This window comes from Mesorhizobium sp. dw_380 (assembly GCF_018588885.1).
Taxonomy (GTDB): domain Bacteria; phylum Pseudomonadota; class Alphaproteobacteria; order Rhizobiales; family Rhizobiaceae; genus Mesorhizobium.
Map to the genome: position 1 here is coordinate 221,606 of NZ_JAFFIW010000003.1, position 57,671 is coordinate 279,276.

Sequence of the window (57,671 nt, forward strand, 5' to 3'; positions counted from 1 at the left end):
TGCCGCGATTCCTTCTTTCCCATTTGCAGTCCGCGATTGCTGGCAAGCGATGGGCGCTCGATTGAGCGCGCCGCTGATCTCCTGCGTTATCCCCTGATCCATTTCGACTGGATGAACCGGGATCCGGACGCTCCCACCTGGCGCCGGTGGCTGGAGACGGCTCGTTCAATCGATCCGGACCTGATCCCTGCCAAAGCTTGGGATTTGAGCTTCCGCGAGGAGCTGCATGCGATCGATGCGGTTGTCGCCGGGCAAGGCATTGCCATTTGCAGCGACGTCGTAGTCGGCCGCGAGCTGGAAAATGGTTCGCTCGTCAAAGCGCATCCATTGTCCTTGCCGGGTTACAGCTTTTATGTCGTCTGGATGCACCACAGTCCGCGCTCCGCAGTGATGGAGTCCTTCCTGGCGTGGATGAGAACCGTCGCATGAGACTGTCTAACCTGGGATGAGACGCGTCGGCGGGACGGAGGCGGCCGGAAACCCGCCGTGATTTCAGCAAGTTCCGGTTTGCTTCCGACTGCCATTTTGAAGGACTATAGCGTAGACATAATTCTCATCATCACCCGAGATGGCGCGCCAAATCGTTCTCCATGGACTATATGGTTCAGCGCCACCGCTGCCGTCCGACTATGCGCGACGGGCGGAACCAGCGGAGCTGATTTGAGCCATGACTTCCACCAGCATCAAACGCGCCTTGATCACCGGCGCCGGAGCGGCCGACGGCATCGGCTTCGCCATTGCCCGCCAGCTTGGCCATACCGGCCATGTCGTGTTCCTCACCGGCGCCAGTGCGCGCGTGCTTGACCGCGCCGCCGAGCTTTGTGCAGAAGGTATCGATGCCAGGGCCGTGGTCGCCGATCTGACCATGGCTGCCGATGTCGCGCGGCTACGGGCTGATGTCGGCGCGGTCGATATCCTGGTCAACAATGCCGGTATGGGCTCGCTGGCATCACCCTCGGTCGACAAGGCGTTTCTCGCCATGACAGAGGCCGAGTGGGACCGAGGCATCGACGTCACCCTGAAGACCGCGTTCCTGGTCACCCATGCGTTTTTGCCGGCAATGGTCGAGGCGGGCTACGGGCGCATCGTCAATGTGGCGTCGGTCACCGGACCGCTGGTGTCCTTCGAAGGCACATCAGCCTATTCCGCCGCCAAGGCCGGCATGGTCGGCCTGACGCGCACGCTGGCGCTTGAAGTGGCCAGGAGCGGCGTCACGGTCAATGCCGTGGCGCCCGGCTGGATCGAAACCGGCTCGTCGAGCGAGATGGAACGGATGGCGGCCCTGCATACGCCGCCGGCGCGGGCCGGCCGGCCAGATGAAGTGGCCGCGGCGGTGGTGTTCCTGGCGTCGGAAGGCGCCAGCTATGTCAACGGCGCGCTGTTGGTGGTCGACGGCGGCAACAGCCTCCAGGAGCGCAAGGGCTGAAGGCCCGTCAGCCTGGCGCGGACCGTCCGGAAGAAGGCGTCGTTGGCCCGGCAGCTTTCGGCTGCCGGGTTCTTGTTCGTGACGGCGGCTGTCACTTATGGGACTGCTGGAAGCCGGCCACGTCGTACTGAGATACGCTCTTCGGATTCTTGGAGTTCTGAGGCTGTTCGCCCGCGTAGTGTGTTCCCGCGTTCCCATCCGGATTGAAGGCTGAACCCGGGGCCGTGCTGGCGTGGCCCGGCGTAGCACTTCCCGTCTGAGGAGTGCCAATCTCCTGGCTGGGCTGACCTGTCGTACCTGTTACGGTGTGTACATTGCCAGCCAGAGCCGCACCAGCGGAGGCCAGGAGCAAGCCCATTGTTATCGGAATGAGGCGATGTTTCATGGTTATTCTCCCAAAAGCGTTTGATTTAGGGCGCTCGGCGTCCTGGGAGCACCCGGCGAACTAAAGGCTAAAACGCTTTTCGCGCCGCTGTTCGTCCCGAGAACACCGCAAATTGTAAAAATATCGCTGGGGTGCCGCGGGTCGCGGGGGCGTGGCGGCGCCAAGCAGGTGGGCGAACTCGCTCGACCAAGCCAATACGGCCGACCGGCTGTGTAGGTGGGAGTTGGAGCAATTCGAATTTGGATTCGAACTTTTTGCAGCGTTGGCGCATCCTTGGTCAATGGGTCATCAAGCTCGTATCCAGCCGACTGATGCCGAACTGGCCGTTGCGGCTCGCGCCGGCGACTGCGCTTGCCTCGGGCTGCTGCTCGAACGCCACCGCGCCAGGCTCTACGCCGCGGCGCTGCAGATACTGGGCTATGGCCCGGAAGCCGAGGATGCGGTCCATGACACGTTTCTGATCGCGCTGAGGCACATTGGGGAACTCAAGGACCCTCAGGCGGTCGCCGGATGGCTTCACATGGTGCTGCACCGCATCTGCCTGCGGCAATTGCGCGGAAGACGTCGAGAGGTGCTTGCCGCCGAAGTGCCTGATCGTCCCGACGAAGGGACCGATATCGAGGAGCGGCTCGAGAAAGTCGCGCTTCGCGAATGGGTTTGGGACGCCCTGCGTAAACTTCCCGAACCGCTGCAAGCCACCGCAATGCTGCGCTATTTCGGCAGCTATCCGTCTTACGAAGAACTGGCCACCATCCTGGCCGTCCCGATCGGAACCGTTCGCAGCCGCCTGTCGGAAGCCAAGCGCAGATTGGCCGAGATGCTGCTCGATACGGCAGGATTGGTTGATCCCGACACAAAGCTAAGGTCAAGCGAGCACCAGCGGTTCTATGTCGAAATCTTCGACGGCCTCAATCGGCACGGCGACCGTGACCGTTTCCTCGGCCACTTCGCGGACGACCTTCACCTCGTACGCGGAGGCGGCAAGCCGGTATTCGGTCGGTCGTTCCTCGCCGGGGAAGTCGATTCCGACACCGAGGCTGGCGTACGGCTCGAACCGTTGCGCGTTCTCGGCGCCGGCAGCGTCATCGTCATCGAGGGACGGTTCGTCAACCCTCCCGAGGATCCGTTCCATTGCCCGCCAGGCATCGCCCTGGTGGTCTTTCAGCAAGATGGCAAGGCCAGACGCCTGCATCTCCATCTCTCGCCGCGGCTACCCAGACCCTACGATGACTGATCGAACTTTCTCCCCCGCTCGCGGCTCCTTGAAGCACGCCGGCCCAAATAGACGAGCGAGAAACCCACGATTGGAAGGAGATAAGAGATGCCCGTAGTCTTCGGTGAACCCGTCAGCACGGTAAGGGATATCGTATCCGTGATGAAGAAACATGGCGATGCGGTGCGCGGGACCTACCGTGCCCGCTACCGCTTCGATCCGCAATCAAGCGATCCATATGCCGCGCCCCTCCTGGAGCGGCCGGCGAGCCTCAGGGACAATCCACCAAACGTTGTCTATCCCTGGGAGCAGATCTTTGCCGCCGCGGCCGCCTGTGTCGGCTCGGATTATCCGATGCTTGCGGCGCATGCGGGGATCGATCTGCGCTCGGTCGAATTTGTCGTTGAAGGCGTGTTCGACCCGCGCGGCGAGTTCGACGGCCTTGATGGGTTCGAGGCGCCGCCAGACGCACGGCATTGCTATCTGTCTCTCCACTTCACCGCAACCGTGCGTTCTTCCGCGCCGCGCGCCGAGCTGGAGAAGATCCACGAGCGCGCGATCTCGCACAATATGGTGCTCGGCGCCCTTAGAGGCATACCCATGACAAGCGAGCTTGTGGTCCGTGAAGCGGCAGGTGAACCGGCCTTCGCCTGAACGAGCCATGATGGTTGGCGGGCAGCCTTGTCCGGGCTGCCGGCCGCTCAGGACGCCTTGGCCAGAAAACTCTGATAGTCCGACTTGGCCTGCAGCAGGCGCAGCACGTTCTCGCGTGATCCCCGCACATGGGCGCGCGCCAGCGTGCCGGCCCGGCCGGCGTCGCCGGCACAGATCGCCTCGACGATCTCGGCATGCTCGTCGCGGGTGATCTTCCATTCGTCGAGCCACAAGAGCTCGGTCCAGACATAGTGCTGGCACTTGTCGAGAATGCCGCAGAGCATGCCGTGCAGCATGACAGTGCCGCTGATCTCGGCAATCACCCGATGCAGGTCGATGCCGATCTGGAATTTTCCCTGGTGGTGCGGTCCTGGATGGCGGCCAGCCGCTCGCATTCGGCCAGAATGGCGCGCAGCCGCGCCTTGTCCTGTTCCGTCGCGGCAGCGGCGGCCAGTTCCGTCGCGTGGCCGTCGAGCCGGTGGTGCACTGCACCGGTATCGGCTTCTGAGCCGTCGTCACAGGGGTATTGACGACGCAATAAAATATGGATTTGATGATACGTGGATACAAAAATACTTTAGGTGCCCCATGCAAGCAACCTTTCCGGCAGAGCCACAGATGTCCGCCACTGCGGAGGAAGAGGCGTACAGGCACGTTCAGAGAGCCCTTCGCTTCGGCCGCTACAAACCGGGCGACAGGCTTATTCCGGAGGAGATTGCCGCCGAGATCGGCATGAGTCGCATGCCGGTGCGGGAGGCTTTTCGGCGCCTGGCCTCCGACGGGCTGGTGGTTCTGCGGCCCAATCGTGGATGCGTGGTTGCAGGCCTGACGGTCGATGAGCTTTACGAGATTTTCGAAATTCGCTCGGTTCTGGAGGGACTGGCCGTAAGGCTGGCGATGCCCCGGATCGATGAGGAGGAGTTCGAGGAACTCGATCGCCTGCTCGAGCGCATGGAACGCGCGGGCCAGAGCGGCAGCAGCGACTGGGTGGTCCGCCACCAGGAATTCCATGGCCGTATCTGTGCGCTAAGCCGGAGGCCCAAGCTTATCCACCAGATATCGGCGCTGCATGCGGTGATAGAGCCCTACATGCGCATCTGGTTCGACGACTGTGACAAGCCGCATTCTGCGCGCGAGGAGCATGCCGCCGTGATCGCGGCCTTGCGTTCAGGCGACGAACTTCAAGCGGAAAAGGTGATGCAGGATCACATTCTCAGCACAGCACCGATACTGGCCGAGTTCGTGAGTCCGAGCCGGTGACGAACGCCGGACGGACAGGAATGGCCTCGAACCGGCAATGCGGCCGGGCGTAGGAACAGCTCGAACAGCCTATCAAAAAGGGGAACCACATGAAAGTTTGTCGTTTGGCCGCAGTTGCGGCCGCACTCAGCATGTTCGGCTTCATGCACACCGCATTGGCCGAGGACGCGCCCAAGGCCATAACCATCGCCACGGAGGGTGCCTACGCTCCGTGGAACTTCACCAACGCAGACGGCAAGCTCGACGGACTGGAGATCGAGCTCGCCAACAATCTTTGCGAGCGGATGAAGGTCAAATGCACCATCATCGCTCAGGACTGGGATGGACTTATTCCTTCGCTGAAGGTCGGCAAGTTCGATGTGATCATGGCCGGCATGTTCATCACGCCGAAACGCCTCGAGACCATCGACTTCACCCAGCCTTATGCGATCGACCCGGGCGGGTTCGCAGCCGCCAAGGACAGCGACCTGGGGAAGCTCGGCGCTTCGACCGAGAAATTCAAGCTGGACGATGAGGCCGCCTCCAAGGCCGCGATCGACAAGTTGAAGCCCCTGCTGAAGGGCAAGGTGGTCGGTGTCCAGGCGGCCACGGCCATGCTCGAATTCCTCAAGAAATACTTCGGCGACACGGTGGAGATCCGCGAGTACAAGACGACCGAGCAGCACGATCTCGATCTGGCCGCGGGCCGCATCGATGCAATATTCGCTCAGAAGACAGCGCTCGCCGCGACGCTCGCAAAACCCGAATTCTCGGGCTTCACGGTTGCAGGTCCGGGCTTTGTCGGCGGCTTGTTCGGCGCCGGAACGGGTGCGGGACTCAGGAAGGAGGACACCAAGCTCAAGGAAATGCTGAACGACGCGATCAGCGCCGCCGTTGCCGACGGGACCATTAAACGCATCTCGGAAAAATGGGTGAAAACGGACGTGACGCCGGTCAAGTAGCCACGTGTGTATTCTGTCCGGCCGATTGGTATCAACCGATCGGCCGGGCGCCGCGCTGAACGATCAGGTTTCACATGACGGACACACTCCATATCCTTTCCGTGGGCAAAGGCGGCTGGGGCGGAGCCCTGCTGCTAGCAGCTGGCGTGACATTTGCGCTGTCAGTCCTCGGCTTCCTGCTCGGCGCTCTCTTCGGCGCGGTTGCAGCAGGAGGCCGGCTCTCCACGAGAGCTTTACCGTCATGGGTCGCCAAGGGCTATGGCACGGTGTTCAGGGGTGTACCCGATCTGTTGACGATCTACCTGCTTTACTACGGCGGCAGCATAGCATTGACTGAGATCGGTAAATTCTTCGGCAGCGCAGGCTTCGTCGGGCTGCCGACATTTGCGACCGGCGTCCTGGCGATCGGCATCATTTCGGGCGCCTATCAAGCCGAGGTCTATCGCGGAGCGTATCTCGCCGTCGATCTCGGCCAGTTTGAGGCTAGCAAGGCGCTCGGCCTGTCCCGGTTCCAATCGCTGCGTCTCGTCATCGTGCCTCAACTGATGCGGCACGCCCTGCCGGGCCTCGGAAATGTCTGGCAGCTTGTGCTCAAGGATTCGGCCTTGATCTCCGTGATCGGCTTGGTGGAATTGATGCGGCAATCTCAGATCGGCGCGGGATCGATGCGGGAGCCCTTCGTCTTCTATATAGCAGCCGCGACGCTGTATTTCCTCATCGCTACCGTGACCGGATCGGTCTTCCGCTACGGCGAGGCACGGGCGTGGCGAGGCATGGTCCACGCATGATCGACTTCGCCTTCTTTGTAGAGATCATTCCCACCCTTCTCTCCGGCTTGCCGTTAACCTTGCGACTTGCGGGGTTGTCGATCGGAATAGGCTTTGCCTTGGCCCTGTTGCTCGCACTGGCGCAGCAGGGAAACCATCGGATGCTGGTCTGGCCCATACGCTCCTTCGTTGCCGTCTTTCGCGGCACGCCATTGCTCGTCCAGATATTCCTCATCTATTACGGCCTCGGCCAGTTCCGCCCCACACTTCAGGCAGTTGGGCTTTGGTGGCTGTTTCGCGAGCCCTATTGGTGCGCCGTCATCGCGCTCAGTCTCAATACCGCAGCCTATGGCAGCGAAATCCTGCGGGGTGCGATACAGGGTGTGCCGCGCGGCCTTGTCGAGGCGGCCTCTGCCTTCGGCATGACACGGCTCCAGACCCTGCGCCTCGTCGTTCTGCCTTTGGCGCTGCGCCAAGCCATACCGAGCTACAGCAACGAGATCATCCTCATGGTAAAGGGCACGTCGCTTGCATCGATCGTCACCCTGATGGAAGTGACGGGCATCGCCCAGGGGCTTATTTCGCAGACCTATCGCGCCGTAGAGGTTTTCGTGGCCGCGGGCGCGATCTATCTCACCATCAATTTCACGATCATCTCGACACTGAACGCGCTGGAAACCTGGCTAACGCCTTATCGGGTCCGAGCCTGATGCGCGTCTGGCGTAACGAGGAGACTTGGCAAAATGCGCAGTGTCGAGAAGCCGAAGCGATCCGTTGCGGTGTCGTGTTACGCCATGGCGGCAGCGTCGCATCCATCAGACCAAGGGATACAAAGACAGAATGCGTGATTTCCAGTTTCCCGGCCGCTCGCCGGTTCGTGCCACGGAAGCGGTTGCCGCGACATCGCATCCGCTTGCGACGCTTGCCGCGATCGACATGCTGCGCGCCGGCGGCAATGCCATGGATGCCGCCGTCTGCGCCGCCGCCGTACAGGGCGTGGTCGAGCCGCAGTCGACCGGCATTGGCGGCGACTGTTTTGTCCTCTACTGCCCGAAGGGACAAGGCGACGTGCTGGCCTTCAACGGCTCCGGCCGCGCGCCCGCCAAGGCAAATGTCGACTGGTACCTGGAAAAAGGCTTCGACCGCATCCCGCTGCAAGGACCGCATGCGGTGACCGTGCCGGGCGCCGTCGACGCCTGGAGCCGGCTCTTGGAAGATCATGGCCGCAAGAGCCTCGCCGAGGTGCTGGCGCCGGCCATCCACTATGCCGAGAACGGCTATGTCGTGCATGACCGGGTCGCCTTCGACTGGGCCGAGCCGGAGACCGACCTGTCAGCCGACGAACATGCCGCGCGCATCTTCCTGCCGGGCGGCATGGCGCCGAAGGCCGGCGACATCCACCGCCAGCCGGAACTCGCCGCCACCTTGCGGGTGATCGCCAGGCACGGCCGCGACGGATTCTACGAAGGTGCCGTCGCCGACGACATGGTGCGCCGGCTCAACGAACTGGGCGGGCTGCATTCGCACGAGGATTTCGCCGCGACCAAGGGCGACTATGTGGCGCCGGTCAGCACCGCCTATGGCGGCTATGACATCCACCAGATGCCGCCGAACAATCAGGGGCTGACGGCGCTTCTGATGCTGAACGTGCTGTCAGGCTTCAAGCTCGGCGGCCTCGACCCCAATGGCGCCGAGCGCCTGCATCTGGAGATCGAGGCCGGCCGCCTGGCCTACCAGGACCGCGACCGCTTCGTCGGCGACCAGGATCATGTTCGCGTGCCGGTGAGAGAGCTTCTGTCCAGCGCCTATGCCGACCGGCTGCGCGCCGAGATCGACCGTGAGCGGGCCATGACGCATCTGCCGCGCTTGGACCTGCCCGGCAGCGACACGGTGTATATCTCGATCGTCGACCGCCACCGCAACGCCGTCTCCTTCATCAACTCGACCTATTATTCGTTCGGCAGCGGCGTCGTCGCCCCGAAGACCGGCATCGTGCTGCAGAACCGCGGTTCGAGCTTCCGCCTCGACCCGGCGCATCCCAATGCCATCGCGCCCGGCAAGCGGCCGATGCACACGATCATGCCCGGCATGGCGACCAGGAACGGCCGCGCCGTGATGCCGTTCGGCGTGATGGGCGGCGGCTACCAGCCTTTCGGGCATGTCCATCTTTTGACCAACATGATCGACTTCGGCATGGACCCGCAGCAGGCGCTGGACGCGCCACGGGTGTTCTACAATGATGATACGGTGGAGGCCGAACGCAACGTTTCCGCCGAGGCGATCGAGGGCCTGCGCCGGCGCGGCCATCGCATCGCCGAGCCGCATCATCCGCTTGGCGGCGGGCAGGTGGTGATGATCGACTGGGAGAAAGGCACGCTGACCGGCGCCTCCGATCCGCGCAAGGATGGGATGGCGCTTGGGTATTGAGCGAATCGGCGCGGCGGATAAAGCCGCAGTTGCCACAGCAAGCGTTGGCGCTGCCCCTCATCCGCCCTTCGGGCACCTTCTCCCCGTAAACGGGAGAAGGGAGATGGGCGCACCGTCGGCGCCTCTTTTGCAACGCTCGCGGTTGGCGAAACCATCGGCGACAGCGTCTTTCGCCCCGTTTACGGGGAGAAATGCCCGGCAGGGCAATGAGGGGCAGCGCTGACGTCGACAATTGTCCTGGATCGGAATCGTCCCCTGGACTTTCTAGAAGCAGTCGTTTGAACATAGCCGGTGACCATGACCAAAGCTGAAACCCACGCAGACCTTTCCCACCGCCTCGCCGCCGGTGCCGATGATGCTCCGGCGATCCTGGCGCCGGACAGGGCGACACTCACCCATGGTGGGCTGCGTCGCCTGATCGCGGTCACAGCCGAGCGGCTGCATGCGCTCGGCATCGGGCGCGGCGACCGGGTTGCGATCGTGCTGCCGAACGGGCCGGAGATGGCCACCGCCTTTGTCGCGGTGGCGGCGGCCGCCTCGACGGCGCCGCTCAATCCGGCCTATCGGGCGGACGAGCTCGATTTTTATCTGACCGACATCGGCGCCAAGGCGATCCTTGTCGCGGAGAACGAGACCGGGCCGGCGGTGGCGGTGGCCGAGCGCCTCGGCATCGGCGTGCTCAGGCTTGTCGTTCCTCCGGACACTCCCGCCGGCAGCTTCACCATCGCGGGGGCGGCGGTCGGTGCGCAAGCGGCGCCCGACATGCCGAGGGATGACGACATCGCGCTTCTGCTGCACACATCGGGCACGACGTCGCGCCCCAAGCTGGTGCCGCTCAGCCATGCCAACATCGCGGCCTCATCAGCCCATATCGGCGCGACGCTTGCCCTGACAGCCGATGATCGCTGCCTCAACATCATGCCGCTGTTCCACATCCATGGCCTGATCGCGGCCGTGCTGTCGTCGCTGGCAGCGGGCGGCAGCATCTATTGCACGCCGGGCTTCAACGCGCTGCGCTTCTTCCAGTGGCTGAGCGAGGCGCGGCCGAGCTGGTATACGGCGGTGCCGACCATGCATCAGGCGATCCTGCCCCGGGCGGCGCGCAATGCCGAGGCGCTGGCGGGCGCGCGTCTGCGCTTCATCCGCTCGTCCTCGGCGTCATTGCCGGCGCAAGTGATGGCCGAACTGGAAGCCACCTTCGGCTGCCCGGTGATAGAATCCTACGGGATGACCGAAGCCGCCCACCAGATGGCGTCGAACCGGCTGCCGCCGGGCCTGCGCAAGCCGGGCAGCGTCGGCGCCGGCGCCGGGCCGGAGGTTGCGGTGATGGCGCCTGACGGGCGGCTGCTGCAAGCCGGCGAAACCGGCGAGATCGTCATTCGCGGCCCCAATGTCACGGCGGGCTACGAGAAGAACCCGGACGCCAATGCCACGGCCTTCGCGCATGGCTGGTTCCACACCGGCGACCAGGGTGCGCTCGACGAGGACGCCTATCTCAGGGTTACCGGGCGGCTCAAGGAGATCATCAACCGTGGCGGCGAAAAGATCTCGCCGCTCGAGGTCGACGACGTGCTGATGGACCACCCGGCGGTGGCGCAGGTCGTCACCTTCGCCATGCCGCATGACAAGCTTGGCGAGGAGGTGGCGGCGGCGGTGGTGCTGCGCGAAGGCATGAGCGCCAGCGAAGGCGATATCCGCGCTCACGCCGCGACGCGGCTCGCCGACTTCAAGGTGCCACGCAAGGTGCTGATCCTGGACGAGATCCCCAAGGGCGCGACCGGTAAGCTGCAGCGCATCGGCCTCGCCGCCAAACTCGGGCTTTGACGATGAAGATCACCATCTTCGGCGCCGGCGCGATCGGCGGCTACCTCGCCGCAAGGCTGGCGATCGCCGGCCGCACCGATCTGTCGATCGTCGCGCGCGGCGCCCATCTCGAAGCGATCAAGGCAAATGGCCTGCGCCTGATCGAGGACGGCCAGGAATCGGTGGCGCCGGTGAGAGCCGCCGCGAAGGCCGAGGAACTCGGCGTCCAGGACTATGTCGTGCTGGCGCTGAAAGCCCATTCGCTGACCCCGGCGCTCGACCAGATCGCGCCGCTGCTTGGGCCCGACACCGCTGTCGTCACCATGCAGAACGGCGTGCCGTGGTGGTATTTCCATGGGGCGGGCGGGCCGCTCGAAGGCACCAGGCTGAACACGGTCGATCCCGGCGGCGCGATCTGGCAGCGGATCGGGCCGGAGCGCGTCATCGGCTCGGTCGTCTATCCCGCCGTCGAGGTCGATGCGCCCGGCCTCATTCGTCATGTCGAGGGCAGGCGCTTCTCGCTCGGCGAGCCCTCTGGCGAGCGCAGCGAACGGGTGACGCTTCTGGCCGAGGAAATGATCAAGGCCGGGCTGCAGGCGCCGGTCCGCGACGACATACGCAGCGAAATCTGGGTCAAGCTGTGGGGCAACCTCTCGTTCAACCCGATCTCGGCGCTGACCGGCAGCACGCTTGCCGCAATCGTCGCCGACAAAGGCACCCGGGCGCTGGCCCGCGCGATGATGGTGGAAGCGCAAGCAATCGGCGAAAGCCTCGGCGTGCGCTTTCCGATATCGGTCGACCGCCGCATCAAGGGCGCCGGCGATGTCGGCGAGCACAAGACCTCGATGCTGCAGGATCTCGAGCGCGGCCGCCCGATGGAGATCGACGCGCTGGTGGGCGCAGTGCAGGAACTTGGCCGGCTAACTGACAAGCCGACGCCGACCATTGATGCGGTGTCGGCGTTGGTGCGGCGGCTGGCGGTGGAGCGCGGGTGTTATGGGTGATGTGGGGGTGACGGACTGAGCCTTGGGGCGCCTGCTGCGCTTCTGTCACACCCATCCCCTTCCTATCTGAAAATGAACATCGCCGCGGTTGCGCCGGCCATGATCGCGGTGACGGCCCATCCGAAAATACGCTGGCCAAGGGTGGCCACGAACCGACCCATCTCGTGCCTGCGCGAAGCTACCACCATCATCGCCGCCATGATCGGTACGGAAATCACGCCGTTGATCACGGCGGTCCAGAACAGGGCCTTTATCGGATCGATCGGCGAATAGTCGACAGCAATGCCGAGTATCGTCGCCAACCCGATCACCACGTAGAAACCCACTGCTTGCCACGGCTTGTTCTCGAGGCCGGTCTTCCAGCCTTGGGATTCGCCGACGGCGTAAGCGGCCGAACCCGCCAAAACGGGGATGGCAAGAAGGCCCGTGCCGATAATGCCAAGACTGAAGAGCTTGAATGCGAATTCGCCAGCTACCGGCCGCAACGCATCGGCGGCATCGGCGGCAGTTTGGATGTCGGTCTTGCCACTGGCGTGCAGTGTGACTGCCGTCGTCAGGATGATGAAGAAGGCGATCAGGTTGGAGAAACCCATACCAATATAGGTGTCCCACTGGATTCGACCCAACTCGGAGCGTGCTTGAGAAGGTTTTCTTAAGAGCGGCTTAGCACCGTCCGCCTCTTCATCCTCCACTTCTTCCGATGCCTGCCAAAAGAAAAGATAGGGGCTGATGGTGGTGCCGATGATAGCAACCACCATTGTGAGCATGTCACCGGTGAAACTGAGCTGGGGCACAAACGTGCGCAAGACGACGTCGCCCCAGTCAATATGAACGGTAAAAATCAGTCCGACATAGGCGAACAACACCAGCGTCAGCCATTTCAAATAGCGGACATACCGGTGATATGGGATGAACAGCTGCAGGACGAGCGAGACGAAGGCAAATCCAAAGGTGAATGCATGCTGACCCCAGCCAAGCACCAGTTTTGCAGCCGCACCCATCGCCGCCAGATCGGCGCCGATATTGATCGTGTTGGCGATGAACAGCAGGGCCACCAAGATCACAACGATCCAAGCCGGAAAGACGCGGCCCATATTGGTTGCAAGCCCGTGTCCCGTAACGCGGCCGATCCGGGCGCTGATCATCTGTATCGCGCTCATGAGGGGATAAGTGAAGACCATGCTCCAAAGCATGTTCATGCCAAACTGCGCGCCGGCTTGCGAATAGGTGGCGATGCCGCTGGGATCGTCGTCGGCGGCTCCGGTGATGAGCCCGGGCCCCAGCCGCTCTATCAGGGCAGCCCGGCGTAGCCGATGCACAACCGATCGATGCAATTCAGGGCTGGAGGACCGTTTTTTAGGGTTGGAAGACCGCTTTGCCTCAACAGTCACCTGCCAACTCCTCCATCCGGATCAGAAGAGCGAAGTTGACGGGGCTTTTTGAGGTCGCCACCGGAACGTCAGCTCTCTGGCTCATGCCTCCTGGAGGCCCGACTGTCCGCACTCGGCCCCAGGGTGACACATTAGCAACAGTTAATATTATTTGGAAATCCGGTCTTGCGCCATTGGCATAGGTGTCCCGTAATGGGCCACCTATGTCTGGCACCGCAATTGCATTCTCAGCAATGCCGAGGTCAATGACCCCGGCAGTCGGGGGGTAAACTTTGGGGGGCCCCGCCGCTTCGCAAATGGGGCGGCGGGCTCTTTAACGGCAAACTTCAGAAGCCCTCAAAAACCGCAAACTTTGGGTGCTACAACTATGTATTTTCCCCAATTTCTGGTGGGCATGCTCGGGACGTCATTCATCATGGCGATCTGGGCTGGCGTAGAAACCGGTTCGATCTGGCTGGCGCTCGCTCGGGCTGTCCTCACGCTGATTGTATTGCAGGTTGGATATTTCCTGCTGACATTGGGGCATTTCTATAAGCGCTCGACGAAAAGCACCGAAGTAAAACCGGAGCCTGTCAATCCTGCTCAGCCGCTTCGATTGAGGGGGCGCCACCATTTGCCAGTGCCTTCGCTGAGGGGTACTCTTTCGCGCAAATAGCCGGCGCTGGGTGTCGTTTCAAAAAGGGGGCGTATGGCCAGGCTTGTCGCACTCTACAAAACGCCAAAAGACCGGACCGCATTCGACCGTTACTATTTTTCGACCCACATTCCGCTGGCCAAAACGATTCCCGGCTTGAGAAAATACGAGATCAGCGACGGCGGGGGCCATTCCCCGGATGGGCCCTCAGGCTATCATCTTGTGGCTATCCTCCACTTCGATTCCGTCGCGGACATTAAAGCCGCGCTTGCCTCTCCGGAGGGGCAGGCCACCGCGGCCGATCTTGGCAATTTCGCAGATGGCGGAGTGGAGCTTTTGCTCTTCGAGACTAGGGAAGTCTGAGCCTCGCCCACCACCAAGCGGTCCGGGCGGTGTGTCTCGACAATGGGCACCAGTTCGCAGATTTCCTCTCTCATCACGGCGACGCGGTAGCGGCGCACCACCGGCCGATCATGGTTGATGAACCGCCTAGCGCGATCCCCTCGTCGCGCGCGCAATCGATCCCGAGCTGATCACCCCTTCCCCGCCCGCCCGAGCACCCGCGCATAAAGCTCGCCGACGATGCCGCGGCGGAAGATCAGCACGCAGACCATGAAGATCAGGCCGGTGGCGATGGTCACCGGAAAGCCGGAGGTGGCAAGCGTGTTTTCCAGTCCGACGACCAGGCTGGCGCCGATGACCGGGCCGACCATCGTGCCGATGCCGCCGAGAAGCGTCATCAGGATCACCTCGCCCGACATCTGCCAGGTGACGTCGGTCAGCGTGGCGAACTGGAAGACGATCGCCTTGAGGGACCCGGCCAGGCCGGCCAGTGCCGCCGACATGATGAAGGCGGCAAGCTTGTAGCTGGCGACGGAATAGCCCAGCGAAATGGCGCGATTTTCGTTTTCCCGGATCGAGCGCAGGATCATGCCGAAGGGCGAATTGACGATGCGCCAGATGGCGAAGACGCCGAGCAGGAACACCGCCAGCACGAAATAATACATGTTGATCGAGACGTTCAGGTCGAGGACGCCGAGCAGGACGCCGCGCGGCACGCCTTGGATGCCGTCCTCGCCTTGGGTGAAGGGCGCCTGCACGCAGAAGAAGAAGAACATCTGCGACAGCGCCAGCGTGATCATGGCGAAATAGATGCCTTGCCGGCGAATGGCGAAGAAGCCCATGACGAGGCCGAGCAGCGCGGCACCCGCCATGCCGAGCAGGATGCCGGCTTCCGGCGGCCAGCCCCACACCTTGACGGCATGCGCGGTGAAGTAGGCGGCGCCGCCGAAGAAGGTGGCGTGGCCGAACGACAGCAGGCCGGTATAGCCGAGCAGGAGATTGAACGCGCAGGCGAACAGCGCGAAACACAGCATCTTCATCAGGAAGATCGGATAGACGAAGAACGGCGCCGCCAGCAGCGCCAGTATGGCGAGCCCGACCAGCGTCCATTCGAGCCATGCGGGGGTTCTGGCCGATGTCTCGCGAAGCGTCAGCTCGGCCATGTCAGATGTTTCTTCCAACATCTCGGATGTCCCTTCCGACATTTCAGGCGTCCCTTCCGAACAGGCCGGCCGGCCGCACCAGAAGCACGATCGCCATGATGACGAAGACCACGAGGTTGGAAGCCTCGGGGTAGAAGACCTTGGTCAGGCCCTCGGCGAGACCAAGCATGTAGCCGGTGACGATCGCGCCGAGGATCGACCCCATGCCGCCGACCACGACCACCGCGAAGACGACGATGATGAGATCCGATCCCATCAGCGGACTGACCTGATAGACGGGTGCGGCCAGAATTCCGGCAAGCCCGGCAAGGGCGGAGCCGAGGCCATAGGTAAGCGTCAGCAGCAGCGGCACGTTGACGCCGAAGGCCTGGACGAGATGGGGATTTTCGGTTGCCGCGCGCAGGTAGGAACCAAGCCTGGTCTTCTCGATCAACGCCCAGGTTCCGAAGCAGACGATCAGCGAGGCGACCACGACCCAGCCGCGATAATTGGGCAGGAACATGAAGCCGAGATTCGTGCCTCCCGAAAGCAGCGGCGGCACGGCGTAGGGGTTTCCCGACACGCCGTAGTAGTAGCGGAATATGCCTTCGAGCACGAGGGCGAGGCCGAAGGTGAAGAGCAGGCCGTAGAGCGGATCGGTGTCGTAAAGCCGCGACAATGCCAGGCGCTCGACGACGATGCCGAACAGGCCGACGATCAGCGGTGCAAGGATCAGAGCGGGCCAATAGCCGATGCCGAGATAGGTGAGCAGCAGGTAACCGATGAAGGCGCCCAGCATGTACTGGGCGCCATGGGCGAAATTGATGACGCGCAGCAGGCCGAATATGACGGCCAGGCCCAGGCTCAGCATGGCGTAGAAGGAGCCGTTGATCAGCCCGACCAGCAGTTGGCCGAGGAATGCCTGGACGGGGATGCCGAAGATCATCGTCATGGCGCCATCATACTCCCAGCACCTCATGGAGCTGCGTCATACGGTCAGCCAGTTCGCCGGTCGGGAACCCGCCGACGATCTTGCCGTGTTCCATAAGATAGAAACGATCGGCGACACGGCTGGCGAAGCGGAAGTTCTGCTCGACCAGCAGGATCGTCATGCCGCGCTTTTTCAGCGTCGCCAGCAATTCGCCGATACGCTGCACGATGACAGGAGCCAGGCCCTCGGTCGGCTCGTCGAGAAGCAGCATCTTCACCCCGGTCCGCAACATGCGCGCGATCGCCAGCATCTGCTGTTCGCCACCCGAGAGCCTGGTGCCGGGACTGTTGCGCCGCTCCTTCAGATTGGGGAAGAGATCGAATATCTCCTCGACGCTCATGCCGCCCTCGGCGACGACCGGCGGCAGCACCAGGTTCTCATCGACTGTCAGGGTCGCGAAGATACCGCGCTCCTCCGGCACGAAGCCGATGCCTTGATGCGCGGTGCGGTGCAGCGGCAGCCGCATCAGATCCGCACCATCGAAAACGATCTGGCCGCTTCGCTGGCGGATCAGCCCCATGATGGCGCGCAGCGTCGTCGTCTTGCCAACGCCGTTGCGGCCAAGCAGCGTCACCGTCTCGCCGGCAAACACCTGGAGATCGACGCCGTGCAGCGCATGGCCCTCGCCGTACCAGGCGTTGAGACCACGGACCGCAAGCAGGGGCGCGGCGCTAGTCATCGGCGGTGCCCATATAGGCGACCTTCACGCGTTCGTCGCGGCTGACGGTGGCGTAGTCGCCGGCCGCCAACACCTCGCCGCGCTGCATGACGGTTATCCAGTCGCAAAGGTCGGCGACGACAGTCAGATTGTGCTCGACCATCAGAACCGCGCGGTCCCTCGCCACCGAACGGATGAGATCGGAAACCGTGGCCACGTCCTCATGCCCCATGCCGGCCATCGGCTCGTCCAGCAGCAGCACTTTCGGATCGAGCGCCAGGGTCGTGGCGATCTCGAGCACGCGTTTCCTGCCATAGGAAAGATCGCCGGCCAGCCTGTTCCTGGCATCGTCGAGGCCGACCGCGCGCAGCAGTTCCATGGCGCGCGGCGTCAACCGGTCGAGCGCCGACAGCGAGCGCCAGAACTGAACGGCAAGCCCGCCAGGCCGCTGCAGAGCGACGCGCACATTGTCGAGCACGCTGAGATGCGGAAAAATCGCCGATATCTGGAACGAGCGCACCAGCCCCATGCGCGCCACCCTTGCCGGCGGCGTGCGGGTGATGTCGTGGCCGAGCAGTTCGATCCTGCCGCTGGTCGGCGCCAGGAACTTGGTAAGCAGGTTGAAGACCGTCGTCTTGCCGGCGCCATTGGGACCGATCAAGGCATGGATGTTGCGATGGCGGACATCGAGGTCGACATTCCTGACGGCGACGAAACCCGCGAAGTCGCGCCGCAGCCCGCGGGCGGACAGCACCACAAGCGGTTCGTCGAGGTCAGGCGCCGCCATCGGCCGCGCCGATCACTGCGACGCCGTTGGACAGCCGCTTTCCTTCTCGCTCAGGAAGGCCTCGTTGCCGGGGATGGTGGTGAGATATTTATAGTAGTCCCAATCCTTGCTGCTCTCGCCGGGCGCCTTGACCTGGTAGAGATACATGTCGTGGACCATGTTGCCGTCGGACTGGACCTTGCCGTTGGCGGTAAAGACGTCATTCACCGGCATCGAATGCAATTGCTTGGCCACGGCCTCGGTCTCGTCGGTGCCGGCCTTGTCGATCGCTTTCAGATACTGCGTCACCGCCGAATAGGTCGCGGCCTGGATCATGTTCGGCATGCGGTTGGTGCGCTTGAAAAAGCGCTGCCCGAACTCGCGGCTCTTGTCGTCGCGATCCCAGTAATACCCCTCGGTCAGCACGACGCCTTGCGCGGCCTGAAGGCCCAGCCCATGCACCTCGGCCAGCGTGAACAGAAGTGCCGCAAGGCGCTGGCCGCCCTGGACGATGCCGAATTCGGCGGCCTGCTTGATGGAATTAGAGGTGTCGAGGCCGGCATTCGCCAGCCCGATGACCTTGGCGCCCGACGATTGCGCCTGCAGCAGGAAGGATGAATAGTCGGTCGCCCCAAGCGGATAGCGCACCTCGCCCAACACCTTGCCGCCGTGGCTCTCGACGAACTTGGCGGTCTGTTCCTTGAGCGAATAGCCGAAGGCATAGTCGACGGTGACGAAAAACCAGCTGTCGCCGCCCTGCTGCACGAGAGAGCCGCCGGTTCCGACCGCCTGCGAATGGGTGTCGTAGGCCCAGTGGAACCCGTAGGGCGAGCATTGCTTGCCGGTGAGGTCGGTGGTCGCCGCGCCGGTAACGATATCGATTTTCTTCTTTTCCTTGGAAATGCCCTGGACGGCGAGCGCGACCGAGGAGGTCGTCAGCTCCATGATGGCATCGACCTGTTCGGTGTCATACCACTGCCGCGCGATGTTGGAGGCGATATCGGGCTTGTTCTGGTGATCGGCGCTGATGATCTCGACCGGCGCGCCCTGCACCTTGCCGCCGAAATCCTCGACCGCCATCTTGGCCGCCTCGACCGACCATTTGCCGCCGAAATCGGCATAGACGCCCGATTGGTCGTTGAGGATGCCGATCTTGACCTTGCCATCGGAAATTTCGGCGGCCGAGGCGGGGATTGCGGTTGCGGCAAGGAGCGCGGCGGAAACGAAATAGCATAGCTTCATTGTCTACTTCCTCCCATTATGAACCTGATCGCCCCCCAACGATCACCAGCAAGCGGTATTGAACATGAGCAAGATGAGCATGAACGGCAAGGGGCCGTTGCGGATTTCATGTCCGAAGCGGCGCGGAGTTTTGCGCAGGCAACAAGCTCCTCAGCCCTCAGCGGCGACGAGATGGCCGTTGCCGATATCCTGCAACAGATCGAGCACCCGCGCCTGCACCGGACTGAAAACCGTTTCACACTTTTCCTGGAATTGCTCTAGCGGCAGCCTTACCGGCATCGACATGCAGCGCCACGGCTTGCCATCTGTTTTTCGCTGCCCGGGACGAATCGTGACCTCGGCTACCTGGCTGTCGCTCTCTGATTGTGCTGACGGGGATTGTGCTGGCGGGCATAGGCCACACAGGCGTCCACCGTGCTGACACAAAGCGCGTCGCGCTCGTTCGGCAAATTGTTGTCGCCGGCATAGGCGACTTCTGCGACGCGGCCGCCGACCATGCGAATCTGCGTGTTGCAATAGCCGCCGGGAGCGACATTGACGGAACCGCCGACCGTCGGGATCGCCCCCACGGCCAGGGCGGGAACGACGACGCTGAGATTGCCCCGCTGGACGACACGCTGATAAGTCCAGATCTGCCCGGAGTGGCCGACATCCGCCGTGGCGGTCGGAAACCCCGCGCACATTCGAACGTCGGCTTCGCTGAGGCCGACCATCTCCTTGCGGGCCGCAGCCGCCGTGGGGTCAACCTTGGCGATGCGCGACGTGTCGTCGGGAACGACGCAGGAAGACTGGACGACCACGACGAGGCCAGGAAGGGCAAGCTTTCGAATACAGGAAAATGTCATACCGATTGTCGGATTTGCGTGGCGCCCGGCCGCGTTCTTTACCTAAGCAAACGGGCGAGCGGATCAACCCGTGTGGCTTCACGAAAAAGTGGCCATGGCTGCTGTATCGAGGATTGCGCGTCGCCGCGCTCCGCCCATGTGATGACGAAGCGACGGGCGCTGCGCTAATCGCGAGGGCGGTCTGTCAACGCAAGCGCCGTCAAAACTTCCGGGGCGACGAACCGGCGGACAGTCGGTTTTCGCCGTCGATCAGGTCTCCAGCGGATCGAGCGACAGTCCGGGAACGAGACGCGGCACCTCGCTTCTCCAATCTCGATGCCAAGGTCAGCGGCGTCTTGTGCTCGCTGCCTCAGGATTTTTGAGAGAATATTCCCAACTTTGACGAGATCGGCGAAACACGTTCTTTGATAAGATCGATAGAATTTCTGACGATGTGACCAAGCCTGGGCAATCCGCCTTGCTGCCATGACTTCACAACCGCAGAGATCAATCATGTCCGACGTCAACAACACTTTGCCATCTTCCCCTTGGTCAACCCTGAACCGGCGCACCGGCCTTGCTCTGCTGTTCGCCTCCGCCATCGCGATCGGCAGCCTGATGGCGCCCCATGCATCCTTCGCCGAGGACAAGAAGGCGATCAAGGTCGGCATCATCAGCGGCGAGGACGAGGATGTGTGGCGCGTCGTCGTCGCGCAGGCTGCCGAAAAGGGCCTCACCATCGAGACCGTGGTGTTCAACGACTACACCCAGCCCAACGAGGCGCTGGAGCGCGGCGAGATCGACGCCAACGCCTTCCAGCACCAGCCCTATCTCGACAACCAGATCAAGACGCAGGGCTACCACATCGTGCGCGTCGGTTACACCGGCGTCTGGCCGATCGGCCTCTACTCCAAGAAGCACAAAGCGGTCGCCGACCTGCCCGAGGGCGCGGTGATCGGCGTGCCCAACGACCCGTCCAATGAAGGCCGGGCGCTGCGCGTGCTGCAGAACGAGGGCGTGATCAAGCTGAAGGATGGCACCGGCATTCTCGCCACCACCGCCGACATCGCGGAAAACCCCAAGAAGGTCGAGATCAAGGAACTCGACGCCGGCATCGTCGGCCGCTCGGTCGAGGATCTCGACGCGGCCGTGGTCAACACCGACTGGGCGCTGAAAAGCGGCCTGACGCCTGAAAACCGCATCGCGCAGGAGCCGATCGCGGACAATCCGTACCGCAACTTCATCGCGGTCAAGGTCGGCAATGAAAACGAGGCCTGGGTGAAGACGCTGGTCGCCTCCTACCAGAATGAAGCCGTGAAAGCCGAGTTCGACAAGGTCTACAAGGGCACCGGTCTCAGCGCCTATTGAGACCATCCGGGCCCTGACGTGCCTGCTCCGACAGAAAAGGCGGTCCGCGCAAGGCGCGGGCCGCAATCGTATTTTTCGGGATCCGCGTATGAACCAGCATTTCACCGCAACCGCCGAGGCATCAGGTCAGGCCGACGCACCACCGCAAGACGTGGTGCGCCTTGTCGACCTGAAGCGCCGTTTTGGCGCAACGGCAGCGCTCGACGGCATCTCGCTGACGGTGCGCAAGGGCGAGATTCTCGGCATTATCGGCCGCAGCGGCGCCGGCAAGTCGACATTGATCCGCTGTTTGAACGGGCTGGAGCGGCCTGATTCCGGCGAGGTGGTCATCGAGGGCCGCGAGATCAGCCGGCTCGGCGAGCGCGACCTGCAGCCGCTGCGGCGGCGTATCGGCATGATCTTCCAGCACTTCAACCTGCTGTCGGCCAAGACCGTCGAGGACAATGTAGCGCTGCCGCTGAAGATCGAGGGGCGGCCGAAGGCGGAGCGGCTGGCACGTGCAGCCGAACTGCTCGACCTCGTCGGCCTGTCGGAGAAGGCAAAGGCCTATCCGGCGTCGCTGTCTGGCGGGCAGAAGCAGCGCGTCGGCATCGCCAGGGCGCTGGCCGCGCGCCCGGCGCTGCTCTTGTCGGATGAAGCGACATCGGCGCTCGACCCGGAGACGACGCGGTCGATCCTTGCCTTACTCAGAGACATCAACCGGCAGCTTGGCCTGACCATCCTTTTGATCACGCATGAGATGGAAGTGATCCGCTCGATCGCCGACCGCGTGGCGGTGATCGATGCCGGACGCATTGTCGAGGAAGGGCCGGTCTGGTCGGTGTTCGCCGACCCGCGCTCCGACGTCACACGCAGCCTGCTTGGCGCGATCCGGCCGCGGCTGCCGGCCGAACTGTCGGCGCGGCTACTGCCGGCGGCCGGCGCGGAGACGATCCTGCGCGTCGACGTGGCCGGCGAGGCCGCGCGCGGTCCGTTGCTCTCGGATCTCGCGGCAATCGTCCCTGGTCCGTTCCGCCTGGTCCATGGCGGCATCGACCATGTCCAGCAGCAGCCGGTCGGCACGCTGTTCCTTTCTGTTCCCGGCAGCGATGCAAGGCATCTCGCCGAGGTGATCACATTCCTGAAGACCCGCCAGGCGCGGGTGGAGGTGCTTGGCCATGTCGCCGATTCTGTTTGAGCTTCTGCTGCGGTCGATCTGGGAGACGGTGCTGATGACGGCCGCCTCCGGCCTCATTTCGCTGGTGTTCGGCCTGCCGCTCGGGCTCGCCTTGATCTCCACCGAACGCGGCGGCATTGCCGAAAGCCTGTGGGTCAACCGTGTGCTCGGCGCCGTCATCAACGGCTTCCGCTCGGTACCCTTCATCATCCTTCTGGTGGCGCTGATCCCGCTGACCAGGCTGATCGTCGGCACCTCGATCGGCACCTGGGCGGCCATCGTGCCGCTGTCGATCGCCGCGACGCCCTATTATGCGCGTATCGCCGAAGTGTCGCTGCGCGAGGTCGACCACGGCCTGATCGAGGCAGCGCGCGCCATGGGCGGCAACCGCTGGACGATCATCCGCGAAGTGCTGGTGCCCGAAGCGCTGCCCGGCATCGTCGCCGGCTTTACGGTGACGCTGGTGACGCTGATCGGCGCCTCGGCCATGGCCGGCGCCATCGGTGCCGGTGGCCTCGGCGACCTCGCCATCCGCTATGGCTACCAGCGTTTCGAGACGTCGGTCATGATCGCCGTTGTCATCGTGCTGATCGTGCTGGTCTGCGGCATCCAGTGGGTGGGGGACCGCCTGGTGGCGCGGCTGGATCGCAGATGATGAGCCGGCTTCTCCAAACTTCGTCATCCACGGGCGGAGCAGCCGCGAAGCGGCGTCGCGGAGACCCGAGGATCCATGCCGCGACCTTGCCGAAGGGCAGAGCGGAACAGAATTCCGCACCGTGGTGACGCATTGGAATCGCGGCATGGATCCTCGGGTCTGCGCTGCGTCGCTTCGCTCCTTGCTTCGCCCGTGGATGACGAAGCGATGGGTGCTTCCGCAAATCGCCAATTGTCGAAGCATCTAGCTGCGCAACCCTGCTGCGGCGATCACGGCGCGGTAAGAACGCCGTGCGATCGGCCGTGCTTTAGCCGGCGCGCTGCTTGTCCGTCGCTTTCCGGTCAACGGCAAGTTCGCCCGCCGATAGCACCACCCCAAATTTTTCGCTGGCTTCCGCCGGCGTATAGTATCCCAGCGCCACATCGCGCAGCACCAGATCCGCATCGCGCTTCAGCGGATCGCCATAGCCGCCGCCGCCCGGCGTGCCGACCCGCACCCGGTCGCCGGCCCTGAGCGCGATGTCCTGCTCCTTGGACAAATGCGGCGGCACATGTTCCTCGCCGTTGCGGAAGACGGTCACCGTGTTGACCGCGCCATCCCGGCCGCCAAGCGCGCCTTGCGGGCCGAAACGGCCATGGTCCATGACGAAGGAAGCGCGGGCGTCGCCGCGCAGGATCTCGACCTCATAGGCGAGGCCGAAACCGCCGCGATGCTTGCCGGCGCCGCCCGAGCCTTCGCGCAGGGCATAGTGTCGGTAGAGCACCGGAAAGGCCTGCTCCATGATCTCGACCGGCGGCGACTTGGAAATGCCGATGGTCGAGCAGCCATTGGTCAGGCCGTCATGGCCTGAATTGCCGCCATAGCCGCCGCCGGAGATCTGGTACATGACATAGTCGCGGCCGCGTGCCGGATCGTTGCCGCCGAGCGCGAAATTGCCGCTGGAGCCGGCGGGTGCTGCCGTCACCTTGTCCGGCAATGCCTGTACCATGGCCGCGAACACCGCCTCGGCGATGCGCTGCGACACTTCGGCTGCGCAGCCAGACACCGGTCGCGGATATCTGGCGTCGAGGAAGGTGCCCTCCGGCCGCTTGACCTCAAGCGGCTCGAAAGCGCCGGCGCTGATCGGCACGTCGGGAAAAATGTGGCGCATGGCGAGATAGACAGAGGACAAGGTCGTCGCCAGCACGCTGTTCATCGGCCCGGCGCAGGGCTTTGACGAGCCTGTGAAATCGAAGGTCAGCGTGTCACCCTTTTTCTCGACGGCGAGCGCGATGGTCAGCGGCTCGTTGACCACGCCGTCGGAATCGACGAACGCCTTGGAGCTGTAGGTGCCGTCGGGAATGGCCGCTATGTTGGCGCGCATCTGCTCGGCGGCGCGGCGGCGCAGCTCCGCGATCGCCTCGACTACGGTTTCGTCGCCGTAACGATCGAGGATGCCATTGAGCCGGTCCTGGCCGATCAGCAGTGCCGCGGCTTGGGCCCTGATGTCGCCGATGCGCTGGTCGGCGACGCGGATGTTGGAGCAGATGATGGCGTAGATTTCGGGATCAAGCACGCCCTTCTTGAACAGTTTGACCGGCGGCAATCGCAGGCCTTCCTGCTCGACCGCCGTCGCCGAAGCTGAGAAACCGCCCGGTACGGAGCCGCCAATGTCGGGCCAGTGACCGGTGTTGGATAGCCAGCAGAAGATCTTGCCGTCCCGGTAGACAGGCATGACGAAGCGCACATCCATCAGGTGGGTGCCGCCGAGATAGGGATCGTTGACGATGTAGATGTCGCCCGGCTCCGGAGCCAGGCAGCGACCGTCGGCAATCATCTCGATCACCGTTTTCGTCGAATATTGCATGACGCCGACGAACACCGGCAGGCCCTGGCTGCCTTGCGCGATCAATGAACCATCGACGGCCGAATAGATGCCGTCGGAACGGTCATTGGCCTCGGCGATCACAGGCGAGAAGGCGGCGCGGGAAAAAGTCAGGTCCATCTCGTCGCAGACCTGCTGCAAGGCCGCCTGGAGGACCGAAAGGGTGATGGCGTCGAGCTTTGCCATATCAATGTCAGGCATCTCAGGCCTCGCCGATGTCGATGATGATGTTGCCGTCGGCGTCGCAGCGCGCGCGGTCGCCGGGTTCGAGCACGGTGGTGGCGTCCATCTGCTCGAGGATCGCCGGCCCTTCGATGACCGCATCGAGCGGCAGCTTTTCCCTGCTATAGACCGGCGTTTCGTGCCAGTGGCCGCTGTACCAGACCGGCCGGATCTCGCGCCGCGCGTCGTCGAGCGTTTCCGCCCGTCCGGCCGGATCGATCAGTCGCGACAGATCGATCGCCGGCCTGACACCGGTGACCGAGGTGTTCAGATTGACGAGGTTGGCGCGGATCTCCGGCAACTCGACCTTGAAGCGGGCGAAATAGGCTTTTTCGAACAGAAGCTGCAGTTCGTGCCGAGTCACCGACGAGGACGGCAGCGGCACGTTGATGATATGGGTCTGGCCGACGAACTGCATGTCGGCGGAGTGGGTGACGCGGATCGTCTCCGGCTTCACCGCTTCCTTGCCGATCAGCTCCTCGCCTTCGTTTCGGTGCCGTTCCAATACCTCGCAAAGCCGGGTTTCATCGAGCACGGCCACAGGCTGGTTGATGGTGTTGACGAAATCATGGCGCAGATCGGCGACGACGCAGCCGAGCGCGTTGGTGATGCCGGGCCGAGCCGGCACCAGCACCCGGGGCAGGCCAAGTTCGCGCGCCAGGGCGGTGGCATGCAGCGGCCCGGCGCCGCCGAAGGCAAACAGCGCGAAATCGCGGGGGTCATGGCCGCGCGATACCGAGACCATGCGGATGGCGCCGGCCATCTTCATGTTGCCGAGCCTGAGCACCGCACCCGCGGCCTCGACACCGGACAGGCCGGTGGCCTTGCCGATCTTGTCCTCGAAGATGCCGGTGACGCGCTCTGATGTGACCGGGTTTTCGACGGCCAGCAGCTTTTTCGGCGCCAGCCGGCCGAGCACCAGATTGGCATCGGTGATGGTCGGCTCCAGGCCGCCGCGCCCATAGCAGATCGGGCCGGGATTGGCGCCCGCACTTTCCGGGCCGATCTGGATCAGGCCGGCCGCATCGACGCGGGCAATCGAGCCGCCGCCGGCGCCGACCGTGTGCACCGCCACCATTGGCACATGGATCGGCATGGCATATTCGATCTCGATCTCGTTCGACACCGCCGGCTCAGCGTTGCGGATCAGCGCCACATCGGTCGAGGTGCCGCCCATGTCGTAGGTGACGAGGTTTTCGAAGCCGGCGCGCTTGCCCGTATAGGCGGCGGCGATGACGCCGGAGGCCGGGCCCGACATCACGGTCTTGGCCGATTCACGTGTGACAAAGCGGGCCGAGATCATGCCGCCATTGCCGTTCATGATCAGGAAGTCACGGGCATAGCCTTTGGCACCCAGTTCCTTGCGCAGCCGCTCGACATAGCGTTCGAGGATCGGCTGCACCGAGGCGTTGACCGAAGCGGTGACGCCGCGCTCGAATTCGCGCGCTTCCGACAAGAGCGCATGGCCTGATGTGATGTAGCCGTTCGGCCAGAGCTCGGCGGCGATCTCGGCGGCGCGCCGCTCATGCGAAGGGTTGGCGTAGGAATGCAGGAAGTGGATGACGAGGGATTCGCAGCCGGCCGCGATCAGCGCCTTCACCGCCTCGCGCATTTCGGCCTCGTCGAGCGGGGTGCGCACCGCGCCCGAAGCCTCGACGCGCTCCGACACTTCGAGCCTGAGATTGCGCGGAATGATCGGAACGAAGGTGCCTGTCATGCCATAGGGCTGCGGCCGCGTGCGCCGGCCGAGCTCGATCACATCGCGAAAACCGCGCGTGGTGATCATGCCGGTCTTGGCCAGCCGGCGTTCCAGCACCGCATTGGTGGTGGTGGTCGTGCCATGCACGATGAGGTCGATGCCGTCGATCGGAAAACCGGTGGCGCCGAGCGCCGAAACGACGCCGAACGCCTGGTTGTCGACCGTGGTCGGGGTCTTGGCGATGTGCACCTTGCCGCCGTCCTTGCCATCGATCAGAAGCAGGTCGGTGAAGGTTCCGCCGACATCGATGCCGGCAACGACGCTGCCGAGGGAATCCGGCGGCTGCACCGAAAAATTCTCTTTCATTGTCGAAACCCGAAATGCTGGGACTACCGATATGTCACAGTTTGGAAAGCTGTTTTACGATGGCATCTTGACGCAAATATCGTTTGTATACTAATAAATTCCGGACACAAGAGCTTACCGCTTCCCCAAGAGCCTGACGCTTCGAAGTGTGTGCGAGCAGCACGCCGGGACCTGAATGGTTCGGGCGCGCAGGAAAAGGTTTGGTGCCCGCGTCCGTGAGTTGGGCCAGAAGGTTGGATTTGATGAACACCACATCCGCGTTCAACACCGCTAGCGCCCGTCCGCTGCAGTTTCCGATTCCGGCCAATGTCTATGCCGAGACCGTCGTCTCGGTGAAGCACTATACCGACCGGCTGTTCTCGTTCCGCATCACCCGTCCCCAGTCGCTGCGCTTCCGCTCCGGCGAATTCGTCATGATCGGCCTGCCCAATGCCGAAAAGCCAGTGTACCGCGCCTATTCCGTCGCAAGCCCGGCCTGGGACGAAGAGCTCGAATTCTTCTCCATCAAGGTGCCGGATGGTCCGCTGACCTCGGAACTGCAGAAAATCCAGGTCGGCGACACCGTCATCATGCGCCAGAAGTCGACCGGCACGCTGGTGGTCGACGCGCTGACCCCCGCCAAGCGGCTGTTCATGATCTCGACCGGCACCGGCATCGCGCCCTTTGCCAGCCTGCTGCGTGACCCCGACACTTATGAGAAATTCGATCAGCTGATCCTGACCCATACCTGCCGCGACAATGCCGAACTGACCTATGGCCAGGAGCTGGTGGCGGCACTGGAAAGCGATCCGCTGATCGGCGAAGTGACCGGTGGCCGCGTCACGCTCTACAATTCGACGACGCGCGAAGAGTCGGCACGCATGGGCCGCATCACCGCGCTGATCGGCTCCGGCAAGTTCTACAGCGATCTCGGCATCGAAAAGCTCAATCCGGAGACCGACCGCATCATGATCTGCGGCTCGATGCACATGCTCAAGGACGTCAAGGAACTCGCCGAAAGCCTTGGCTTCCAGGAAGGCTCGCTCAGCCATCCCGCGACTTTCGTTGTCGAGCGCGCCTTCGTCGGCTGAGGACGGCGCTTCCCTCGATAATCAAGTTTTGACCTTCCGGTCAAAAATTAGCTGCTTTCGCGGCCTTTTTCCGCTATCCCTCGCTTGAGGACTCGTGAAGCGCGGCTTCGCGGGCTATCTTCGTGCGTGTCGCCCAAGACGTGTCGAGCGGTTTTGGGACAATGACACGCACCAAGACATGAGCGCAGGCCGCTGAATGAGAGGGCAGGAGATGAGCAGCACAATCCGCGAAGCCGATCTTGGCACCAAGGTGACGCCGCTGCCCGCGCGTGCAGCCGCAAACACCACAGTTCCGCTGGACCATCGCATCGCGCGCAACCCCGGCATGAAACTCGATCTCGGCTTCATGGAATCGGTGCGCAGCGTCAACCGTTCGGCGCTGGAGCGGCGCGTCGCCAGCTTGACCAAGCGGCGCTCGATCAAGGCCGACAACCAAGCGGCCTGGCTGCTGCGCGCCGTTGCCTGCATGGACCTGACGACGCTGAATTCCAACGATACCGAGGAGCGCGTGCGCCGGCTCTGCGCCAAGGCGATCAACCCGTTCCGCCGCGACATCGTCGAGGGGCTTGGCATTGCGGGCGAAGCCATCCGGCCAGCGGCCGTCTGCGTCTACCATCCCTTCGTCGCCACGGCAGTGGACGCCGTGCGCGGCACCGGCATCCATGTCGCCGCCGTCTCCACCGCCTTTCCGCATGGCCTTGCGCCGCTGTCGACCCGGCTGCAGGAGATCGAGGCCTCGGTGCGCGACGGCGCCGACGAGATCGACGTCGTCATTCCGCGCGGGCTGGTATTCGGTGCCAAATGGCGGGAGCTCTACAACGAGATCGTCTCGATGCGCGCCGCCTGCGGTGACGCGCATCTGAAGGTCATTCTCGGCACCGGCGACCTCGCCACGCTGCGCAACGTCATGCTGGCCTCGATGGTGGCGATGATGGCGGGTGCCGACTTCATCAAGACCTCGACCGGCAAGGAAAGCGTCAACGCGACGCTGCCCGTCGGCCTCGCCATGGTGCGCGCCATCAGGGCCTATTTCGAGGAGACGGGCTATCTCATCGGCTTCAAGCCGGCCGGCGGCATTTCCACGGCAAAAGCCTCGCTCGACTGGCTGGTGCTGATGAAGGAGGAACTCGGCCGGCCATGGCTGGAGCCGGAGCTGTTCCGCTTCGGCGCGTCCAGCCTGCTGACTGACATCGAGCGCCAGCTTGAGCATCATCTGACCGGGCACTATTCGGCCAATCACCGCCACGCGATGGCTTGAGCACCCCACCCTGATCGGCTTTGCCGATCGACCCTTCCCGCAAGCGGGAGGGTGAAGGAGGCACCTGATGAACATTCTCGAACGCTATCACGCCATGGAGTACGGGCCGGCGCCGGAAGCTCGCAACGAGGCCGATACTTGGCTCGCTGCGCGGGATTTTTCCAAGGCGCTGTTCATCGACGGAGCGTGGAAGGCGGCTAGCGGTGGCAAGACCTTCGAGACCAGCGAGCCGTCTTCCGGCAAGCTGCTGGCCAAGGTGTCGGATGCAAGCGCCGCCGATATCGACGCGGCGATTGCGGCCGCCGCGAAAGCGTTGCCCAAATGGAGCGCCAGTTCAGGCTACCAAAGGGCAAAAGTACTTTATGCCATCGGCCGCGCCATGCAGCGGCATCAACGCCTGTTCGCGGTGCTTGAGACTATCGACAACGGCAAGCCGATCCGCGAAAGCCGCGACATCGACGTGCCGCTGGCGATCCGCCATTTCATCCACCATGCCGGCTGGGCGCAGGCGCTGGACAGGGATTTCCCCGATCACAAGGGCGTCGGCGTCGTCGGCCAGATCATCCCGTGGAATTTTCCGCTGCTGATGCTGGCCTGGAAGATCGCGCCGGCACTCGCCGCCGGCTGCACGGTGGTGCTGAAGCCGGCCGAATTCACTCCGCTGACAGCTATCCTGTTCGCCGAAATCTGCGAACGTGCCGGCGTGCCGAAAGGCGTCGTCAACATCGTGCAGGGCGGCCCGGAAGCGGGTGCGGCAATCGTCAACCATCCCGGCATCCAGAAGATCGCCTTCACCGGCTCGTCCGAGGTCGGCAAGATCATCCGCAAGGCAACCGCCGGGTCGGGCAAGAAACTGTCGCTGGAGCTTGGCGGCAAGTCGGCCTTCATCGTCTTCGAGGACGCCGATCTCGACAGCGCCGTGGAAGGCCTAGTCGACGGCATCTGGTTCAACCAGGGCCAGGTCTGCTGCGCCGGTTCGCGGCTCTTGGTCCAGGAAGGCATTGCCGAAGCCTTGATCGCCAAGGTCAAGACGCGGATGAGCCGGCTGCGCGTCGGCAGCCCGCTGGACAAGAACACCGATATCGGCCCGCTGGTCGACCTGACCCAGCTCGACCGCGTCAAAGGCCTGGTCGCCGAAGGGGCCCGACAGGGCGCTGTCTGCTGGCAACCGGACGCGGCGCTGCCCTCCTCGGGGTACTATCACCTGCCGACGCTCGCCACCGGCGTTTCACCGGCTAATATTCTTGCCCAGGAAGAAGTGTTCGGCCCGGTGCTGGCGACAATGACCTTCCGCAACACCGAGGAAGCGATCGAGCTTGCCAACAACACGCGCTACGGGCTCGCCGCCTCGGTGTGGAGCGAAAATGTCAACCTTGCCCTGCATGTCGCGCCGCAGCTCAAGGCCGGTGTCGTCTGGGTCAATGGCACCAACATGTTCGACGCCGCCTGCGGTTTTGGCGGCTACCGCGAAAGCGGCTTCGGCCGCGAGGGCGGGCGCGAAGGCATGTTCGAGTATCTCCAGGCAAAGCTGCCGATCGGTCCGGTCATCAAGCCGGCGACGATCTCGGCGCAGCCGGTCGAGCAGGCCGACGGCGCGGCCATCGACCGCACGGCAAAACTGTTCATCGGCGGCAAGCAGGTACGGCCGGACGGCAATTATTCGCTGGCCGTTGCCACCGCCAAGGGTAAGCTGGCCGGCGAAGTCGGTCTCGGCAACCGCAAGGATATCCGCGACGCCGTCGCGGCCGCACGGGCCTGCAAGGCATGGCCGGAGGCGACCGCGTACAACCGCTCCCAAGTGCTTTATTATCTGGCCGAGAATCTTTCCGGCCGTGCCGGCGAGTTTTCCGCCCGTCTGACCGAGTTGACCGGGGCCAATGCCAAGACGGCGCGCGAGGAGGTCGATCAGTCGATCGAACGGCTGTTCCTCTATGCCGGGCTCGCCGACAAGTTCGAGGGCCGCGTGCACCAGCCGCCGGCGCGCTCCGTGACGCTGGCTCTACACGAACCGGTCGGCGTCGTCGGCATCGTCGCGCCCGACGCCTCGCCCCTGCTCGGCCTGATCTCGCTCATAGCGCCAGCACTGGCCATGGGCAACACAGTGGTCGTCGTGCCATCAGAGCGGTATCCGCTGCTCGCCACCGATCTCTATCAGGTGGTCGAATATTCCGATGTTCCGGCCGGCGCCATCAACATCGTCACCGGACGCACGGCGGAACTTGCCGGCGTGCTGGCCAAGCATGACGATGTCGATGGGCTCTGGGTGTTCGCCGATGCCGAGACCTGCGCCAAGGCGGAGGCTGACTCAATCGGCAACCTCAAGCGGGTCTGGAGCGGCAATGGCCGCAGCCTGGACTGGGCGTCCAACGAAGCGGCTGGCAATGCTTTCCTGCGCCGCGCCATCGAGGTGAAGAATGTCTGGGTGCCTTACGGCGACTGACATTTCCATGCTGTCACAATGGTGATCGCGTTCGGGCTTGACGCCCGGACTTATGTTCTTTAACGAGAAAAAACATCTTTATCTGTGAACTGACACGGCGCAGGCCGCTCGATGGCTCGTGACTGGCCCATGACGCCTTCGCCGGCCGCCGATAAAGGCAGTTGACCCAGGAGGAGAACAGCATGGCGGATCTGGCAGGCAAGGTCGTTGTCGTCACGGCAGCGGCGCAGGGCATCGGCAAGGCAAGCGCACTGGCCTTTGCCAAGGCAGGTGCCACCGTCTACGCCACCGATATCAACGAGACGCTTCTCGCCGAACTCGCCAAGACCTCCGGGATCAACACCCGCAAGCTGGATGTGCTGAACGACGAAGCGGTCAACGCAGCCTTCGCCGATATCGGCGTTGTCGACGTGCTGTTCAACTGCGCCGGCTTCGTCCATTCAGGTTCGATCCTGGAGATGAAGGACAGCGATCTCGATTTCGCCTTCAACCTCAATGTCCGCGCCATGATCCGCACCATTCGCGCCGTGCTGCCCGGCATGTTGGAACGCGGCGACGGATCGATCATCAACATGTCGTCGGTTGCCGGCGCCGGCAAGGGCGTGCCGAACCGCTTCGCCTATGGCGTCACCAAGGCCGCCGTGATTGGACTGACCAAGGCGATTGCCGCCGATTATGTCGGCAAGGGCATACGTTGCAACGCCATCTGCCCCGGCACGGTCGAGAGCCCATCACTGCAGGACCGCATGCATGCGCAAGGTGACTACGAAGCCGCCCGCGCCGCCTTCATCGCCCGCCAGCCGATGGGCCGGCTCGGCACGCCGGAGGAAATCGCCGATCTCGCCGTCTACCTGGCCGGCGCCACATACACGTCCGGGCAGGCCTACAACATCGATGGCGGCTGGTCGATCTGACCACCGGCCGCTTTGGCGTTTTCGGGGGATCGAGAAGTCTGAAAATCCGGCTCGCCGATTTGCCCTGCATGGTTCTCACGCTTGCCCGGGACTAGGTCGATGGGTACGGTCCGCAGGGTTTCCCAAGGAGCCATCGCCTCGGCGGAGAGTTTGCAAAGGGCCACGCGGCCGCAACCAGGAGAAGGGTTTAAATGAAACTGCTGCGCTATGGCGAGGTTGGGAGCGAACGTCCCGGCCTGCTCGATGCGGATGGAACGATCCGCGATCTCTCCGCCCATGTCGCCGACATTGCCGGCACCACGCTGCATCCGGCCTCGCTGGACATACTGGCCCAGCTCGATCCGAGATCGCTGCCGGCGGTTTCCGGCAAGCCCCGTCTCGGCGCCTGTGTCGCCGGCACCGGCAAGTTCATCTGCATCGGTCTCAACTATTCCGACCACGCCGCCGAGACCGGCGCCACCGTGCCGCCGGAACCGATCATCTTCATGAAGGCAAGCTCGGCCATTGTCGGCCCCGACGATGACGTGCTGATCCCGCGCGGCTCGGAAAAGACCGACTGGGAGGTCGAGCTCGGCGTGGTCATCGGCAAGACGGCAAAGTATGTCAGCGAAGCCGACGCGCTCGACCATGTCGCCGGCTATTGCGTCGCGCACGACGTCTCCGAGCGCGCCTTCCAGGCCGAGCGACAGGGCCAGTGGACCAAGGGTAAGAGCTGCGACACGTTTGGTCCGACCGGCCCCTGGCTGGTGACCAAGGACGAGGTCGCGGACCCGCAAAACCTCAAAATGTGGCTGACCGTCAACGGCAAGACCATGCAGAACGGCTCGACCAGGACCATGGTCTATGGCGTCGCCTATCTGGTCTCCTATCTCAGCCAGTTCATGTCGCTGCACCCCGGCGACATCATCTCCACCGGCACCCCGCCCGGCGTTGGGCTCGGCATGAAGCCGCCGGTGTTTTTGAAGGCTGGCGACGTGGTGGAGCTGGGCATCGAAGGGCTAGGCCAGCAGAAGCAGACGTTCAAGGCGGACGAGTAGGCGTTTTACTCGACAGGTCAGCGCTGCCCCTCATCTGGCTGCCGCCATCTTCTCCCCGTAAACGGGGAGAAGGACGCTGGGATCAACGATTTCGCCAATCGCCGGCGCTGGAGCTATCTTCCTTCTCCCCGTCACTATACGGGGAGAAGGTGCCGGCAGGCGGATGAGGGGCAGCGCCAACCTATGTTGCGATACTACTTCATCGTCTTCCCGTCCGCCCCAAAGCGGTAGGTCCTCGCCGGGTCCGGCGTCGCGTAAAGCGTGGCACCCGGCTCGGCATCATACACACCGAAAATCCGCACGGTGATCAGCCCGGCTTTCTCGCAGTCGAGATAGAGGTTGGTGTCGGCGCCGAGATGTTCGGCATGCACGACCGTGCCCTTCCATCTGCCGGATTTCGGGTCGACGGTCAGATGCTCGGGCCGCACGCCGATGGTTTTTGCAATTTCGCCAAGCCTGCCCCCGTCGATGAAATTCATCTTCGGCGAGCCGATGAAGCCGGCGACGAACTCGTTTGCCGGCGAATTGTAGAGTTCCATCGGGCCGCCGATCTGCTCGATGCGGCCGGCGTTGAGCACGACGATCTTGTCGGCCAAGGTCATCGCCTCGACCTGGTCGTGGGTGACGTAGATCATCGTCGCCTTCAGCCGGCGGTGCAGCTGCGCGATTTCCAGCCGCGTGTTGACGCGCAGTGCGGCGTCGAGGTTCGACAGCGGCTCGTCGAAGAGGAACAGCTTGGGCTCGCGCACCACGGCGCGGCCGATGGCGACGCGCTGGCGCTGGCCGCCGGAGAGTTCGGCCGGCCGCCTTTCAAGATAGGGTTCCAGCGACAGCATCGAGGAGGCGATGCCGATGCGGCGATCGATCTCGGCCGCCGGCGTGCCGGCCTGTTTGAGGCCCAGGCCCATATTGTTCTTCACCGTCAGATGCGGATAGAGCGCATAGGTCTGGAACACCATGGCAATGCCGCGCTTGGCCGGCGGCGTGGCGGAAACATCCGCACCGTCGATGACCACCCGGCCCGCGGTCGAATCCTCCAGTCCGGCAATGACCCTGAGCAAGGTCGACTTGCCGCAGCCCGACGGGCCGACGAAGACGACGAATTCGCCATCCGTCACTTCGAGGTCGATGCCCTTCAGCACCTCGACCGGCCCGAACGCCTTCTTCACATTCTCGATCTTCAGCGAGCCCACGGCATCGTCCCTGTTCTAGAGTTTCACGGCTGCGCCGCTGCGCACGCTCTCGTCGGCGGCAAGGCAGACGGCGAGCGACTTCACCGCGTCGTCCATGTGGCGGGTCAGGTCCAGATCCTCGCGGATCGCCTTCAGCACGAAGGCCTGTTCGAGATCGCAGAGATCCTGGTGGCCGGGTTCGCCTGCCATCGACAGCATCTCGTCCGGCCTGGCGAACTTGCCGTCCGGTCCGGTCGCCGCACTATGCAGGCGGATGGTCGAGGTCTTGGTGTGGGTGTCGATGTCGTCCGACTTCACACCTTCCTTCATGACGATCGACACGCAACCATTGGGCGAGATGACGTCCTTCACGAAGAAGGCCGTTTCCGAAATCATCGGCCCCCAGCCGGCTTCATACCAGCCGACCGAACCGTCATCGAACAGCACCTGCAGATGACCGTAATTGTACATGGACGGCGCCACCTCCTCGGTCAGCCGCAGCCCCATGCCGCGCACCTCGACCGGCTTGGCGTCGGTGATCTGCAGCATGACGTCGAGATAGTGCACGCCGCAATCGACGATCGGCGATGTCGTCTGCATCAGCTGCTTGTGCGTCTCCCAGGTGTGGCCTGAGGATTGCTGGTTGAGGTTCATGCGGAAGACGTAGGGGCCGCCGAGCTTGCGCGCCTCGGCGATCAATCTGATCCAGGACGGGTGGTGGCGCAGGATGTAGCCGATCACCAGTTTTCTGCCATTGGCCTTGGCCGCGGCAACAACACGTTTGGCATCGGCCACCGTCGTTGCCAACGGCTTTTCGACGAAGACATGGCAGCCGGCTTCGAATGCCCTGATCGCATAGTCGGCATGGCTGTCGGAATAGGTGGCGATGCAGGCAACATCGGGTTTCTCGTCGCGCAGCACCTCGTCGAAGGATCGCCTTATGGCGTAGCCCGACAGCCCGTCCGGCAACGGCACGTCGGAGCGGTTGATGAGCGCGGCGATCTCGAAGCCCGGATTGGTGTGATAGGCCAGCGCATGGCTGCGGCCCATATTGCCGAGGCCGGCGACGACGACGCGGAGGGGTGGCTTAGAGTTCACCGAGCTGCTCCAGACATTCCGATTTCTCCCGAGAGGGTGTCACCCCACCCGGCGCTTCGCGCCGACCTCCCCATCGAGGGGAGGTAGGACGTTGGCGTGAACTTCACGCTCCGAATTGAACCTCGGACCCGTCGATAATGAAACGGCGACCTTCCACCTCCCCTTGATGGGGAGGTCGGCGCGAAGCGCCGGGTGGGGTGAAGGCTCCTACCGAGATTTGTAGGTCCCCCGCTCACTTGACGGCTCCGGACGTGATGCCGCGGATCAGCTGGCGCGAAAAGATGACATAGAGGATCAGCACCGGCATGATCGCCAGTGAGAGTGCGGCCAGGATGGCGTTCCAGTTGGTGACGAACTGGCCGAGGAACAGCTGCGCGCCGAGTGTCACCGTCTTGGTCTCTTCCGATGGCGCCAGGATCAGCGGGAACCACAGATCATTCCAGATCGGGATCATGGTGAAGACGGCGACCGTCGCCATCGATGGCCTGACCAGCGGCAGCACCAGGCGGAAGAAGATTGTGTATTCGGACAGGCCGTCGATGCGGCCGGCATTCTTCAGATCGTCGGAGACCTGCTTCATGAATTCCGACAGGATGAAGACGGCAAGCGGCAGGCCCTGTGCGGTATAGACCAGGATCAGCGCCGTCAACGTGTTGACCAGCCCGCTCGCCACCATCAATTGCAGGATGGCGACGGTGCCGAGCCGGATCGGGATCATGATGCCGAGCGCGAGGTAAAGCCCCATCATCGAATTGCCGCGGAAGCGGTATTCCGACAGCGCGAACGCCGCCATGGCGCCGAACAGCAGCACGAAGAACAGCGAGGCGACAGTGACGACGAGGCTGTTCTGGAAATAGTGGATGAAATCGCCCTGGCCGATCACCGTGGTGTAGCCAATCAGGTCGAATGTCCCGGGCGTCGGCGGCGTCAGCGGCGCGCCGAAGATGCCGGCGCGGGATTTGAACGAATTCAAGATGACGAGGATCACCGGAAACAGCGCGATCGCCGTATAGGTCAAAAGGATCGCGTGAGCGCCGATGGTGCGGGGGAGCGAACGGGTGGCGGTGCTCATCTCTTGCCCTCTAGAACTGGTAGCGACGCAGGCGCGTCTGGACGAGGAAGAGGTAGACGCAGACGCCGCCGAGAATGATCAGGAACATCATCGTGGCGATTGCCGCGCCCATATTGGGGTCGCCGACCTGCAGCTGGAAGCCGAAGAAGGCGCGGTAGAGGAAGGTGCCGAGAATATCGGTGGAGTAGTTCGGGCCGGCGAGCGCGCCCTGCGCGGTGTAGATCAGGTCGAAGGCGTTGAAATTGCCGACGAAGGTGAGGATCGAGATGATGCCGATCGACGGCAGGATCAGCGGCAGCTTGATCTTCCAGAACTGCGACAGGCCGGTGATGCCGTCGCATTCGGCCGCCTCGATCACCTCTTCTGGGATCGACAGCAGGGCGGCGTAGATCAGCATCATCGGGATGCCGACGAACTGCCACACCGAGATCAGGCTGAGCGCGATCAGCGCGTATTGTTCCTTGCCGAGCCAGGGGGTGAACAGGCTTTTCAGGCCGACGAAGTCGAGCAGATGCGGCGCCACGCCCCAAAGCGGCGACAGGATCAGCTTCCAGGCAAAGCCGACGATGACGAAGGACAGGATGGTCGGCACGAAGATCGCCGTGCGGTAGAAGGCCGCGAATCTGAGCCTCGGGCTGGACAGCAATGCCGCCAGCATGACGCCGATCGGGTTCTGCACCAGCATGTGAATGATGAAGAACCAGACATTGTTCCTCAGCGCGTTCCAGAAACCCACAGACCAGTTGGGATCGCCGAACAGGGTGCGGAAATTGCCCAACCCGACAAAGACCTGCGACTCGCTGACGTTGCGGAACAGCGACAGCTGCAGCGTGCCGGCGAGCGGCAAGATCATGATCGCCGTGTAGACGAGCACCGCCGGCGCCAGGAAGATGCCGATGTGCCAGCGAACAGGTCTTTTCGGTCGTGTTTGTGCGGCCATGAGTTCGGTCCCCGCCGTCTCTCGGTTCCAGACGATGTTGATGCTAGATGATGCCTCGATGCACGGCCCGAAATCTTTACCCGAAAGGCAATGACAAAGGCCTGCGACTGATCAGCTAGCCTTCCCAAGATGAGCAAGGGTAAGGCCGCGAGGCAATGCCGACAATCGCTATCTCAGCGGATTCACTCTGAAAACCAGGGTGTCCGGAACCGGCCAGGCATGCGCCCGGCCGGCTCCGTTGCCTGAGCTCTTACTTCGCCGGATGATACCAGCTGTCGAGACCCGTCTGCAGCTTCTTGGCGGCAGCTTCGGGCGTGTCGGTACCGTTGATGACGTTGGCCGATTCAACCCAGGTCTCGTTCTCGAGGTTCGGCGTGCCGCGCGACAGGATCTGGTAGGTCGAGCGGATCGTCGACTTGCACTTGCCGCGCCAGGAGACGAATTCCTGCGCCAGCGGGTCTGCCATCTTCACCGGCGAGGAGTTCAGGCTGAAGAAGCCCGGCAGCGCGTTGGCGTAGATGGTGGCGAAATCCGGCGAAGCCACCCAGGACAGGAAGGTCTTGGCCGCGTCCGCATGCTTGGAGGCCGCGTTCAGGCCCATGCCGATATCGGTATGGTCCGAGATGTAGCAGGTGTCGCCGGCCTTCTCGACCGGCGGCGGGAAGGCGCCCATCTTGAACTGGGCCTGGGTGTTGAACAGGCCGATTTCCCACGAGCCGGCCGGGTAGATGGCGGCGCGGCCGAGCGTGAACAGGTTCTGGCTGTCCGGATAGGTCTGCGCCTCGAAGCCGTCGCCGAGATACGGCTTCCACTTGGCCAGTTCCTCATAGGGAGCAACCCAGTCCTTGTCGGTCAGCTTCTGCTCGCCCTTGATCAGGGCCTGGCGGCCGTCCTCGCCCTTCCAGTAGTTGGGGCCGATGTTCTGGTAGCCCATGGTCGCGGCTTCCCAGAGGTCCTTGGTGCCCATGGCCATCGGGATATAGGTGCCGTCCGCCTTGATCTTGTCGAGCGCCGCGAAGAACTCGTCGCGGGTCGTCGGCACCTTGATACCGAGCTTGTCGAAGGCGTCCTTGTTGTAGATGAAGCCGTGGATGACGGAGGCCATCGGCACGCAGAAGCTTACCTTGCCGTCATCGGTCTGCCAGGCGGACTTGGCGACCGGCGAAAAGTTTTCCATGCCGGGCAGCGAGGAGAGGTCGGCAAGGTTGCCCTTCTTGTACAGTTCGAGCGACTTGTCGAACGGGCGGCAGGTGATCAAGTCGCCCGCCGAGCCGGCGGCGAGCTTGGCGCCGAGGGCGGCGTCATATTCGGTCGGCGCCGACGGCGCGAACACCACCTTGATGCCGGGGTTCTTGGCTTCGAAGGCCGGGATCAGCTTGTCCTTCCAGATGGCAAGATCGTCGCCGCGCCAGCTTTCGATATTGAGCGTTACATCCTCGGCATAGGCAACCCCGGCCGAGCCGAGAATGCTGGTGCCCAGAAGCAGTGCCGTCAGTAGTTTCGTTGTCATGCTCAGTCTCCCTGTTGACCTTTTTCAGGTTCGGTTTTGATGAGAACAGAGGCTTTTGACCCCTTGCTCCCCTCGCAAGCCTGTTTCACCCCGATGAAAATCGGGATGAAACAAGCTCTATTTCTTTGTTCGAGCATGATCTTTTCCGAAAAGCGGTTTCCACTTTTCGGGATCATGCCCCAGCGCGGAAAGGGCCGGCCGCAGCTTATGGCCGGCCTCTTCCAGTATCTTCTGCGCCGCGTCGGCGCTGTCGGCGCCAGCGGCAAGCAGAATGGCGGTCTTGACCGCGCCGCCGCTCTTCTCGAGCAGGCTCGCCGCTTCGTCCTTGCCGCGCCCGCTGATGGCGGCGACGATGCGCGCCGCGCGGTCGCGCAGCTTGATGTTGTCGGCCATGAGGTTGACCATGTAGCCGTCATGGACGTGGCCGAGATGGACCGCGGTCAGGGTCGACAGCATGTTGAGCGCGATCTTCTGGGCGGTGCCGGCGCCCATGCGCGTCGAGCCGGCGATCACTTCCGGCGGCGTTTCGAGCAGGATGGCGGTTTCGGCCTGACGAAGCAGGGCCGAGTCCCGGTTGTTGGCGATGCCGATGGTGGCCGCGCCCCGGAGAGCGGCCTCCTCGATGGCCCGAACGGCATAGGGTGTGGTGCCGCTGGCGGAAATGGCGATCAGGCAATCGCCCTTGCCGATGCCGGCATTGGCGACGGCCGTCGCAGCCTCTTCGGTATCATCCTCGGGCCCGCCGGCCAGCGCCCTGAAAGCCTCGTGGCCGCCAGCGATCAGGATGGCGATGCGGTCGCGCTTTATGCCGAAGGTGCCGGGAAGTTCCAAGGCGTCGGCCAGCGCCATCAGGCCGGAACTGCCGGCGGCGGCATAGGCAAGCTTGCCGCCGCTGTTCAGCCTGTGCGCGATGATCCCGGCTGCCCTGGCGATGGAAGGAATGGCATTGCGGACGGCCTTCGCGGCTTCGACCTGCGCGTCGGCCAACGAAGCAAGGATGGCTTCCGGGGCCTGGATGTCCAGCCCCTCGGCATTTCTGTGAAGCGCTTCGGTGCGCGTTTCAGCCATCCCGGTTCCTCCGATACCGGAACAATACCAAAAAAATACCACTTGTCCACACGCATTACCAAATTCGCGAACAAGAGAACGATGAGCCGGCGAAATGCGCAGGTTTTTCAATAAAATACGGCTTAATCTTTTTGAAACGGAAATTAATCCTTGGCTATTGGTATTTTATTGGTATTATCCGCCCGGAGGAGAAATCGCGTGAAATTCGTGCTCGGTATCGATGGCGGCGGCACCAGCTGCAGGGCCGCCCTTGCAAATGTGGACGGTGCTGTCGTCGGCCGCGCCAAAAGCGGCGCCGCCAACATCCGCACCGACCTCACCGGCGCCCGCTCGAACATCGTCGACGCCGCGCGGCAGGCTTTCATCGCCGCCGGGCAGGATCCCGAGCTGATCCCGCAAACACCAGCCATTCTCGGGCTTGCCGGCGCCAATGTCGGCACCTACCGGCAACAGCTCGAAGCGATCCTGCCGTTCAGCATCAGCCGGGTCGAGACCGACGCCGAGATCGCGCTGGAAGGCGCCGTCGGCTCCGGTGACGGCGCCATGGCGATCCTCGGCACCGGCACCGCCTATATGGCGCGCAGGAACGGCACATCGCGCGCCATCGGCGGCTGGGGTTTCCAGGTCGGCGACCAGGGCAGCGGCGCCCGCATCGGCCGCGACCTGCTCGAACAGACGCTGCTTGCCTATGACGGCGTGCGCGCGCGCACGCCGCTGACCGACGCCATGATGGCCATCTTCCGCAACAATCCCGAGGACGTGGTCGAATTCACCACCAATGCCAAGCCCGGCGATTTCGGCGGCTTCGCGCCGAAGGTGTTCGAGCATGCCGAGAAGGGCGATGCCGTCGCCAACTGGATCGTCGACAAGGCGGTCGGCGACGTCGAGGCCTCGCTCGGCGCGCTCGGCCTTTCGGACGACGCCCCGCTCTGCCTGCTGGGTGGATTGGCTCCGCTTTACGCGCCGCGCTTGTCGGCACGTTACCGGGCGCTGCTGAAGCCGCCGCGCGACGACGCGTTGGGCGGCGCCGTGCAGATGGCGGCGCGGCTTTTCGCTGGACATTCGGAGGCGGCTCGATGAGCGACGCCGCCGACCAGATCTTCGCCGCGCTGAGGCAATCCTCGCAAAGCGGGGCGCCGCTCTATCTGCAGCTGCGCAAGAGCATCGAGGACGCTGTCAATCGCGGCCTGATCGGGCCGGGTGACGCGCTGCCTTCCGAGCGCGACATCGCCACCAAGGCCGACATTTCGCGCGTCACCGTGCGCAAGGCGGTGCAGGATCTGGTCAAGGGCGGCATTCTGGTCCAGCGGCATGGCTCCGGCACTTTCGTGGCGCCGCGCATGGAACGCGTCGAGCAGTCGCTGTCGCGGCTGACATCGTTCACCGAGGACATGGCGCGGCGCGGCATGGCGGTGCGTTCGGCCTGGCTCGACCGCGGCCTCTACGCGCCTTCGCCCGACGAAATGATGGTGCTCGGCCTGTCGTCGAACGAATTGGTGGCGCGGGTGGCGCGCCTGCGCATCGCCAATGACACGCCGCTGGCGATCGAACGCGCCTCGCTGTCGGCCAGCGTGCTGCCCGACCCGGCCGGGATCGGCTCGTCGCTCTATGCGGCCCTGGAGACCACTGGCAACCGGCCGGTGCGGGCGGTACAGCGCATCTCGGCCGCCAATCTCGGCGAGAGCGACGCGCGCCTGCTCGAAGTGCCGCCAGGCATTGCCGGCCTGCACATCGAGCGTATTTCCTACCTGGCGAGCGGCAAGGTGATCGAATTCACCCGCTCCATCTACCGGGGCGACGCCTATGATTTCGTCGCCGAACTGCGGCTGACAGGGCCGAACGAAGAGGGCCGACCATGACGACAGAGCCAACTCATATGTTGCGCGAGATCGAGGAGATCCCGCAGGCCGTGGCCCGCCTGCTCGATGGCTCCGGCGCCGTGCTCGCCGAGGCCGGGCGCGGCATCCGGGAACGCGACCCGCATTTCGTCGTCACCGTGGCGCGCGGATCGTCCGACCATGCCGCCACTTTCATGAAATATGCCGTCGAATTGACCGCCGGCCTTGCCGTCGCTTCGGTCGGCCCGTCCATCGCTTCGATCTATGGCCGCAAGCTGCGGCTCGGCGGCTCCGCCTGCCTGGCGATCTCGCAGTCGGGCAAGAGCCCCGACATCGTCGCCATGGCCGAAACCGCACGGGCCGGCGGCGCGCTGACCATCGCCGTCACCAACACCGCCGATTCGCCGCTGGCGCGGGCCTCCGACTATGCGATCGACATCCTGGCCGGGCCCGAGCGCAGCGTCGCGGCAACCAAGACCTTCGTCAATTCAGCCGTCGCCGGCCTTGCCCTGATGGCGCATTCCACCGGCGACGAAGCGCTTCTCAAGGCGTTGGCCGGCTTACCCCAGCATTTCGGCAAGGCGATCGCCTGCGACTGGATGAGCGTGCTCGCCGAAACCATCGAGAAGCAGAAGTCGCTGTTCATCCTTGGCCGAGGTCCATCCGCGGCGATGGCCAACGAAGCGGCGCTGAAATTCAAGGAGACCTGCGGCATGCATGCCGAGGCCTATAGTGCCGCCGAAGTCATGCACGGCCCGCTGGCGCTGATCGGCCCCGATTTTCCAGTGCTGGCGCTGGCCGCGCGCGACGCCTCCGAACCGTCCATCGCCGAAGCCGCCGATGGCCTGGCGGCCAAGGGCGCGCCGGTGTTCGTCACCTCCGCGCTTGCCAACCGCGCCACGCGCCTGCCGCATGTCGCCACCGGTCACCCGCTGACCGATCCGCTGACGCTGATCGTCTCCTTCTACGTGTTCGTCGAGGCGTTCGCGCGTCACCGCGGCCTCGATCCGGACACGCCGCGCAACCTTCGCAAGGTGACGGAGACCGTATGAGCGACCGTTTTGCGCTGACTGGCGCCCGTATTTTCGACGGCGACGACTGGCATGAAGGCGCGGCGCTTGTCGTGCGCGACGGTCTTGTCGAGGCGATCCTGCGCCAGGGCGCCCTACCCCAGGACATCCGCACCGTCGACACTGGCGGCGGCATGCTGGTGCCGGGCTTCGTCGACATCCAGGTCAATGGCGGCGGCGGCGTCATGCTCAACGACCACCCCGATGTCGCCTCGATCGAAACCATTTGCCGGGCGCACGCACCGTTTGGCACGACGGCGCTGCTGCCGACACTGATCACCGACACGCCGGAGATCACCGCTGCTGCCATCGCTGCCGGCGAAGCGGCCGCGCGGCAAAAGGTGCCGGGCTTCCTCGGCCTGCATCTCGAAGGCCCGCATCTGTCGATCGCGCGCAAGGGCGCGCATGATCCGGCGCTGATCCGCCCGATGACGGATGCCGACCAGGCGATGCTGATCGCGGCGCGGCAGAAACTGCCGGTGCTGCTCACCACGGTCGCGCCGGAATCCGTCGAGCCGGCCCGCGTCGCGGCATTGGCCAAGGCCGGTATCATCGTCAGCCTCGGTCATTCCGACACTGGCTATGCCACGGCAAAAATCTTCGCCGAAGCGGGTGCCAGCGTGGTCACCCACCTGTTCAACGCGATGAGCCAGGTCGGCAACCGCGAGCCTGGGCTGGCGGGCACCGCGATCGACATCGGAACCTTGTCCGCCGGGCTGATCGCCGACGGCATACACGTCCATCCCACCACCATCAGGATCGCGCTGCAGGCCAAACAAGGGCCGGGCAAGATCGTGCTGGTCACTGACGCGATGGCAACGATCGGCACCGACATGACCTCGTTCACCCTCAACGGCCGCACCATCTACCGTAGGGATGGCAGCCTGCGGCTTGCCGACGGGACGCTGGCGGGTGCCGATCTGGACATGATCTCGGCCGTCCGGTTCATGCACGGCGTCGTTGGTGTCGAGCTCTCCGAAGCCTTGCGCATGGCCTCGCTCTACCCGGCGCAGGCCATCGGTCAATCGCATCGGCTTGGCCGCCTTGCCAATGGCACGGCGGCGGATATCGTTGCGCTGTCGGACGACCTTGACATAGGAAGCGTCTGGATTGGCGGCGACAAGGTGTTCGGGGCTGTCGCTTCACGCTGAAAGCGAGGCCATGCAGACAGTCGATTGTGTCGTCGCGGGAGCAGGCGTGGTCGGGCTCACTATTGCCAGGGCGCTTGCCGTGTCGGGCCGAGAGGTGGTGGTGATCGAGCAGGCCGGCGCGATCGGCACCGTCACCAGTTCACGCAATTCCGAAGTCATCCATGCCGGGCTCTACTATGCACCGGGAAGCCTGAAGGCCCGGCTCTGCGTCGAAGGCCGGCAACGGCTTTACGCCTATTGCGCCGAGCACGACATTGCTCATGCGCGCACCGGCAAGCTGATCGTCGCCAGCGAGCCCGGCCAGATCGACGGGTTGCGGACGATCGCGGCCAATGCGCGACGCTGCGGGGTCGACGATCTCCAGCTTTTGACGCGGGGCGAGGCCGAAAAGCTGGAACCGGCGCTGACATGCGCCGGCGCGTTGCTGTCGCCATCGACCGGCATTGTCGACAGCCACGCGCTGATGCTGTCGCTGCGCGGCGACGCCGAGGCTGCCGGCGCGTCCGTCGCTTTCCTCACCGCGTTCTCCGGGGCGGCGATCGAGCCGGACGGAATCCGGATCGACACGCGCGACACCAATGGCGAGACCTTCGTCTTGAAGGCCCATGCCTTCATCAATGCCGCGGGGCTCGATGCGCCGGCCCTGGCCGGCCAGGTCGACGGTTTCCCCGGGGATCTTATCCCCCGGCAATGGCTGGCGCGCGGGAATTACTTCGCGCTTCCGGGCCGGTCGCCATTTTCGCGGCTGATCTATCCGGTTCCGGTCGAAGGTGGGCTCGGTGTCCACCTGACGCTCGATCTGGCCGGAAGCGCGCGCTTCGGGCCCGACGTCGAATGGATCGAGCGCGTGGATTACACCGTCGATCCCGGCCGCGGCGCCGTCTTCTACGAGGCGATCCGGCGCTATTGGCCCGACCTCGGCGACGGCGCCCTGCAGCCGGCCTATGCCGGCATCAGGCCAAAGCTGTCGGGTCCCGGCCAGCCCGCCGCCGATTTCCTGGTGCAGGGGCCGGCCGATCATGGTGCAGGCCAGATCGTCAATCTGTTCGGCATAGAGAGCCCCGGCCTGACGGCAAGCCTGGCGATCGCCGACCACGTCGTTGAGCTGCTGTACCCGCAATGAGAGGTGCCCTTGATGGTGTCATCTCAGGCGGAGGTCATGAAACCTTTTGATTTTAAGGTCGTTGTCGGGGCGTATGTCCGAGGCGAAACCCAGATCGAAACCGGCCGACGGCATCGAACCGCTCGGCGCCCCGAAGCCGCGACGAGGAAAGCCGCGACGGCAAGAACCGCGTGACGAGAGGCCGCGCGAGGAGGAGCCGCGCGAAAAAAACAAACCATCTGCCGAGGCCGTGCCGGAGGTCGACGGCCACGCGGGACCGCCGCCGCCGAAAGCCGTCGAGCCCGACCCGCAACTGACGCCCGAAGAGGCCGAGCAGGCGCGCAAGAAGTACCTGCTGCGGCGTTTCTGGATCAGCGGGCGCGGCTACTGGGGCCGGCAGGGCGACAAGCTCGCCTGGCCGCTTACAATCGGGCTGTTGACCCTGATCGTCGTCAATGTCGGCTTCCAGTACGGGATCAACGTCTGGAACCGGGCGTTCTTCGACGCCATCGAGCAGCGCAACGTCCACACCGTCTATGTGCTCAGCGCCATATTCCTGCCGCTCGTGGCTGGAAACGCGAGCCTTGTTGTCGCGCAGGTCTATCTGCGCATGACGATGCAGCGCCGCTGGCGGTCCTGGCTCACCACTTCGGCCATAGGCCGCTGGCTCGTCAATGGCCGCTACTATCAGTTGAACCTCGTCGCGGGCGACCACTCGAACCCCGAGGCCCGCCTCACCGAGGATCTGCGGATCGCCACCGAGTCGCCCGTCGATTTCATCTCCGGTGTGATGGTCGCCACTCTGTCGGCCTCGACCTTCATCGTGGTGCTGTGGACGATCGGCGGCGCGCTCACTTTGTCGGTCGGCAGCGCGAGCCTGACCATTCCCGGTTTCCTTGTCGTCACGGCGGTCATCTATGCCGCTATCACCTCCACCTCGATGGTGGTCATCGGCCGCCATTTCGTCCGGCTCTCCGAGGAGAAGAACCAAGCGGAAGCCGAATTCCGCTACACGCTGACGCGCGTACGCGAAAACGGCGAGAGCATCGCATTGCTCGGCGGCGAGGAGGAGGAGCGCAGCGGCATCGACAAGAATTTCGGCCATGTGCTTCGGCAATGGGCGCTGCTGACGGGCCAGCACATGCGCACGGCGCTGGTGTCGCAGGGTTCGAGCCTGTTCGCGCCGGTCGTGCCGGTCCTGCTGTGCGCGCCGAAATTCCTCGAAGGCTCAATGTCGCTCGGCCAGGTGATGCAGGCGGCTTCAGCCTTCGCCATCGTGCAGGGCGCGTTCGGATGGCTGGTCGACAACTACCCGCGTCTCGCCGACTGGAACGCCTCCGCGCGGCGCATCGCCTCGCTGATGATGTCGCTCGACGGGCTCGAGCGCGCGGAGCAGAGCGACGCGCTCGGACGCATCCAGCACGGCAAAACCGAAGGCGGTGCGATGCTCAGCCTCGACAATCTCTCCGTGACCCTTGATGACGGCACCTCGGTCGTCAAGGAAACCGAGGTCGCGATCGAACCGGGCGAGCGGGTGCTGGTTTCAGGCGATTCCGGATCGGGCAAGTCGACGCTGGTGCGGGCCGTATCGGGTCTATGGCCGTGGGGCGGCGGTAGTGTCAATTTCCATACCGACAAGCGACTGTTCATGCTGCCGCAACGCCCCTACATCCCCTCGGGCACGCTTCGCCGCGCGATCGCCTATCCGGCGCCGGCAGATAAATGGACGGTCAAACAGATCAAGGCCGCCCTCGACAAGGTAGGCCTTGGTCATCTCACCGACAGGATCGAGGACGAAGCGCCATGGGACCAGACCCTGTCGGGTGGCGAAAAGCAGCGGGTCGCCTTCGCGCGCCTGTTGCTGCATCGCCCCGATATCGTGGTGCTGGATGAAGCGACCTCGGCGCTCGATGAGAAGAGCCAGGACACCATGATGAAGACCGTCATCGACGAATTGCCTGGTGTCACCATCATCAGCGTGGCGCATCGCGCCGAGCTGGAAGCCTTTCATAGCCGCAAGATCACCTTGGAGCGGCGCGAGGGCGGCGCCAAGCTTGTCAGCGATATCAACCTCGCCCCGCGCAAGCGCAAGCGCGGGCTGTTCACGCGCGCCTTGTGGGGCTCCGGCAACGGAAAGCGGCGTTAGGCGCATTGAGACAGCGCTCCCCCAGACTAAAGCGCGTCGTGAAACGGGCTCATGCGACGCGCTTTAGGTATCTGCTTTTATGCATGTCGTTCTCCCAAAACCGAGATCACTTTTGGGCGACATGCATTAGGATGCGTAGAGATCCTTGTAGGTATCGCGCAAAAGGTTCTTCTGCACCTTGCCCATCGTGTTGCGCGGCAGTTCGTCGACGAAGATCACCCGCTTCGGATGCTTGTACTTCGCCACGCGCCCGGCGATGGCGCCGAGGATTTCGGCCCCGGTGATGTGCGAGGCCGGCGCCCGCACGACGATCGCGGTGACTCCTTCGCCGAAATCCGGATGGGCAACGCCGATCACGGCGCTTTCCAAAACCCCGTCGAGTGCGTCGATCTCGCTTTCGAGTTCCTTCGGATAGATGTTGTAGCCGCCCGATATGATCAGGTCCTTGCCGCGTCCGACAATATGGACATAGCCGTCGGCGTCGATCATGCCGAGATCGCCTGTGATGAAGAAGCCGTCGGCGCGGAATTCCGCCCTGGTCTTTTCAGGCATGCGCCAGTAGCCGCCAAAAACGTTCGGCCCCTTGACCTCGATCATGCCGACTTGACCCTGGGCCAGCGGTTTGCCGCTGTCGGGATCGGCGATGCGCAGCGCGACACCAGGCAAGGGGAAGCCGACCGTGCCGGCGCGCCGCTCGCCGTCATAGGGATTGGACGTGTTCATGTTGGTCTCGGTCATGCCGTAGCGTTCGAGGATCGCGTGGCCGGTGCGCTCGCGCCAGGCGTTGTGTGTCTCGGCCAGCAGCGGCGCCGAACCGGACACGAACAGGCGGATATTCTTCGCCGCCCGACGGTCCAGGCCGTCCTGCTGCAGCAGGCGCACATAAAAGGTCGGCTCGCCCATCAGCGCGGTGGCGCGGGGCAGCAGCGTCACGATCCGGCCTGCATCGAATTTCTGCTCGAACAGCATCGAGGCGCCGGCCATCAGGATGACGTTGGTGGCGACGAACAGGCCGTGTGTATGGAAGATCGGCAGCGCGTGGATCAGCACATCGTCCGTCGTGAACCGCCATTGCTCGACCAGCACCCGCGCGTTCGAGGCCAGATTCTCGTGGCTGAGCATGGCGCCTTTCGAACGGCCGGTGGTTCCCGAGGTGTAGAGGATTGCGGCAAGATCGTCCTTGCCGCGCTCGACATCATGGAAATCGGAAGCCTGCCGCGATGCCTGGTCCATCAGCGATCCCCGGCCATTGCGGTCGAGCGTGACCACGACGGCAGTGGATGGCTCGACCATGTGCCCGATATCCGCCGATCTTGCCGGATCGCAGACGATGACCCGAGGTGCCGCGTCCTCGAAGAAATAGCCGAGTTCGGTCAGCGTGTAGGCGGTGTTGAGCGGCAGGAAGACGGCGCCGGCGCGCACACAGGCGAGATAGAGCAGGATGGCCTCCGGGCTCTTCTCGACCTGCACGGCGACCCGGTCGCCAGGCTCTACATTCAATTGCAGCAGCGCATGCGCGAGCTGCGACGACCGCGCCAGCATGTCGCCATAGCTGAATGAGCGCCCGTCGTCGGTCTCCATCAGCAGATGCACCGGCTCCGGCATCCGGGACCGGAACGCATCGAACAGATGATTGCTCATGAAGTTTTTCCTGGGGTGGCGCAACGGCAGGCCTTGCGTATGCACCTTGAGTGTTTTGGCGGCGAAGCGTTCGCGGTTCTTGGCAATGCCGTCAAGACTGGAGATGGCGGTTCACAGGCAATCGCTTTCGATTTGTGGCGGAAGCTGCCAATCGCCGAAGTCGGCGCCGCCCCTTGCCCTGCCGGGCATTTCTCCCCGTATAGTGACGGGGAGAAAGTAGCTGGCCGGCAGGCAGGTGAGGGGCAGCACCGGCTCTGGAAATAGGGGGCGGCGGTTCACTCGGTCGCGTTAACTAAAAGGCTGCGCGCGATGGGTCGCGAAGGCCTGCCGGTGGATTGATCGTTACCGTCGGGCGCGTTGGGCCGAGGCAGCGGCCTTTGAGACTTCGCCTTGCTTGAGGCGCTCCATGCACATGGCCGCCGTCAGCTGGTAGTGATCGATCAATGCCTGGACGGCGCCGTCGGCATTGCCGTCCAGCGCGCATTCGGCGATCAGCCGGTGTTCGGCGAAGTCGTCGCGCTGGATGCTTTCGCCGTCATTGGCCATTTGCCGGTAGCGATAGGCGTGATCGGAAAGCTGATCGCAGAAACCCACCAGCCAATGCGACCGGCAGGCCGAGATCAGCACCCGATGGAAGGTCCGGTGCGCTTTCTCCCAATCCGGATTGAGCGCCGAGAGACTTTGCGGCGAAAGCCGGGAGGCCCGGCCCAGGCGATGCAGTGCCAACACCAACTGTTCTTCCCATTCGGCGGTGCGGTGGGCAATGGATTCGCGAAGCGCCCGCTCCTCGAGCCAGCAGCGGGTGCGCGTCAGCTCCTCAAGCTCCGCGGCACTGACCGGCATGATGAAAAATCCACGCTGGTCGTGGCGGCCGAGGAGCCCCTCGGAGGCAAGGCGATTAAGGGCTTCACGAACCGGAGAGGCGCCGGCGCCGTACTTGGAAACAACCCACTCGACCCGCAGCTTGCTTTCGGTTTCAAGAGCGCCGCCGAGAAGATCATCACGCAGCTGGTGATAGACCGTGCTGGCAAGCGTGCTCTTGGCTCCTGCGCCGTCGTCGTTCAGATTGGCAGCTCCGTACGTCAAAAGCGACTCCTTGTCCCCAACTGTCGTCTTTGGGCAATTCGAGTCCGAAAAAACGGTTCCTTCCGTACAGCTACCATACAGCGCCCACCCGACGACCCTCAAGCAGAACATCGACTATTGTACTTTAGCACAAAGAAATATGCCCAATTGGCTGCCTGATCGGGGGAACTCGCACGCTTCTACAACCAGCAGCAACTTAACGTGTTTTGTATGCACGCAGAATCAGCTGTTTGAGTGTGCCCGTGCGAGCGTCTTTTCTGTCGCGCGCAAAGACAACGAGCGGCTTGCCCCGAATCACCCGGGATGGAAATGCGATGTCGCGGTGCGTCAGCCGGCGGCCTTGTCGGCCGCTGTCCTGATCGCCTCGATGTTGGCGCGGTACGCCTCGACACTGCCGCCCTTGAAGATGGCGGCGCCGGCCACCAGCACATTGGCGCCGGCTGATGTGACCAAGGGGGCCGTTTCCGGCGAAACGCCGCCGTCGATCTCGATGCGGATCGGCCGGTCGCCGATCAGCGCCTTGACCCTTCTCACCTTGTCGACGATTCCCGGGATGAAGGCCTGGCCGCCGAAACCCGGATTGACGGTCATGATCAGGATCAGGTCGAGCCGGTCGAGCACGTATTCGATCATCGTTTCGGGCGTCGCCGGATTGAGCGACACGCCGGCCTTCTTGCCGAGGTTCCTGATGGTCTGCAGCGAGCGGTCGAGATGCGGCCCGGCCTCGGCATGCACCGTCATGCCGTCACAGCCGGCCTCGGCGAAGGCGGCGAGATAGGGATCGGCCGGCGCGATCATCAGATGGCAGTCGAAGAAAGCCTTGGTGCGGTTGCGGATCGCCTTGATCACCGGCGGGCCGAAGGTGATGTTGGGAACGAAATGACCATCCATGACATCGAGATGGATCCAGTCGGCGCCGGCGGCCGCGACGGCTTCGACCTCGTCGCCGAGCTTCGAAAAGTCCGAAGCCAGTACCGAAGGCGCGATCAAGGTTTTCTTGCTCATCGTGCGGCCTTTCCGGATGCCCGTTTCATACCAGTCACCCTGGCCGATCACCCTGGACCGACTGCCTAATGCGCCGCGGGTGACTTGTCGAGGGTGCGAGCACGGCGGCTCCACAGGCTTGGGCGGCGCCTGCGATCGTGTCGCAGCCAATTTCCGCTTGCCCCGGAGCCATGAAGGAAAACCCGCCGGATTACTCCGGCGGGTTTTCTGATCTGGCATCGAGTAGCTGATTATTGCTGCTGGAGTTTCAGGATCCTGTTCGGAGCCGGATCCTGCTGCTGTTCGACCTGCGGCATGCGCCGTGGCAGGACCTGCTGCAGCAGCAGGCCTGGGTTGAGCTCCAGCGACGGCTGCTCGCGCATCGGCCTGCAGTATGGATACCGCCCAACCGTCCCTTCAGGGCAGTGTCGCCTGATGATCGGCTGGCACTGGCCATCAACCATCTGCGAGCCCGGAGCGCATTCCGTCTGTTGCCTGGGCTTGCGGCAAGCGCCGTCGATCACCTCGGTCCCGCGCGGACAGACACACTCGCCGCGCTTGTTGTGGACCTGGCCGCGTATGTCGCACGGCTCCAGCTGCGGCTGCTTGCGCCGGCAAGCATTGCCTTGCACCTCGGTACCCCTCGGGCAGACGCAATTGCCATCGGCGTCGTGGACCTGGCCGCGGATGGTGCACTGGTCGGGCTTTGGCCGGACCGGACGGCAGGCGCCGTCGCGCAGCTCGGTTCCTTGCGAACAGACGCAATCGCCATCGGCGTTGCGGATCTGGCCGGGGATGCGGCACTCCCGAGGCTTCGGCCGGATCTGGCGGCAGGCGCCGTTGCGCACCTCGGTCCCTTGCGGGCAGACACAGTCGCCATCGGCGTTGTGGACCTGGCCACGGATGGTGCACTGCTCAGGCTTCGGCCTGTCTCTCACACAGGCATTCGCTTGCCTGTCGAGATGCGTACCGTCAGGGCAGTAGCAGCCATTGCCGTCCGAGGTTGGGACCGAGCCGGGTATGGCACAGCCTGGCTTGGAGGTCTTGACGCAGGCGCCGTTCTCCAGTTCCGTGCCGCGCGGGCAGACGCAGCGTCCGTCCTCGGTGCGGATCTGGCCTTCGAGCAGCACGCAGCGCTTCTGCCGCGGTGGCGTCGGCAGGATGTTGGTGCCGCCGCCGGTGCACTGGCCGTTGCGGAAGGTGGTGCCTTCCGGGCAGACACAGCGGCCGGCATCGTTCATGACGAAGCCCGGCGAGCACTGGTTCTTCACCTCATGCGTGATGGTGAAGGGGTGGCACGCATAGGCCTTGCCGCGATCGCCCTGCACATTGGTCGCATCCTTGGACAGCACGTCGCCGCCGCCCTGCACCCGTGTGTCGGGAGAGAGCACGCCAACGCAGCTCTGGCCGTTGACGTCGCCCTGCATATTGGCGAGACGTCCGTCGTCGGGCATGACCACCGTGACATGGTGCGACTGGCTTTCGGCGGCGCCGAGCGTCAGGTTGGCGATGCAGGAGGCTGGCAGTGTCGTCGGCTCGGGCGAGCAGCCGAAGGGCGGGTCGATCGAGGTGATCGCGACGCCGTCCAGCCGGCCAAGCCCTTCCACACCGATCGCATCGCCGATGCGAACCGGACCGGAGAAGGGGCTCGTCCCATCATTTGCTATGGTGATGTCGAACGAGCAGGGCTGGCCGAGCCGGCATTCGCGGTCGCCGGTCTTTTCGACACGGATGGTCGAAGCGCCGCCGCCCTTGGCGCAGGCCTGGCCGATCGGATAGACGACGTCGTCGCCTTGCGCCGGCCCGTAGGAGCCGCGCGCGCAGTTCTCGAATTCGCCATTGGCCGAAACCGTCACGTCGAAATGGCGGCTGCTTCCAGGCGTCATGACGGCGCCGGGAATCTGGCACGACAGCGTGCTGGCAGGCACGGGTCCGCACGCCCACTCCGCGCCGTCGGGGGTGACGGTCTGGATCTGGACGGGCGCTCCGCCCGACACCAGCGTGGCGGCGTCGTTGATCCGCACCGGACCAGTGGGGGCCGCCGTGCCGGCGTTGGCGACGGTGATGCGGCAGGACACGACCGCGGCACCGGCCAGCGAGCCACTGCACACTTTGGTGATGCGCAGGCCGGGCTGGCCGCCATTGGGATGGCGGACACGTTCCTTGGCGCAGGCCCTGTTGTTGGTGAGGTCGGCCTCACCAGGAATGGCCTTCACCTCGGCGCAGTTCTCGACCGTGTCCGAGCGGTAGCTGGCCGGAACCACCGCCTTGACGACGATCGGCGTCGAGGCACCCGGAGGCAGCGAGATGCCGGGATTGTCGCAGCGGAACTGGCCGGGACCGTTCGGACCGCATGTCCAGGGCGGGCTCGGGCCGAAGGTCGAGGAGGTCGGCGCGCCGCTGGGATAGTTGTCGATCACCGTCAGCGGCCCGTTATAGGTTGAAGTGCCGTTGTTGATGATGTCGATGACGAAGAAGCAGACGCCATCGGCGGTGCAGGTTTCCGAGCGGGCACGCTTCTTCAGGATGAGGTCGACCTTCTTTTCGACCGGCGGCTGGCAGTCGCGGTCACGATCGCCACGCCGGCAGATCGGGATCGAGGCGCAGCCGCGGTCGTTTGCCTGGCTGCCGAACAGCGGCTTGCCGCTGACCGGATAATTGTAGGTGGCGCAGTTGCGCAGCACCTTGCCTTGCCAGCCCCCGGCCGGCTTGAAGCCGAGCTTGAGGTCGACAAAAGCGCCGGGATTGAGCGTGGTCACCGGATAGGTGCACGTCATCGGGGTGGTGCCGGGGACGCAGACCCAGGGCGGATTGGGCCCTGAACTCAGCGTCGAGCCGGCCGGCAGCGTCACCTCGTCGAGCACGATCTTGCCGTTATAGGGCGCGGTGCCGACATTGGTGACCCGGATGGTGAAGTCGCAGCCGCCGGCCATAGTGCAGCGCGGGACATCGGCGCGTTTCTCGACCTTGAGGTCCGGCTCCTTGTCCCTGGGCGGGCACTTCTGGTCACGCGGGATGACGATGTCGATGGTCTGCGTGCAACACAGGCCCCAGCCTTCCTTCGGCCCGGCATAGGTGTTGATGCCGGTGACGATGAGGTGGATGACGTCGCCAGGCGACGCGCCGACGATCTTCCAGTTGAGCACACCGCCGCCCGCCGGCACCTTCTGCGTGTCGGGGATGATGGTGATGCCCGGCGTGGTCGTCGAAAGCTGCACCCACTTGCCGCTCATCTCGGGGCCGACCGGCATGTGGTAGATAAAGGCGCCGCCGCCGGGCACGCAGTCGACCGTGCCGCGCTCGACCTTGAAGCACTCATGGTCGGTCGGAGGCGGAGGCGGCGGCTCGCACTTGGTGAGGTCGATGCGGATCGAGGTCTTTTCGCCGGTGAGCACGTTGCCGTCGTCCGGCTTGCCGGGATCCTGCGACGGGATGATGGTGCCCGTGCCGGTTCCGTTCGTCACCTTGATCAGGCCCTGGTTGTCGACCGTGGTCGGCGCGGGAAACGCCGCATGGTCGATCTTGGCGGTGATCCGGAAGGTGACGACGCGTTCGTTCGGAGCGCCGACGCCATCGAGATCATCGACGGAAATCCGGAAATCGGAAACAACAGCCGTATCGTTCGGATTTGTCGACGTGCTGATCGATGCGCCAGGCAGCGGTCCGCCGGACGAATCCGTACCGTCGCCGGCTACATGCACGCTGACGATCTGCAGGCCGTGCGGGAGCACGTCCTTGAAGTCGAGCTGGGCTTTTTTCAGCAATGCAGCCAGGCTCGGGTTGGCAAAGTTCCGCGGATCACCGCGCACGCCGAAGGTCAGGGTATATTCGACAAAGTCGCAGCTTCGTTGTTTGCCTGTCTTGGTGAAGAAGGGCACGAGCCGGCCCGGCTCTGGGTTGATGACACGCGGATTGTCGAAATCGAGCTTGGGCTGTGTAACAGCGGTGTAGACATCAAAGGCGAAGCTTTGCACCGGGGTTAGCGTGGCGACCGCGATACCGGCCGCCAACAGCCAGCGCGCACCGCGCCTGGCGAGTGACAGGGGTTTCATGATCGTCTCCATGACGGTTTTTTGAGGGGTCGCGAGTGAGGACGGGGCAAGAATGTTCATCTTCCCCTCCTCAACGTTCGCAGCTGACGGCTGGGGTCCGGAGCGGCAAGGTCATCTTGCAGCAAGGGTAGTAGCCACCCTTGTCCTTGTCGGACTTCCTGTAGAAGCAAAGCCCAACATCCACTCTGTCGCCCGGATAATGGCCGGTGATGTTGATCGTGTACGGCTTGCCCGGCGCATGCGACATGGGTGTGGTCACCCCGACGCCTGGCGTCCTGGATTGGGCCTTGATCGAATCGCCGCCGAAGCCGGCATGGTCATGGAGATAGAGATCGGCCTCGAGGCCTGAGGACGTGCAGTAGTACTGCACGTCCTCGACATCGAGACACGGAGGCAGATTGCCGGGCGGTGGGAAGTCCGGCGGGTAGAAGGGTGGCAGATAGCCGCCCGGGATTTCTTCATAATAACCGGCGCGACCCTCGCAAGGGCGCCAGACGGCGACGTCACCGACATGGCCTTCCACTTCCGGATCTTCGAAATAGCCGTCGAAGTCGACGAACCAGGAGCCGAAGGGCGGTGCGTTGGCGGGCTTGACCAGGTCTTTGGGCGTGATCTGCACGCCGTGGACGGCGAGCGGCCCGCCGGCGGCGAGTTTTTCGGCAAGTGCCGGGTTGTCGCGCAATTTGTCGCCTGACTTGACCAGCGTCTGGGTACAGACCGACGTATCGAGATTGCCGTCGGCATCATAGCCATATTGCAGATCGAGGCCGCCGGCCGACTGCCTGAAACCTTGCGGGAAGCCGACCGCATATTCCTGCGGTGCTTCGACCCAGACCGATTCCGTTGCCGGATCGTCCGGGTTCTCGCGCCAATAGCGGATGACCTCGCCCTTGCCGGAATCGGCGAACTGGCTGTAGTCGTAGCGGTTTTCGACCGGGCCGCGCTGGGCCAGGTACATGAAGCCGCTGTTGTCGAAAGCGATGTCGGTGACGGCATAGTCCTTGTCGGCCTTGACCGTCAGTTCCCAACGCGGGTCGCCGGCAAAGGTGCCGTCGCGGGCAATGCCCACCGACCAGATCTCGGCCTTTTCGCCGACCGAATAATAGAGCCGTCCGCCATGATAGGAGACGGCCCAGACGCGGCGCTCGTCCTGGGTATAACCCCAGGTCTCGGGGTCTTCCGTGTCGAAAGCGGCGCCCTGTATATCCATCACCGCGCCATCGTCGGCGACCGGAGCCAGGCCGTGGGCCGGACGCCCGGCGACGCCATGGTCGAACGTGTCGATCAGCTTGCCATTGGCGTCGATGCGATGGATCAGGCCGGTGTCGAGGTCGGAGGCGAAGAACTGGCGGTGGTTGGGATCGAAGGTGAGGTTGCCGATGCCGGGACCGCTGTTGGTGTCGATGTCGGCGAATTTGGAAACCTGGCCGGTGATGCCGTCGATCTTCCAGATGGTGCCCGGTCCGCCGCCGTTTTCGGTGCCGAACTGGCCGTCCATGAAGGCGGCGCCTGATGTGCCGCGGCGCTGCCGCTCCGGCCTTCCGTCACTGTCGGCGTCCGGCGTGACAATGCGGATGCCGTGCAGCGAGGTGGCGCTGGCATAGAGATTGGGAATGCCTGATGGAACGCCGTCGCGCACGCCGTCATCGTAAGTGAGGCCGAACACCTGGCCGATCTGGCCTGCTGTCACCTCGAAGGGAGGCGGCGTGAAGACGAGCTGGCCCGAGGCCGGCCCGCCGAGGTGCGAAACATCGAACACGCGCAAGGTGGCGCGCGTGGTGTCGATGAAGGTTTCGTCGACCGGATCGACACCGGGCGGCAG

50 protein-coding genes (2 of these 50 running past the window's edge) are annotated in these 57,671 nt (G+C 63.9%); 28 read left to right on the top strand and 22 right to left on the bottom strand.

The genetic code is table 11. From position 1 onward, the window contains the following. The 4 genes from JT360_RS04405 to JT360_RS04420 form a co-directional block, all read left to right on the top strand. Positions 1-429: the 3' end of a LysR substrate-binding domain-containing protein gene (locus JT360_RS04405; protein WP_214470325.1), read on the top strand. It extends 477 nt beyond the left edge of the window; 429 of the gene's 906 nt are visible here — the last part of the coding sequence; its start codon lies beyond the left edge, outside the window; it ends in the stop codon at positions 427-429. Between the two features lie 238 nt (positions 430-667). Then, positions 668-1,426, top strand: a complete 759-nt coding sequence (locus JT360_RS04410; protein WP_214470326.1) for an SDR family oxidoreductase — start codon at positions 668-670, stop codon at positions 1,424-1,426. 665 nt (positions 1,427-2,091) lie between these two features. After that, complete coding sequence (locus JT360_RS04415) at positions 2,092-3,045, top strand: sigma-70 family RNA polymerase sigma factor (RefSeq protein ID WP_214470327.1); 954 nt, start codon at positions 2,092-2,094, stop codon at positions 3,043-3,045. 87 nt (positions 3,046-3,132) lie between these two features. Continuing rightward, positions 3,133-3,678 (top strand): OsmC family protein, encoded by a 546-nt coding sequence (locus JT360_RS04420; RefSeq protein WP_214470328.1) that lies wholly within the window; start codon positions 3,133-3,135, stop codon positions 3,676-3,678. A gap of 47 nt (positions 3,679-3,725) precedes the next feature. On the opposite strand, the gene JT360_RS33455 is transcribed toward JT360_RS04420, so the two are convergent. Together JT360_RS33455 and JT360_RS33460 are read right to left on the bottom strand one after the other, a co-directional pair. After that, on the bottom strand, positions 3,726-4,001 hold the full coding sequence (locus JT360_RS33455; RefSeq protein ID WP_352126993.1) for an FCD domain-containing protein: 276 nt from the start codon (positions 3,999-4,001) through the stop codon (positions 3,726-3,728). Further along, positions 3,998-4,165 (bottom strand): hypothetical protein, encoded by a 168-nt coding sequence (locus tag JT360_RS33460; RefSeq protein ID WP_250888602.1) that lies wholly within the window; start codon positions 4,163-4,165, stop codon positions 3,998-4,000. The genes JT360_RS33455 and JT360_RS33460 overlap by 4 nt, the downstream gene beginning before the upstream one ends. 131 nt (positions 4,166-4,296) lie before the next feature. Here JT360_RS33460 and JT360_RS04430 point away from each other — a divergent pair, with 131 nt between their 5' ends. The 7 genes from JT360_RS04430 to JT360_RS04460 all read left to right on the top strand — a co-directional run bounded on the left by JT360_RS04430 (position 4,297) and on the right by JT360_RS04460 (position 11,880). Next, positions 4,297-4,938, top strand: a complete 642-nt coding sequence (locus JT360_RS04430; RefSeq protein WP_250888603.1) for a GntR family transcriptional regulator — start codon at positions 4,297-4,299, stop codon at positions 4,936-4,938. A gap of 89 nt (positions 4,939-5,027) precedes the next feature. Next, positions 5,028-5,879: a transporter substrate-binding domain-containing protein gene (locus JT360_RS04435; RefSeq protein WP_214470330.1), complete on the top strand. Its 852-nt coding sequence runs from the start codon at positions 5,028-5,030 to the stop codon at positions 5,877-5,879. Positions 5,880-5,953: 74 nt separating this feature from the next. Then, the gene (locus JT360_RS04440; protein WP_056592763.1) at positions 5,954-6,667 is read left to right on the top strand and encodes an ABC transporter permease; all 714 of its coding nucleotides are present in this window, start codon (positions 5,954-5,956) and stop codon (positions 6,665-6,667) included. Beyond that, a complete protein-coding gene (locus JT360_RS04445; RefSeq protein WP_214470331.1) occupies positions 6,664-7,356 on the top strand; it encodes an ABC transporter permease in 693 nt (230 codons plus the stop codon). Before JT360_RS04440 ends, JT360_RS04445 begins: the two co-directional genes overlap by 4 nt. Before the next feature lie 130 nt (positions 7,357-7,486). Continuing rightward, complete coding sequence (ggt, locus tag JT360_RS04450) at positions 7,487-9,073, top strand: gamma-glutamyltransferase (RefSeq protein WP_214470332.1); 1,587 nt, start codon at positions 7,487-7,489, stop codon at positions 9,071-9,073. Positions 9,074-9,370: 297 nt separating this feature from the next. Further along, positions 9,371-10,897, top strand: coding sequence for an acyl--CoA ligase (locus tag JT360_RS04455; protein WP_214470333.1), 1,527 nt, complete (start codon positions 9,371-9,373; stop codon positions 10,895-10,897). 2 nt (positions 10,898-10,899) lie between these two features. Further along, positions 10,900-11,880, top strand: a complete 981-nt coding sequence (locus JT360_RS04460; RefSeq protein ID WP_214470334.1) for a 2-dehydropantoate 2-reductase — start codon at positions 10,900-10,902, stop codon at positions 11,878-11,880. A 62-nt stretch (positions 11,881-11,942) separates the two neighbouring features. On the opposite strand, the gene JT360_RS04465 is transcribed toward JT360_RS04460, so the two are convergent. Beyond that, complete coding sequence (locus tag JT360_RS04465) at positions 11,943-13,271, bottom strand: NRAMP family divalent metal transporter (protein ID WP_352126994.1); 1,329 nt, start codon at positions 13,269-13,271, stop codon at positions 11,943-11,945. A 367-nt stretch (positions 13,272-13,638) separates the two neighbouring features. On the opposite strand from JT360_RS04465, the gene JT360_RS04470 reads away from it, so the two are divergent. Both JT360_RS04470 and JT360_RS04475 read left to right on the top strand, forming a co-directional pair. After that, positions 13,639-13,926 carry an exopolysaccharide production repressor protein gene (locus JT360_RS04470; RefSeq protein ID WP_214470335.1) on the top strand — a complete coding sequence of 96 codons (288 nt, stop codon included), beginning with the start codon at positions 13,639-13,641 and terminating at the stop codon, positions 13,924-13,926. Between the two features lie 33 nt (positions 13,927-13,959). Next, complete coding sequence (locus JT360_RS04475; protein ID WP_214470336.1) at positions 13,960-14,268, top strand: EthD family reductase; 309 nt, start codon at positions 13,960-13,962, stop codon at positions 14,266-14,268. A 170-nt stretch (positions 14,269-14,438) separates the two neighbouring features. On the opposite strand, the gene JT360_RS04480 is transcribed toward JT360_RS04475, so the two are convergent. The 5 genes from JT360_RS04480 to JT360_RS04500 are packed head-to-tail and all read right to left on the bottom strand — an operon-like array spanning position 14,439 to position 19,046. Continuing rightward, the gene (locus JT360_RS04480) at positions 14,439-15,410 is read right to left on the bottom strand and encodes a branched-chain amino acid ABC transporter permease (protein ID WP_214470422.1); all 972 of its coding nucleotides are present in this window, start codon (positions 15,408-15,410) and stop codon (positions 14,439-14,441) included. 43 nt (positions 15,411-15,453) lie between these two features. Further along, entirely contained in the window at positions 15,454-16,341 is an 888-nt protein-coding gene (locus JT360_RS04485; protein WP_214470337.1) for a branched-chain amino acid ABC transporter permease, read from the bottom strand. A 7-nt stretch (positions 16,342-16,348) separates the two neighbouring features. Next, positions 16,349-17,059, bottom strand: a complete 711-nt coding sequence (locus JT360_RS04490) for an ABC transporter ATP-binding protein (RefSeq protein ID WP_214470338.1) — start codon at positions 17,057-17,059, stop codon at positions 16,349-16,351. After that, positions 17,052-17,825: an ABC transporter ATP-binding protein gene (locus JT360_RS04495; protein WP_214470339.1), complete on the bottom strand. Its 774-nt coding sequence runs from the start codon at positions 17,823-17,825 to the stop codon at positions 17,052-17,054. Before JT360_RS04495 ends, JT360_RS04490 begins: the two co-directional genes overlap by 8 nt. Before the next feature lie 12 nt (positions 17,826-17,837). Beyond that, positions 17,838-19,046 carry an ABC transporter substrate-binding protein gene (locus JT360_RS04500; RefSeq protein ID WP_214470340.1) on the bottom strand — a complete coding sequence of 403 codons (1,209 nt, stop codon included), beginning with the start codon at positions 19,044-19,046 and terminating at the stop codon, positions 17,838-17,840. Between the two features lie 18 nt (positions 19,047-19,064). On the opposite strand from JT360_RS04500, the gene JT360_RS04505 reads away from it, so the two are divergent. Further along, positions 19,065-19,307, top strand: coding sequence for a hypothetical protein (locus tag JT360_RS04505; RefSeq protein WP_214470341.1), 243 nt, complete (start codon positions 19,065-19,067; stop codon positions 19,305-19,307). Positions 19,308-19,387: 80 nt separating this feature from the next. Here the strand turns inward: JT360_RS04505 and JT360_RS04510 are convergent, their stop codons facing one another. Next, positions 19,388-19,891 (bottom strand): hypothetical protein, encoded by a 504-nt coding sequence (locus JT360_RS04510; RefSeq protein WP_214470342.1) that lies wholly within the window; start codon positions 19,889-19,891, stop codon positions 19,388-19,390. Between the two features lie 492 nt (positions 19,892-20,383). Between JT360_RS04510 and JT360_RS04515 the strand changes: the two genes are divergently transcribed. From JT360_RS04515 to JT360_RS04525, 3 genes are all read left to right on the top strand, one after another. Continuing rightward, positions 20,384-21,238: a MetQ/NlpA family lipoprotein gene (locus tag JT360_RS04515; protein WP_214470343.1), complete on the top strand. Its 855-nt coding sequence runs from the start codon at positions 20,384-20,386 to the stop codon at positions 21,236-21,238. Positions 21,239-21,326: 88 nt separating this feature from the next. Further along, positions 21,327-22,415 carry a methionine ABC transporter ATP-binding protein gene (locus JT360_RS04520; protein WP_214470344.1) on the top strand — a complete coding sequence of 363 codons (1,089 nt, stop codon included), beginning with the start codon at positions 21,327-21,329 and terminating at the stop codon, positions 22,413-22,415. Then, positions 22,396-23,049, top strand: coding sequence for a methionine ABC transporter permease (locus JT360_RS04525; protein ID WP_214470345.1), 654 nt, complete (start codon positions 22,396-22,398; stop codon positions 23,047-23,049). The genes JT360_RS04520 and JT360_RS04525 overlap by 20 nt, the downstream gene beginning before the upstream one ends. Before the next feature lie 307 nt (positions 23,050-23,356). Here the strand turns inward: JT360_RS04525 and JT360_RS04530 are convergent, their stop codons facing one another. Both JT360_RS04530 and JT360_RS04535 read right to left on the bottom strand, forming a co-directional pair. Next, on the bottom strand, positions 23,357-25,099 hold the full coding sequence (locus JT360_RS04530) for a hydantoinase B/oxoprolinase family protein (protein WP_214470423.1): 1,743 nt from the start codon (positions 25,097-25,099) through the stop codon (positions 23,357-23,359). Between the two features lie 16 nt (positions 25,100-25,115). Continuing rightward, the gene (locus JT360_RS04535; RefSeq protein WP_214470346.1) at positions 25,116-27,200 is read right to left on the bottom strand and encodes a hydantoinase/oxoprolinase family protein; all 2,085 of its coding nucleotides are present in this window, start codon (positions 27,198-27,200) and stop codon (positions 25,116-25,118) included. Positions 27,201-27,442: 242 nt separating this feature from the next. Between JT360_RS04535 and JT360_RS04540 the strand changes: the two genes are divergently transcribed. The 5 genes from JT360_RS04540 to JT360_RS04560 all read left to right on the top strand — a co-directional run bounded on the left by JT360_RS04540 (position 27,443) and on the right by JT360_RS04560 (position 33,919). Further along, on the top strand, positions 27,443-28,270 hold the full coding sequence (locus JT360_RS04540) for a ferredoxin--NADP reductase (protein WP_214470347.1): 828 nt from the start codon (positions 27,443-27,445) through the stop codon (positions 28,268-28,270). Positions 28,271-28,481: 211 nt separating this feature from the next. Continuing rightward, positions 28,482-29,528 (top strand): deoxyribose-phosphate aldolase, encoded by a 1,047-nt coding sequence (gene deoC / locus JT360_RS04545; RefSeq protein WP_214470348.1) that lies wholly within the window; start codon positions 28,482-28,484, stop codon positions 29,526-29,528. 67 nt (positions 29,529-29,595) lie between these two features. Next, complete coding sequence (locus JT360_RS04550; protein WP_214470349.1) at positions 29,596-31,968, top strand: aldehyde dehydrogenase family protein; 2,373 nt, start codon at positions 29,596-29,598, stop codon at positions 31,966-31,968. A gap of 182 nt (positions 31,969-32,150) precedes the next feature. Continuing rightward, positions 32,151-32,882, top strand: a complete 732-nt coding sequence (locus tag JT360_RS04555; protein ID WP_214470350.1) for an SDR family oxidoreductase — start codon at positions 32,151-32,153, stop codon at positions 32,880-32,882. Positions 32,883-33,073: 191 nt separating this feature from the next. Further along, positions 33,074-33,919 carry a fumarylacetoacetate hydrolase family protein gene (locus JT360_RS04560; protein ID WP_214470351.1) on the top strand — a complete coding sequence of 282 codons (846 nt, stop codon included), beginning with the start codon at positions 33,074-33,076 and terminating at the stop codon, positions 33,917-33,919. Positions 33,920-34,113: 194 nt separating this feature from the next. Here JT360_RS04560 and JT360_RS04565 read toward each other — a convergent pair whose 3' ends face one another. From JT360_RS04565 to JT360_RS04590, 6 genes are all read right to left on the bottom strand, one after another. Continuing rightward, complete coding sequence (locus tag JT360_RS04565) at positions 34,114-35,112, bottom strand: ABC transporter ATP-binding protein (protein WP_214470352.1); 999 nt, start codon at positions 35,110-35,112, stop codon at positions 34,114-34,116. A 15-nt stretch (positions 35,113-35,127) separates the two neighbouring features. Next, the gene (locus JT360_RS04570; protein WP_214470353.1) at positions 35,128-36,189 is read right to left on the bottom strand and encodes a Gfo/Idh/MocA family protein; all 1,062 of its coding nucleotides are present in this window, start codon (positions 36,187-36,189) and stop codon (positions 35,128-35,130) included. 232 nt (positions 36,190-36,421) lie between these two features. Beyond that, positions 36,422-37,261, bottom strand: a complete 840-nt coding sequence (locus tag JT360_RS04575) for a carbohydrate ABC transporter permease (RefSeq protein ID WP_214470354.1) — start codon at positions 37,259-37,261, stop codon at positions 36,422-36,424. 10 nt (positions 37,262-37,271) lie between these two features. Next, positions 37,272-38,201, bottom strand: coding sequence for a carbohydrate ABC transporter permease (locus tag JT360_RS04580; protein ID WP_214470355.1), 930 nt, complete (start codon positions 38,199-38,201; stop codon positions 37,272-37,274). Between the two features lie 250 nt (positions 38,202-38,451). Continuing rightward, positions 38,452-39,711 (bottom strand): ABC transporter substrate-binding protein, encoded by a 1,260-nt coding sequence (locus JT360_RS04585; protein WP_214470356.1) that lies wholly within the window; start codon positions 39,709-39,711, stop codon positions 38,452-38,454. Positions 39,712-39,828: 117 nt separating this feature from the next. Beyond that, positions 39,829-40,779, bottom strand: coding sequence for an N-acetylmuramic acid 6-phosphate etherase (locus tag JT360_RS04590; protein WP_214470357.1), 951 nt, complete (start codon positions 40,777-40,779; stop codon positions 39,829-39,831). A gap of 198 nt (positions 40,780-40,977) precedes the next feature. On the opposite strand from JT360_RS04590, the gene JT360_RS04595 reads away from it, so the two are divergent. The 6 genes from JT360_RS04595 to JT360_RS04620 all read left to right on the top strand — a co-directional run bounded on the left by JT360_RS04595 (position 40,978) and on the right by JT360_RS04620 (position 48,086). Further along, a complete protein-coding gene (locus JT360_RS04595) occupies positions 40,978-41,859 on the top strand; it encodes a glucosamine kinase nucleotide-binding domain-containing protein (protein WP_214470358.1) in 882 nt (293 codons plus the stop codon). Continuing rightward, positions 41,856-42,638 carry a GntR family transcriptional regulator gene (locus JT360_RS04600; RefSeq protein ID WP_214470359.1) on the top strand — a complete coding sequence of 261 codons (783 nt, stop codon included), beginning with the start codon at positions 41,856-41,858 and terminating at the stop codon, positions 42,636-42,638. Before JT360_RS04595 ends, JT360_RS04600 begins: the two co-directional genes overlap by 4 nt. Further along, positions 42,635-43,669: an SIS domain-containing protein gene (locus tag JT360_RS04605; RefSeq protein ID WP_214470360.1), complete on the top strand. Its 1,035-nt coding sequence runs from the start codon at positions 42,635-42,637 to the stop codon at positions 43,667-43,669. Before JT360_RS04600 ends, JT360_RS04605 begins: the two co-directional genes overlap by 4 nt. After that, positions 43,666-44,838 (top strand): N-acetylglucosamine-6-phosphate deacetylase, encoded by a 1,173-nt coding sequence (nagA, locus tag JT360_RS04610; protein WP_214470361.1) that lies wholly within the window; start codon positions 43,666-43,668, stop codon positions 44,836-44,838. Before JT360_RS04605 ends, nagA begins: the two co-directional genes overlap by 4 nt. Positions 44,839-44,848: 10 nt before the next feature. Next, the gene (locus tag JT360_RS04615; RefSeq protein WP_214470362.1) at positions 44,849-45,961 is read left to right on the top strand and encodes an NAD(P)/FAD-dependent oxidoreductase; all 1,113 of its coding nucleotides are present in this window, start codon (positions 44,849-44,851) and stop codon (positions 45,959-45,961) included. A gap of 73 nt (positions 45,962-46,034) precedes the next feature. Continuing rightward, positions 46,035-48,086, top strand: coding sequence for an ABC transporter ATP-binding protein/permease (locus JT360_RS04620; protein WP_214470363.1), 2,052 nt, complete (start codon positions 46,035-46,037; stop codon positions 48,084-48,086). Between the two features lie 126 nt (positions 48,087-48,212). On the opposite strand, the gene JT360_RS04625 is transcribed toward JT360_RS04620, so the two are convergent. The 5 genes from JT360_RS04625 to JT360_RS04645 form a co-directional block, all read right to left on the bottom strand. After that, positions 48,213-49,727 (bottom strand): malonate--CoA ligase, encoded by a 1,515-nt coding sequence (locus tag JT360_RS04625; RefSeq protein ID WP_214470364.1) that lies wholly within the window; start codon positions 49,725-49,727, stop codon positions 48,213-48,215. A 342-nt stretch (positions 49,728-50,069) separates the two neighbouring features. Further along, on the bottom strand, positions 50,070-50,813 hold the full coding sequence (locus tag JT360_RS04630; RefSeq protein ID WP_214470365.1) for a GntR family transcriptional regulator: 744 nt from the start codon (positions 50,811-50,813) through the stop codon (positions 50,070-50,072). A gap of 327 nt (positions 50,814-51,140) precedes the next feature. Continuing rightward, positions 51,141-51,818: a ribulose-phosphate 3-epimerase gene (gene rpe / locus JT360_RS04635; RefSeq protein ID WP_214470366.1), complete on the bottom strand. Its 678-nt coding sequence runs from the start codon at positions 51,816-51,818 to the stop codon at positions 51,141-51,143. A 230-nt stretch (positions 51,819-52,048) separates the two neighbouring features. Beyond that, positions 52,049-55,909: a DUF7929 domain-containing protein gene (locus JT360_RS04640; protein ID WP_214470367.1), complete on the bottom strand. Its 3,861-nt coding sequence runs from the start codon at positions 55,907-55,909 to the stop codon at positions 52,049-52,051. A gap of 10 nt (positions 55,910-55,919) precedes the next feature. Next, positions 55,920-57,671 carry the 3' portion of an NHL repeat-containing protein gene (locus JT360_RS04645; protein ID WP_250888604.1) on the bottom strand. It continues 213 nt past the right edge of the window, so 1,752 of the gene's 1,965 nt are visible here — the last part of the coding sequence; the start codon falls outside the window, past its right edge; the stop codon is at positions 55,920-55,922.

Bases quoted from the DNA above. Each gene is read 5' to 3' on its own strand.
- JT360_RS04415 (WP_214470327.1), top strand. From the start codon at position 2,092: ATGGGTCATCAAGCTCGTATCCAGCCGACTGATGCCGAACTGGCCGTT.
- JT360_RS04420 (WP_214470328.1), top strand. From the start codon at position 3,133: ATGCCCGTAGTCTTCGGTGAACCCGTCAGCACGGTAAGGGATATCGTA.
- rpe (WP_214470366.1), bottom strand. From the start codon at position 51,818: ATGAGCAAGAAAACCTTGATCGCGCCTTCGGTACTGGCTTCGGACTTT.
- JT360_RS04500 (WP_214470340.1), bottom strand. From the start codon at position 19,046: ATGAAGCTATGCTATTTCGTTTCCGCCGCGCTCCTTGCCGCAACCGCA.
- JT360_RS04515 (WP_214470343.1), top strand. From the start codon at position 20,384: ATGTCCGACGTCAACAACACTTTGCCATCTTCCCCTTGGTCAACCCTG.
- JT360_RS04580 (WP_214470355.1), bottom strand. From the start codon at position 38,201: ATGGCCGCACAAACACGACCGAAAAGACCTGTTCGCTGGCACATCGGC.
- JT360_RS04640 (WP_214470367.1), bottom strand. From the start codon at position 55,909: ATGAACATTCTTGCCCCGTCCTCACTCGCGACCCCTCAAAAAACCGTC.
- JT360_RS04560 (WP_214470351.1), top strand. From the start codon at position 33,074: ATGAAACTGCTGCGCTATGGCGAGGTTGGGAGCGAACGTCCCGGCCTG.
- JT360_RS04505 (WP_214470341.1), top strand. From the start codon at position 19,065: ATGAACCTGATCGCCCCCCAACGATCACCAGCAAGCGGTATTGAACAT.
- JT360_RS04625 (WP_214470364.1), bottom strand. From the start codon at position 49,727: ATGAGCAATCATCTGTTCGATGCGTTCCGGTCCCGGATGCCGGAGCCG.
- JT360_RS04430 (WP_250888603.1), top strand. From the start codon at position 4,297: ATGTCCGCCACTGCGGAGGAAGAGGCGTACAGGCACGTTCAGAGAGCC.
- JT360_RS04575 (WP_214470354.1), bottom strand. From the start codon at position 37,261: ATGAGCACCGCCACCCGTTCGCTCCCCCGCACCATCGGCGCTCACGCG.
- JT360_RS04510 (WP_214470342.1), bottom strand. From the start codon at position 19,891: ATGACATTTTCCTGTATTCGAAAGCTTGCCCTTCCTGGCCTCGTCGTG.
- JT360_RS04440 (WP_056592763.1), top strand. From the start codon at position 5,954: ATGACGGACACACTCCATATCCTTTCCGTGGGCAAAGGCGGCTGGGGC.
- JT360_RS04525 (WP_214470345.1), top strand. From the start codon at position 22,396: ATGTCGCCGATTCTGTTTGAGCTTCTGCTGCGGTCGATCTGGGAGACG.
- ggt (WP_214470332.1), top strand. From the start codon at position 7,487: ATGCGTGATTTCCAGTTTCCCGGCCGCTCGCCGGTTCGTGCCACGGAA.
- JT360_RS04540 (WP_214470347.1), top strand. From the start codon at position 27,443: ATGAACACCACATCCGCGTTCAACACCGCTAGCGCCCGTCCGCTGCAG.
- JT360_RS04590 (WP_214470357.1), bottom strand. From the start codon at position 40,779: ATGGCTGAAACGCGCACCGAAGCGCTTCACAGAAATGCCGAGGGGCTG.
- JT360_RS04445 (WP_214470331.1), top strand. From the start codon at position 6,664: ATGATCGACTTCGCCTTCTTTGTAGAGATCATTCCCACCCTTCTCTCC.
- JT360_RS04485 (WP_214470337.1), bottom strand. From the start codon at position 16,341: ATGACGATGATCTTCGGCATCCCCGTCCAGGCATTCCTCGGCCAACTG.
- JT360_RS04530 (WP_214470423.1), bottom strand. From the start codon at position 25,099: ATGGCAAAGCTCGACGCCATCACCCTTTCGGTCCTCCAGGCGGCCTTG.
- nagA (WP_214470361.1), top strand. From the start codon at position 43,666: ATGAGCGACCGTTTTGCGCTGACTGGCGCCCGTATTTTCGACGGCGAC.
- JT360_RS04410 (WP_214470326.1), top strand. From the start codon at position 668: ATGACTTCCACCAGCATCAAACGCGCCTTGATCACCGGCGCCGGAGCG.
- JT360_RS04620 (WP_214470363.1), top strand. From the start codon at position 46,035: ATGTCCGAGGCGAAACCCAGATCGAAACCGGCCGACGGCATCGAACCG.
- JT360_RS04605 (WP_214470360.1), top strand. From the start codon at position 42,635: ATGACGACAGAGCCAACTCATATGTTGCGCGAGATCGAGGAGATCCCG.
- JT360_RS04520 (WP_214470344.1), top strand. From the start codon at position 21,327: ATGAACCAGCATTTCACCGCAACCGCCGAGGCATCAGGTCAGGCCGAC.
- JT360_RS04555 (WP_214470350.1), top strand. From the start codon at position 32,151: ATGGCGGATCTGGCAGGCAAGGTCGTTGTCGTCACGGCAGCGGCGCAG.
- JT360_RS04550 (WP_214470349.1), top strand. From the start codon at position 29,596: ATGAACATTCTCGAACGCTATCACGCCATGGAGTACGGGCCGGCGCCG.
- JT360_RS04480 (WP_214470422.1), bottom strand. From the start codon at position 15,410: ATGGCCGAGCTGACGCTTCGCGAGACATCGGCCAGAACCCCCGCATGG.
- JT360_RS04585 (WP_214470356.1), bottom strand. From the start codon at position 39,711: ATGACAACGAAACTACTGACGGCACTGCTTCTGGGCACCAGCATTCTC.
- JT360_RS04600 (WP_214470359.1), top strand. From the start codon at position 41,856: ATGAGCGACGCCGCCGACCAGATCTTCGCCGCGCTGAGGCAATCCTCG.
- JT360_RS04470 (WP_214470335.1), top strand. From the start codon at position 13,639: ATGTATTTTCCCCAATTTCTGGTGGGCATGCTCGGGACGTCATTCATC.
- JT360_RS04615 (WP_214470362.1), top strand. From the start codon at position 44,849: ATGCAGACAGTCGATTGTGTCGTCGCGGGAGCAGGCGTGGTCGGGCTC.
- JT360_RS04460 (WP_214470334.1), top strand. From the start codon at position 10,900: ATGAAGATCACCATCTTCGGCGCCGGCGCGATCGGCGGCTACCTCGCC.
- JT360_RS04490 (WP_214470338.1), bottom strand. From the start codon at position 17,059: ATGACTAGCGCCGCGCCCCTGCTTGCGGTCCGTGGTCTCAACGCCTGG.
- deoC (WP_214470348.1), top strand. From the start codon at position 28,482: ATGAGCAGCACAATCCGCGAAGCCGATCTTGGCACCAAGGTGACGCCG.
- JT360_RS04435 (WP_214470330.1), top strand. From the start codon at position 5,028: ATGAAAGTTTGTCGTTTGGCCGCAGTTGCGGCCGCACTCAGCATGTTC.
- JT360_RS04475 (WP_214470336.1), top strand. From the start codon at position 13,960: ATGGCCAGGCTTGTCGCACTCTACAAAACGCCAAAAGACCGGACCGCA.
- JT360_RS04535 (WP_214470346.1), bottom strand. From the start codon at position 27,200: ATGAAAGAGAATTTTTCGGTGCAGCCGCCGGATTCCCTCGGCAGCGTC.
- JT360_RS04495 (WP_214470339.1), bottom strand. From the start codon at position 17,825: ATGGCGGCGCCTGACCTCGACGAACCGCTTGTGGTGCTGTCCGCCCGC.
- JT360_RS04455 (WP_214470333.1), top strand. From the start codon at position 9,371: ATGACCAAAGCTGAAACCCACGCAGACCTTTCCCACCGCCTCGCCGCC.